General features: G+C 72.2%; 27 protein-coding genes and 1 pseudogene. 13 read left to right on the forward strand and 15 right to left on the reverse strand.

What is annotated here, in order from left to right; all coding sequences use genetic code 11:
• Positions 1 to 90 precede the first annotated feature (90 nt).
• Both AB0J58_RS32560 and AB0J58_RS32565 read right to left on the reverse strand, forming a co-directional pair.
• On the reverse strand, positions 91 to 1,134 hold the full coding sequence (locus tag AB0J58_RS32560; RefSeq protein WP_364223121.1) for a class I SAM-dependent methyltransferase: 1,044 nt from the start codon (positions 1,132 to 1,134) through the stop codon (positions 91 to 93).
• 100 nt (positions 1,135 to 1,234) lie between these two features.
• Positions 1,235 to 2,464 (reverse strand): class I SAM-dependent methyltransferase, encoded by a 1,230-nt coding sequence (locus tag AB0J58_RS32565; RefSeq protein WP_364223124.1) that lies wholly within the window; start codon positions 2,462 to 2,464, stop codon positions 1,235 to 1,237.
• 393 nt (positions 2,465 to 2,857) lie between these two features.
• Here AB0J58_RS32565 and AB0J58_RS32570 point away from each other — a divergent pair, with 393 nt between their 5' ends.
• The 4 genes from AB0J58_RS32570 to AB0J58_RS32585 all read left to right on the forward strand — a co-directional run bounded on the left by AB0J58_RS32570 (position 2,858) and on the right by AB0J58_RS32585 (position 7,425).
• A complete protein-coding gene (locus AB0J58_RS32570) occupies positions 2,858 to 4,546 on the forward strand; it encodes a carbamoyltransferase N-terminal domain-containing protein (RefSeq protein ID WP_364223127.1) in 1,689 nt (562 codons plus the stop codon).
• 13 nt (positions 4,547 to 4,559) lie between these two features.
• Positions 4,560 to 5,525 carry a hypothetical protein gene (locus AB0J58_RS32575; protein ID WP_364223130.1) on the forward strand — a complete coding sequence of 322 codons (966 nt, stop codon included), beginning with the start codon at positions 4,560 to 4,562 and terminating at the stop codon, positions 5,523 to 5,525.
• 80 nt (positions 5,526 to 5,605) lie between these two features.
• Complete coding sequence (locus AB0J58_RS32580; protein ID WP_364223133.1) at positions 5,606 to 6,745, forward strand: histidine kinase; 1,140 nt, start codon at positions 5,606 to 5,608, stop codon at positions 6,743 to 6,745.
• The gene (locus tag AB0J58_RS32585; protein ID WP_364223136.1) at positions 6,742 to 7,425 is read left to right on the forward strand and encodes a response regulator transcription factor; all 684 of its coding nucleotides are present in this window, start codon (positions 6,742 to 6,744) and stop codon (positions 7,423 to 7,425) included. Before AB0J58_RS32580 ends, AB0J58_RS32585 begins: the two co-directional genes overlap by 4 nt.
• Position 7,426: 1 nt before the next feature.
• Here the strand turns inward: AB0J58_RS32585 and rfbB are convergent, their stop codons facing one another.
• From rfbB to sbnA, 7 genes are read right to left on the reverse strand one after another with little or no spacing between them, the layout of a single operon-like run.
• Positions 7,427 to 8,365: a dTDP-glucose 4,6-dehydratase gene (gene rfbB, locus AB0J58_RS32590; protein ID WP_364223140.1), complete on the reverse strand. Its 939-nt coding sequence runs from the start codon at positions 8,363 to 8,365 to the stop codon at positions 7,427 to 7,429.
• Between the two features lie 47 nt (positions 8,366 to 8,412).
• Entirely contained in the window at positions 8,413 to 9,336 is a 924-nt protein-coding gene (locus AB0J58_RS32595; protein WP_364223143.1) for an ornithine carbamoyltransferase, read from the reverse strand.
• A gap of 3 nt (positions 9,337 to 9,339) precedes the next feature.
• On the reverse strand, positions 9,340 to 16,536 hold the full coding sequence (locus tag AB0J58_RS32600; protein WP_364223146.1) for an amino acid adenylation domain-containing protein: 7,197 nt from the start codon (positions 16,534 to 16,536) through the stop codon (positions 9,340 to 9,342).
• A complete protein-coding gene (locus AB0J58_RS32605; protein WP_364223149.1) occupies positions 16,526 to 27,889 on the reverse strand; it encodes an amino acid adenylation domain-containing protein in 11,364 nt (3,787 codons plus the stop codon). The genes AB0J58_RS32600 and AB0J58_RS32605 overlap by 11 nt, the downstream gene beginning before the upstream one ends.
• 34 nt (positions 27,890 to 27,923) lie before the next feature.
• The gene (locus tag AB0J58_RS32610; protein ID WP_326645853.1) at positions 27,924 to 28,127 is read right to left on the reverse strand and encodes an MbtH family NRPS accessory protein; all 204 of its coding nucleotides are present in this window, start codon (positions 28,125 to 28,127) and stop codon (positions 27,924 to 27,926) included.
• A gap of 8 nt (positions 28,128 to 28,135) precedes the next feature.
• Positions 28,136 to 29,164, reverse strand: coding sequence for a 2,3-diaminopropionate biosynthesis protein SbnB (sbnB, locus tag AB0J58_RS32615; protein ID WP_364223151.1), 1,029 nt, complete (start codon positions 29,162 to 29,164; stop codon positions 28,136 to 28,138).
• Entirely contained in the window at positions 29,158 to 30,210 is a 1,053-nt protein-coding gene (sbnA, locus tag AB0J58_RS32620; RefSeq protein ID WP_364158271.1) for a 2,3-diaminopropionate biosynthesis protein SbnA, read from the reverse strand. Before sbnA ends, sbnB begins: the two co-directional genes overlap by 7 nt.
• 486 nt (positions 30,211 to 30,696) lie before the next feature.
• On the opposite strand from sbnA, the gene AB0J58_RS32625 reads away from it, so the two are divergent.
• Positions 30,697 to 32,202 (forward strand): 4-hydroxyphenylacetate 3-hydroxylase N-terminal domain-containing protein, encoded by a 1,506-nt coding sequence (locus AB0J58_RS32625; protein ID WP_364223154.1) that lies wholly within the window; start codon positions 30,697 to 30,699, stop codon positions 32,200 to 32,202.
• Between the two features lie 42 nt (positions 32,203 to 32,244).
• The gene (locus AB0J58_RS32630; RefSeq protein ID WP_364223157.1) at positions 32,245 to 33,810 is read left to right on the forward strand and encodes a glycosyltransferase family 39 protein; all 1,566 of its coding nucleotides are present in this window, start codon (positions 32,245 to 32,247) and stop codon (positions 33,808 to 33,810) included.
• Between the two features lie 54 nt (positions 33,811 to 33,864).
• On the opposite strand, the gene AB0J58_RS32635 is transcribed toward AB0J58_RS32630, so the two are convergent.
• The 6 genes from AB0J58_RS32635 to AB0J58_RS32660 form a co-directional block, all read right to left on the reverse strand.
• Complete coding sequence (locus AB0J58_RS32635; RefSeq protein ID WP_364158280.1) at positions 33,865 to 34,857, reverse strand: Gfo/Idh/MocA family oxidoreductase; 993 nt, start codon at positions 34,855 to 34,857, stop codon at positions 33,865 to 33,867.
• A gap of 123 nt (positions 34,858 to 34,980) precedes the next feature.
• On the reverse strand, positions 34,981 to 35,607 hold the full coding sequence (locus tag AB0J58_RS32640; protein ID WP_364223160.1) for a dTDP-4-dehydrorhamnose 3,5-epimerase family protein: 627 nt from the start codon (positions 35,605 to 35,607) through the stop codon (positions 34,981 to 34,983).
• Positions 35,608 to 35,638: 31 nt separating this feature from the next.
• On the reverse strand, positions 35,639 to 36,748 hold the full coding sequence (locus AB0J58_RS32645) for a nucleotide disphospho-sugar-binding domain-containing protein (RefSeq protein ID WP_364223163.1): 1,110 nt from the start codon (positions 36,746 to 36,748) through the stop codon (positions 35,639 to 35,641).
• A 42-nt stretch (positions 36,749 to 36,790) separates the two neighbouring features.
• Complete coding sequence (locus tag AB0J58_RS32650; RefSeq protein WP_364223166.1) at positions 36,791 to 38,194, reverse strand: NDP-hexose 2,3-dehydratase family protein; 1,404 nt, start codon at positions 38,192 to 38,194, stop codon at positions 36,791 to 36,793.
• A 62-nt stretch (positions 38,195 to 38,256) separates the two neighbouring features.
• The gene (locus tag AB0J58_RS32655) at positions 38,257 to 39,366 is read right to left on the reverse strand and encodes a DegT/DnrJ/EryC1/StrS family aminotransferase (RefSeq protein WP_364158290.1); all 1,110 of its coding nucleotides are present in this window, start codon (positions 39,364 to 39,366) and stop codon (positions 38,257 to 38,259) included.
• Between the two features lie 53 nt (positions 39,367 to 39,419).
• Positions 39,420 to 39,950 carry a GNAT family protein gene (locus AB0J58_RS32660; protein WP_364223169.1) on the reverse strand — a complete coding sequence of 177 codons (531 nt, stop codon included), beginning with the start codon at positions 39,948 to 39,950 and terminating at the stop codon, positions 39,420 to 39,422.
• Positions 39,951 to 40,413: 463 nt separating this feature from the next.
• Here AB0J58_RS32660 and AB0J58_RS32665 point away from each other — a divergent pair, with 463 nt between their 5' ends.
• The 7 genes and pseudogenes from AB0J58_RS32665 to AB0J58_RS32695 form a co-directional block, all read left to right on the forward strand.
• The gene (locus AB0J58_RS32665; protein WP_364223172.1) at positions 40,414 to 40,746 is read left to right on the forward strand and encodes a hypothetical protein; all 333 of its coding nucleotides are present in this window, start codon (positions 40,414 to 40,416) and stop codon (positions 40,744 to 40,746) included.
• 211 nt (positions 40,747 to 40,957) lie between these two features.
• On the forward strand, positions 40,958 to 41,488 hold the full coding sequence (locus AB0J58_RS32670; RefSeq protein ID WP_364223175.1) for a PH domain-containing protein: 531 nt from the start codon (positions 40,958 to 40,960) through the stop codon (positions 41,486 to 41,488).
• On the forward strand, positions 41,485 to 43,152 hold the full coding sequence (locus AB0J58_RS32675) for a PH domain-containing protein (RefSeq protein WP_364223178.1): 1,668 nt from the start codon (positions 41,485 to 41,487) through the stop codon (positions 43,150 to 43,152). Before AB0J58_RS32670 ends, AB0J58_RS32675 begins: the two co-directional genes overlap by 4 nt.
• Before the next feature lie 68 nt (positions 43,153 to 43,220).
• The gene (locus AB0J58_RS32680) at positions 43,221 to 44,180 is read left to right on the forward strand and encodes an aldo/keto reductase (RefSeq protein WP_364223181.1); all 960 of its coding nucleotides are present in this window, start codon (positions 43,221 to 43,223) and stop codon (positions 44,178 to 44,180) included.
• Positions 44,181 to 44,243: 63 nt separating this feature from the next.
• Positions 44,244 to 44,816 (forward strand): GNAT family protein, encoded by a 573-nt coding sequence (locus AB0J58_RS32685; protein ID WP_364223184.1) that lies wholly within the window; start codon positions 44,244 to 44,246, stop codon positions 44,814 to 44,816.
• Between the two features lie 45 nt (positions 44,817 to 44,861).
• Positions 44,862 to 45,857: an NAD-dependent epimerase/dehydratase gene (locus tag AB0J58_RS32690; protein WP_364223187.1), complete on the forward strand. Its 996-nt coding sequence runs from the start codon at positions 44,862 to 44,864 to the stop codon at positions 45,855 to 45,857.
• Between the two features lie 36 nt (positions 45,858 to 45,893).
• Positions 45,894 to 46,318 (forward strand): annotated as a pseudogene (locus AB0J58_RS32695) (glycosyl transferase); the annotation flags it as partial.

Here is a 46,318-nt window from a genome sequence, read left to right on the forward strand (position 1 = left end):
TCCATCCGGCCGTACCACCGCCCACGATAACCACGGATCGGATCATTAGAGCTCCTCAACATTCGTTGGAAAGGCCGGATCTCGGCCCGGTCAGGCCAGCTCGTAGACGACGGAGTCGGCGGGGACCCGCACGACGCGGGCGTTCAAGAACTTCCAGCCGCTCTCCTCGAACACGCCCTCCCACTCGGCGAGCGTGGGCAGGTAGACGCCCATCAGGTCGTGGGCCGTCTCGAAGGCCAGCGTGAACACGGGCTTGTCCCGGTCGGGGATGCCGGTGGTCCGCGCCGTGTCGCCGAGCAGGAACCTCCGGACGTTGGGGAACGCCTCGCGCAGCCGGCGCAGCGAGGCCACGCACCGCTCTCGCGGCCAGAAGTCGTGGCCCATCATGAAGCAGGTGAGCACCTCCACCTTCTCCAGGCGGGGGTCCGGGGCCAGATCGCGCACGTCCGCCTCGATGAAGTCGAAGCGCCCGCCGAAGCCCTCGGCGGCCACGTTCTCCGCGGCGTCGCGGAGGGCGTCGGGCGCGATGTCGATCCCGATGCCCTGGACGTTGGGATAGCGGCCCGCGATCTGTGCCAGGCGCCCGCCGCTGCCGCACCCGAGGTCCGCGACGGTGCCGAAGTCGAAGTCGAGCGCCTCCATCGCCTCCCAGAAGACCGGGTCGAACGAATGCCGGTTGATGTCCTTGCAGGCGTAGCTGATGGCCACGGCGTTGCGCCGGTAGAAACCACCGGCCCTGTTCTCGTTGCGGACGATGCCCGGCATGTTCGCGAACAGCTCGGCGCAGCCGATGGTCAGCCAGTGGAAGAACGCCTTGTCCCGGTAGACCTCGGCGAACGCCGAACCGGCACGCACCGTGTCCGCGCCGCCGCCCGCACCGCCGTCCGCGGCGTCGCGGACCACCACGCCGGCCGAGCCGAGCGCGGCGAACATGCTCCGCATGGACGGCAGATGCAGGTTGTGCTTCTCACAGAACGCGGGGACGTCGATCACACCGTGGTCGTTCAGGACGTCGAACGCGCCCACCTCCCACGCGGCGGCGATCGCGAACCCGGCCACGGTGGAGTTGAAGATGTCGGCGGACAGCCCCGTGCCGTCGGAGGACGGGCCGAATCCGGTCGCGTGTGCGGTCATCAAGCTCTCCTTCAAGCGGGCATCGGCGAAGGCGACACGACCGTCGCGTTCAGCGAGCCGGTACAGGCGGGGAAGGTCCCGGCTCGCGGCCGGGGAGGGGTCACACGATCCGCACGTCCGGGACGTACAGGATCCACTTGCCGCCCGCGTCCCGGAACTCCTGCTCCTTCGCCATGATCTCCTCGGCGTGGTTCCAGGCGAACAGCAGGGCGTAGTCGGGGTAGGGCCGCGCGAAGTCCTCGGGCGTCCGCACCGGGATGTGCGTACCCGGGGTGAGCCGCCCCTGCTTGGTGGGGGTGCTGTCGCAGACGAAGGAGACCAGGTCGGGCCCGATGCCGCAGAGGTTCGTCACGGTCGCGCTCTTCGCCGTGGCGCCGTAACCGACCACCGACCTGCCCTCGTCGCGAAGGCGGCGCAGCAGTGCGGTGAGGTCCTCGCGGATCTTCAGCACGTTCTCCCCGAACCGGCGCAGCGTGGCCGTCTCGCCCAGCCCGCGCGCGTCCTCCTCCGCCAGCAGTTCGGCCACCGCGGCGGACGGCTGCCGCGACCCGGCGGGAGCCAGCGTGTAGCGGACCTCCCCGCCGTGCACCGGGAGCCGCTCCACGTCCACCAGCTCCAGCCCGTGCGCGGCGGCCATCGCGCCGACCGACCGCACGGTGAAGAAGAAGAAGTGCTCGTCGTAGATCTGGTCGAACGAGGTCCGTTCCACGATGTCGGAGAGGTAGGGGTCCTCGAAGACGAACACCCCGGTCGGCGCCAGCAGCGCGGCGACGCCGGACAGGACCGATCCGATATAGGGGATGTGGCAGAGCGTGTTGGCCGCGTAGATGACGTCGGCGTGCCCCTCCGCGGCGAGGATCTCCTTCGCGGTCGACTCCTCGAAGAACGACTTGCGGACCCTGATCCCCTTCTCGGCGGCGAGGTCGGCCACGCCTCCGGAAGGCTCCACGCCGAGGTGCCGGACGCCGGCCTCCGCGAGCGCCCTGAGCATCACGCCGTCGTTGCACCCCACCTCGACGATGAACGGGTCCTCGCCGGTGAGCTCGGTCGTGAGCAGGCGCTTGGCCAGCCCCTCGAAGTGGTCGCGCATGTACGCCGACCCGGAGGAGTAGTACGGGTACTCCTCGTGGAACATGCGGTCCCGCGGCACCTCCTCCATGAGCTGCACCATCGTGCACGCCTCGCAGAGGCCGGTGGCGAGGCGGAAGAAGAACTCCTGGCCGAGGTCGGAGCCGGGGGCGAGGAAGGCGTCGGACAACGGCTGGCGCCCGAAGTCGAAAAACTCATGAACAGTGCCACCGCACACGCGGCATTGGGATGTGTTCGGCATATGAGCTCCTGACTGACCAAACCGACGGCGGGTTGAGTGGGCCGAGTGTCAATGGGCGGACTCATCCGCGGTGTCCTCGACCAAGGAACGGGAATCGCTCCGTACAAGTTTCCGCAAGCAATGCTCTTTCGGCAAACACTTCGTTCCCACAGCGCCCTGCGGCGCCGGTGTTTCGCCTTTCTTGAGCAGGCCGGGAACTGATTTGATTTTCGGAAGTCGGATCGGTTCGCTGTCCCGCCAGCGGGACGAAGAGGCGGTTCGCATCGGGGTTTATCTGGTGCGACAGGATCGCCCCGCGGTGCCGTCCGCCGACGGCCGCCTAGCATTTTGCGCTGTTAATTCGCTATCAATGGCAGGCACGGCGCAACCGCGCGACGAATGCGGAGGAGACCGATGATTACTGCCGGGCTCAAGCTGACCAAGAGCGGCGGCCTCGCCCTGATCCGGGATGGCAGACTCGAGTTCAATATCGAGATCCAGCAGCTGGACAACAACCCGCGTTATAGCGGCGTCCGGGACCTGGAAACCCTGCCGAAATTGCTGGCCGACCGGGGATACGACGTGGACGACGTCGACGAATGGGTGGTCGACGGCTGGGCGGGCACGAAAAGCGGTCGGGTGCTGGATGTCGAGGTGGCGCCGTACCTGGAGACGGAGTCGGCCCCCGACCCCGCCCTGGCCGGCCACCGGGGCACCGTCCTGCTGGGCGGGAAGCCCAGACCATATACCAGCTATCCGCATGTGACGAGCCACATCGCGGCGGCCTACTGCACCAGCCCGTTCGCCCGGCGCGGCGAGCCCGCCATGGTCCTGGTGTGGGACGACGACGCCTTCCCCCGGCTCTACCACGTCGACGAGGGCGGGCGGATCGAGGCCGGCGGCGCGCTGTTCCCGCTCATCGGCGACGTGTACGCCATGGCCACCCGGCATTTCGGACCGTTTCCCCGGGAGAGCGGGGAGGGCGAACCCGGCCCCCGCGCGGCGGGGAGCCTCATGGCGTACATCGCGATGGGCACCGTCAAGGACGAGGTCCAGGCGGTGCTCCGCACGCTGTTCCACGAGCACTTCGAGGCGGACACGCCTCGGGCGCGGGAGTACCGGCAGGCGGTCGTCGGCTGCGGCGGCGCCGCCGAGCCGTCCCACCGGTACGTACACGCCTACCTGGGTGAACTCCGTGAGCGGATGGACCGGCTGGGGGTCGGTGACGCCGACGTCCTGGCCGGACTGCACGACTTCGTGGAGAAGCTCCTCGTCGAGCGGCTGGTGTCGCGGACGCGGGAGTGGCGGGGAGACGGGCCGTTCGACCTGTGCTTCGCGGGCGGCTGCGCGCTCAACACCAAGTGGAACTCCGCGCTCCGCGCGGAGCCGGCGATCCGCGAGATGTGGGTGCCGCCCTTCCCCGACGACTCGGGATCGGCGATCGGCGCCGCGGCGGCCCATCTGGGCCGCGCGGGCGGCCTGCGCCCGCTCGACTGGAACCTGCGGGCCGGCCCCGCGCCGGTCCGCCACCCGCACCTGCCTCCGGGCTGGTCGGTGTCGCCGTGCCGACCGGAGGAGCTGGCCCGCCTGCTGCACCTCACCGGCAGGCCGGCGATCGTGCTCAGCGGGCGGGCCAAGCTCGGCCCGCAGGCGCTGGGGTCGCGCAGCATCCTGGCCCCCGCCGTCGACCCGGGCATGCGCCGGCTGCTCAACGAGGTGAAGCAGCGCGACGGGCACCGGCCGGTCACCCCGATCTGCCTGGCCGACCGCGCGCGGGACGTGTTCGATCCCGGGACACCGGACCCGTACGCGCTGTTCGAGCACCGCCTCCGCCCGGAGTGGGTGGATCGGATCCCCGCCGTCCAGCACCTGGACGGCACGACCAGGCTGCAGACGGTCAGCGTGGACGACGATCCGACGCTGAGCGTCATCCTGCGCGAGTACCACAAGTGGAGCGGGATTCCGGTGCTGTGCGGCACGAGTGCCGGTCTGAACGGGAGCGGGTTCTTTCCCGACGTCGTCTCCGCGATGCGCTGGGGCCGGATCGACATCATCTGGAGCGACGGCGTCCTGTACCGCCGCGTCCGCAACGGCAGCGAGTGAAGGAGCCGGACACATGACCCGAGAACCGCGCGCGATGGTGATCTCGCTTCAGAAGAGCGGGACCCACCTGATGCAGGAACTCATGCTGGAGCTGGGCTTCAAGATGGTCGGCGTGCCCCGGCCCGCGCCGCACACCGTGCCCGTGTTCGACGAGGAACAGAGCAGGGCCATCGCGGCGCAGGTTCTCTCCAAGCTCGACTACGACGAGTTCCTCGAACTCCAGGGCACCGAGGCGTTCGCCGAGCGCGCCCAGGAGCTCTGGGGGACGATGGTCTGGCACTGGCAGCGCCAGCTCGGCCAGCGGGTGGTCAACCGGTACGGGCGCACCAAGTACGAGTACGCCGAGGGGCTCGCCACCAACCCGCACCTGTCCTACAGCCGGTTCGCCGACACCCCGCCCGGCCTGTGCTGGATCTTCCACGAGCTGGACATCGAACGGGTGGACGGCACCTTCCTGAGCGAGTGGGTGGAGACCGCGAACCCGCCGCTCATCTTCAACTACCGCGACCCGCGCGACGCCGTCGTCTCCATGATCAACTTTTTGGAGGGGCGGACCAGGGAGGGGTACGGCAACTTCTTCGAGGCCGACATCTTCAGCGCGATCCTGGCCGGCAAGACCACCTGGGAAGAGAAGATCGACTACGCGTTGCGGGACCGTTCGTTCCTCGGCCGGGACCAGTTCGAGAAGGCGCTCTGGCTGCTCAACCACCCGAAGGTCTGCAAGGTGCGCTACGAGGACCTGGTCGGGCCGCAGGGCGGCGGCTCCCGCGAGCGGCAGCTCGACGCGGTTAACCGGGTGCTGCGCCATCTCGGCTCCGACCGGGACGCGGAGGAGGTCGCGGGCCGGGTCTACAACCCCGACTCGTGGAGCTTCTACAAGGGCCGCAGCGGCGGCTGGCAGGAGCGGTTCACCGCGCGCAACCTGGCCAGGTTCAACGAGCAGTTCGGCGACCTGCTGGAGCAGTACGGCTACGAATGAGGCGGGCCACCCCGATCGGCGGCGGTGCCGGAGGCCGCACCGCCGCCGGGTCCCCGTGCCGCGTCCTAGACTTACCCGGGATGGATGAATTCGCCGTGTCGCCCGCGTCCCGGCGCAGCGTGCGCGACTGGCTCGTGGACATCGGCCTGTTCCTCTTCGCGGCGGCCTTCGGAATCATGACGGCCGCCGAGCGTATCCAGATGCCCACCCAGGACGTGTCGCCCTGGGTGTTCCAGCTCGACCAGGTGATCGGCGTGCTCGGCTGTGCCGCGCTGTGGCTGCGGCGGCGCCATCCGGTCGAGCTGGCCCTGGCCCTCGTCGTCCTGTCGGCCTTCTCCGAGCTGGTCGGGGGCGCGATGCTGGTGGCACTGTTCACGGTGGCGGTGCACCGGGCGGCGCGGACCACGTTCGCCGTCTTCGCGTTGAGCCTGATCGCCGCGTTGGTCTACGCCGTGCTCAGGCAGGAGGTCGGCGCGCCGCGCGAGCTGCTGTTCCTGCTGGGGGTCGCGACCCAGGGCTCCGCCATCGGCTGGGGCCTTTTCGTGCACCACCGGCGCCGGCTCCTGCTGTCGCTGCGGGAGAGCGCCGCCAGGGCCGAGGCCGAGGCCCAGCAGCGCGCCCGCGAGGCGATCGCCAGGGAGATCCACGACGTCCTCGGGCACCGGCTGTCCCTGCTGAGCGTGCACGCGGGCGCGCTGGAGTTCCGGCCGGACGCCCCCGCGGAGGACATCGCCCGCGCGGCCAAGGTGATCAGGCAGAGCGCCCATCAGGCGCTGCAGGACCTGCGGGAGGCCATCGGCGTGTTGCGGGCCCCGGTCGGCGAGTCGCTGCAGCCCTCTCTGATCGACATCGAGGAGCTCACCGCCGAGTCCCGGCGGGCCGGGATGCGGGTGAACCTCACCCAGGAGGTTCCCGGGACCGTCTCCGGCCGGAGCGGCGGCACCGCCTACCGGATCGTGCAGGAGGCCCTCACCAACGCCCGCAAGCACGCCCCCGGGGCGGAGGTGTGGGTGCACACGACGGGGACCCCCGGCCAGTGGCTCTCGATCGAGGTGCGCAACTCCGCGCCCGTCACCTCTCCCCCGGCGCCCGGCGAGGGCTCGGGGCAGGGGCTGGTCGGCCTGGCCGAACGGGTCGCCCTGATCGGCGGGCGGCTGGAGCACGGACCCACCGACGAAGGTGGCTGGTGCCTGTCGGCCTGGCTACCCTGGCCGGTATGACCTCCCAGCAGCCGCGGCAGGTCGGCGTGCTCATCGTCGACGACGACCCTCTGGTACGCGCCGGGCTGGTGATGATGCTGGGCGGCGCGCCCGACCTCAGCATCGTCGCGGAGGCGGGCGACGGGAGCGAGGCGCTCTCGATGGCCGCCCTGCACCGCCCCGACGTCGTCCTGATGGACATCCGGATGCCCGTCATGGACGGGCTGACCGCGACCAGGGAGCTCCGCGCCCGCCCCGGCGCCCCGGAGGTCATCGTGATGACTACCTTCGACGCCGACGACCACGTGCTGCGCGCGCTGCGCGCGGGAGCGGCCGGCTACCTGCTCAAGGACACCCCGCCCGCGGAGATCGTGGCCGCGGTGCGCCAGGTCACCCTGGGCAACCCGGTGCTCTCCCCCGCCGTGACGCGGCGCCTCATCGCCCGGGTCGCCGACGACGGCGAGAACGAGCGCCGCACCCGGGCGCGGGAGCGGCTGGCCCGGCTGGCCGACCGGGAACGCGAGGTGGCCATCGCGGTCGGGCAGGGCAGGTCCAACGCCGAGATCGGCGCCATGCTCCACCTCAGCCTGGCCACGGTGAAGACGCACGTGTCCAGCGTCCTCACCAAGTTCGACCTCAACAACCGGGTCCAGATCGCGCTGCTCGTCCACGACGCGGGCCTGCTCGACGACCTGCGGTGACTCAGCCGGCGGCGCGCTTGGACTTCCACCAGGAGGGGTTGTCGGCGTACCAACGGACGGTCTCCGCCAGGCCGTCCTCGAACGCGGTCAGCGGCCGGTAGCCGAGAGCGCGCAGCTTCGTGTCGTCGAGCGAGTAGCGGCGGTCGTGCCCCTTGCGGTCGGTCACCCGCTCGACCATGGTCCAGTCGGCCTCCAGCGCGTCCAGCAGCCGCTGGGTGAGTTCCAGGTTGGTCAGCTCGGCGGTGCCCGCGATGTGGTAGACCTCGCCGGGCTCGCCCTGTTCGGCGACCAGGCGGATGCCCCGGCAGTGGTCGTCGACGTGGATCCAGTCCCGGATGTTGCCGCCGTCGCCGTACAGCGGGACCTTCCTGCCCTCCAGCAGGTTGGTGACGAAGAGCGGGATGACCTTCTCCGGGAACTGGTGGGGCCCGTAGTTGTTGCCGCACCTGGTGATCGACACCGGCAGTCCGTGCGTGATCGCGTAGGCGCGGGCGATCATGTCACCGCCCGCCTTGGCCGCGGCGTACGGCGAGCGCGGGCGGAGCGGGGCGTCCTCGTCCCAGGAGCCCGTCTCGATCGACCCGTACACCTCGTCCGTCGAGACCTGGACGACCCTCGGCGTACCCGCGTCCAGGCAGGCCTGCATCAGCGTCTGGGTGCCGAGCACGTTGGTGCGGACGAACTCGCCGGCCCCCTCGATCGACCGGTCGACGTGCGACTCGGCCGCGAAGTTGATCACGACGTCATGGCCCGGGACCACCCGGCCGAGCAGTTCGGCGTCGCAGATGTCGCCCTGGACGAGATCGTGCGGCACCCCCTCCAGGTTGGCCAGGTCCGCGGCGTACGTGAGCCGGTCGAGCACGGTGATCCGGGCGTCCCGGGTGGTGCGCACGAAATGGGACCCGATGAAGCCGGCACCGCCGGTGACGAGAATTCTCATGGGCGAGACACACCTTTCTGTCTGGGTAGGGCGGCAGGCGGTACGCGCTACCGGGCCAGACACCATTCCAGCACCGCCATGGCGCTGTGGAGCTTGTTACGCGCCTGCTCGAAGGCGATACTTGACCGGCCGTCCAGCACCTCGGCGGTCACCTCCTCGCCACGATGCGCCGGCAGGTCGTGCATGAAGCAGGCGTCCGGGTAACGGGACATGAGAGACACATCCACCTGAAATGGTGCGAAGACCTCCCGCCATCGCGGGTCGGGCTTGCTGGTCCCGGTGGTCTGCCAGCGGGTGGTGTAGACGACGTCGACCTGGGCGGGCAGCGACAGCATGTCGTGGCTCTCCCGGACACCGCCGCCGGATCGCGCGGCCAGCGCGGACGCCTCCGCGAGCACGTCCGGTGTGAGGCCGTACCCGCGAGGGGTGCGCAACTCCAGCTCGACGCGGGGGAACCGGGAGAGCGCGTAGGCGAGCGCGACCGCGGTGTTGTTGCCCTCACCGACGTAGAGCACGCGCAGCCCCTTGAGACCGCCGAACCTGGCCGACATCGTGGTGAGATCGGCCAGGGCCTGCGTGGGGTGCTCCTCGGCGCTCATCGCGTTGACGACGGCGGGACAGTGCTCGGCGAGCGTCCGCATCTCCCGCTGCGGCCCGGCGGTGCGGACGACCAGGCCGTCCAGCATGCCGCCGAGCACCCTCGCGGTGTCCTCCAGCGTCTCACCGGTGTTGAGCTGCAGGTCGCCGGGCCCGTAGGTGATCACCTGCGCGCCGAGCCGCAGCGCGCCGGTGGTGAAGGAGGTCCGGGTGCGGGTGGAGGTCTTGCTGAAGTAGACGCCGACGATCCGGCCGCGCAGCGGGGCGTCGTGCGCCTCCGGGTCCGCGGCGAGGTCGACACCGCGCCGGACGATCGACTCGATGTCGGCGTCCGCAAGGTCGCGCAGCGAGATCACATCACGGGAACCGACCATGACTCACTCCTCGTGGTTGTCGATGACCGCGGTCAGCGCGGTCGCCAGGATGGACACCTGCGGCGGGAAGAGCGCCGTCCGGTGGTCGCCGGGGACGCGGTGCACCCGCACCCCGGCGGCCTGCCGCCGCCACTGGTCCAGGTAGTCGTCGAACGACCGGCCGAGAATGGTCTGGTAGCCGCCCGCGGCGAGTTCCTCGCAGACGATCAGGTCGACCGTGCCCGGGTAGGCGGCGAACCGGTAGCGGGAGCGGGCCTCCAGCATCTCCCGCCAGGATCGCAGCCAGTGCGTCCAGCCCTCGCCGAGGTCGAGGTCCTCGCCGTCGACCAGCAGGTCGCCGTCATCGATCACCTCGCGCAGCACGGCCATGACCTCGGCGCGCGTCTGCTCGCCGCCCGCCCCGTCCCGCAGGTCCGCGAGCAGCCCCTCGGCCCGGCGCAGCACCTCCAGGTTGGCCAGCAGCGGGTTGACACCGGCCGAGGCGTACTCGAACGGGTCGATCAGGATCAGCCGGGGCCGTTCACCGATCTCGTGCAGCTGGCGGGCCATCTCCCAGGCGATACCGCTGGAGGCGCACCAGCCGAGGATGTGGTACGGGCCCTTCGGCCGCGCCGCCCGCAGTTCCGCCAGGTAGACGGCCGCGATCTCCGGCACGCTCGTGGCGTGACCGTGGTCGCCGTGCAGCCCGGGCCACTCGAAGGCCGCCAGGGGCCGTTCCGGCGCGTACACCTCGGCGAGATGCCGGTACCAGTGGGCGCTCCCGCCGCCGGGGTGGACGCAGAACAGCGGCGTGCCCTCGTCCTGGTCGTTGAGCCGGAGCAGCACCGACGGCCTCGTCCGCTCCGTCGCGGCGGCGGCCGCCAGGCCGCGCACCGTGCGGTGTTCCAGGAAGTCGCGGAAGGTCACCTCGACGCGGTGCTCCCCGGCCAGCCGGGCGACGATCCGGAGCATGAGGAGCGAGTGGCCGCCCAGCTTGAAGTAGTCGTCGTCGCGGCCCACCCGCTCGACGCCCAGCGCGTCGGCCCACACCTCGGCGATCGCCGTCTCGACCGGGCCGTCCGGCGGCTCGTACCGCGTGGTCACCCTCGGCCGGTCGGAACCGGGCACCGGCAGCGCGGCCCGGTCGACCTTGCCGTTGGCCAGGCGGGGGAAGGACTCCAGGACCACGAAGTGGGTCGGCACCATGTACCCGGGCAGCACCCGGTCGGCGTGCCGGCGCACCTCCTCCGCGGCGGCGCCGCCGCGGAGGATCAGGTAGGCGGCGAGCCGCTGCTCGCCCTGCGGCCCGGGGACCGGGTGCACCACCACGGCCCGGACGTCCGGGTGACCGGCGAGGGTGTTCTCCACCTCGCCGAGCTCGACCCGGAACCCACGGATCTTGAGCTGGTGGTCGCGCCGGCCGAGGATCTCGATCCGGCCGTCGCGGCCGCGCCTGCCGATGTCGCCGGTGGCGTACATCCTGCCGCCCGGCTCGGCGGCGAACGGGTCGGGCCGGAACACGTCCGCGGTGGTGGCGGGCCTGCCGAGATAACCTCGGGCCAGCCCGTCGCCACCGACGAAGATCTCTCCGGACACCCCGTCGAGCACCGGTTCGGAGTCCCGGTCGAGCAGGTACACGGTGGTGTCGGCGGCCGGCACCCAGACGGGCCCGTCATCGGTCATCCGGGTGCCGAAGGCGAAGACGGTCGCCTCGCTCGGGCCGTACATGTCCCAGACCTGGGCGTCGGTGGCGCGCAGCCGGGCCATCAGGTCGGCGCTCATCGCCTCCCCCCCGGACAGCAGCCGGAATCCGGCGGGCGGGGACCAGCCCGACTCGGTCAGCATCCGCCAGGTGGTGGGCGAGGCCTGCAGGAACCTGGCGCCGCTGCCGCGCAGCAGCCCGGCGAGCGAGACCGGGTCCCGGCCGAGGTCCTCACCGGCCAGCACCAGGTGGCCGCCGCCTGCGAGGGTGGTGAAGACGGCGAGCTGGCAGACGTCGGTCACCATCGGCACGACCGCGGCCGCCACGTCGTGAACGGCCAGGCCGAGGTTCCGCCACATCGACCAGACCCGGTCGGCGAGCGCGCCGTGCCGGACCATCACCCCCTTGGGGCGGCCGGTCGACCCGGAGGTGTACACGACGTAGACCAGCTCCTCCGGATCGGGCCGGTGCGGCTCGGCGACCGGCTCGGCGTGACCTATCCGGTCGGGGGTGACCACGACGGCCCCGGCGATCTCGGTGCCGCTCACCACGACCCGCGGCCCGGCGTCGCGCACCAGCGCGGCGATCCGGTCGGCCGGGTGCCCGGGGTCGATGGGGACGTACGCCGCGCCCACCGCGAGGACGCCGAGCACGGCCGCCACCAGGTCGGGTTCCCTGGGCAGGCACACCCCGACCAGGTCCCCGGCGCGCACGCCCGCCTGGCGCAGGCCGGCCGCCCAGCGCCAGGCGCGGTCGCGCAGTTCCCGGTAGGTCAGCGTGGCACCCGCCGCCTCGACCGCCACCGCGTCGGGGATCCGCGCGGCCTGCTCGGCGAAGAGCTCGTGGACACCCCGGCGCGGCCGGGGCGCCCGAATCCGGTCCACCCCGCCGGTCAGCAGCCGTTCCCGCTCGCGCGCCGGGAGCAGTGACACACCGGCGTCGCCGTCGAGGTCGGCGATCATCAGGGTCAGCGCCCGCCGGTACATCCGGGCGAGCAGCTCGGCGTACGGGCGCCCGACCCACGACGACTTGGTGGCGATCACCAGCCCCTGGGCGCCCCTCATGACCGCCAGCGGGAACTCGTTCGGACTGACGTCGGTGCTGCCGGAGGTGTCGACCGTCTCCCGGTCCAGTACGTGGAAGTCGAGGTAGTTGAAGGCCACGTCGAGCACCCGCTGCCCGTCGCCGAACTCGCGCTGCATCTCGGGCAGCGGGAAGCGGCGGTGCGGCCACAGTTCGACCTCCTCGGCGAACACCGCCTCGACCAGCTCGCGCCAGGTGGCCGCCCCGGCCGGGGCGACGAAGGGCACCGGGTTGAGGAACATGCCGCGGACCCGGTCCCCGCCCTCGACCTCGGTACGGCCGTTGCACACCAGACCGCAGTAGAACGGCCCCGGACCGGCGACCGCCCGCCACACGGCGACGTGCGCGGCGAGCAGCACGCTCTTCAGCGACGTCCCCGCCGACGTGGCCACCCGCCGCAGCCCGGCCTCGATGTCGTGGAACGGCACGACCGTCGAGTACGCGCCCGGCCCGTCCGGGTCGGCCCAGGCGGCGGGGATGGTCAGCCGGTTCGCGCCGCCCAGCCGGTCCCGCCAGAACGCCCGGTCGGCCCGGCCGGTCAGGCTGCGCCGCTCCTGCGCGATGAAGTCGGCGTACCTGACGGCGCTCGGCTCCTCGGCGGGCACCGGCCGGCCGTCGCGGATCGCCCGGTAGAGGTCGAGCACCTCGGTGATGATCGAGTTGTGGCTCCAGCCGTCCAGGATCGCGTGGCACTCGGTGATCGAGAAGTACCACCGGTCGTCGCCGACCTGGTGCGCGTGGACGCGCAGCAGCGGCGCCGCGCCGAGGTCGAAGAGCCGTGCGCGCTCCGCCGCCCGGAACGCCGTCATGCTCGCCTCCCGCTCGTCCGGCGACTCCCCGCGCAGGTCCGCGTACCCGACCTCGACCTCCACCCGGTCGTGCACGAGCTGCAGCGGTTCGGAGAAGGTCGCCAGGTCGAACGAGGTGCGCAGGATGTCGTGCCGGGCCACGACCTCTTCGGTCGCGGCGGCGAACGCCGCGGCGTCGAAGACGCCGGGATCACGGATCAGGTAGCTGGTGATGTTGTGATAGGGGTTGCCGTCCGGATCGGCCAGCAGCTCGTAGACCATGCCGGCCTGGACCCGCGCCATCGGGTAGGCGTCCACCACTCCGGCCGGCACCTTCGCCCGGTCCTCCGCGCCGATCAGCGCGAACGGCGGCGTGCCGGCCCGCTCGACGCGGGTCGCGTCGCCGTCGCCCCCCAGGATCAGGTCGGCGATGTTCTGATGCCGGAACAGGCTCTGCACGGAGTAGTCGAGGCCGCCGGCGCGCAGCGCTCCGACGAGGCGGACCGCGCGGATCGAGTCGCCGCCGAGCTCGAAGAAGTTGTCGTCCACGCCGACCCGCTCGATGCCGAGCACCTCGGCCCAGATCCTGGCCATCGCCGTCTCCGCCTCGGTCCGCGGCGGGACGTAGCCGTCGCCCCGGTCCTGCCGCGAGCCGTCGGGGGCGGGCAGCGCCCGCAGGTCGACCTTGCCGTTGGCGGTCAGCGGCAGCTTCGGGACGATCACGAAGGCGGCCGGGACCATGTGGCCGGGCAGCCGCTCGACCGTGTACGCGCGCAGCTCCGCCGCGCCGATCCGCGCGCTGTCCCTGGGCACGGCGTAGCCGATGAGCCTGTGTTCGCCGGGCACGCTCTCGTCCACGGTGACGACGGCGTCGTCCAGGTCCGGATGGCCGGACAGGCACGCCTCGACCTCACCGAGCTCGATCCGGAACCCGCGGATCTTCACCTGGTCGTCGAGGCGGCCGAGGAAGCCGATGTCGCCGTCCGGCCGCCACCTCGCCCGGTCTCCCGAGCGGTAGAGCCGGGAGCCCGGCGGCCCGAAGGGATCGGGCACGAAGCGGTCCGCGGTGAGCGCGGGACGGCCGAGGTAGCCGCGGGCGACGCCGGCGCCGCCCACGTGCAGCTCGCCCGGCACGCCGACCGGCACGGGACGCATCCGCCCGTCGAGCACGTGCAGGGTGAGGTCGCCGAGGGGCCGCCCGATCGGGCTGCGGTCCCCCGCCAGATCGGCCGGGCCGAGGGGCCGGTAGGTGACGTGCACGGTCGTCTCGGTGATGCCGTACATGTTGACGAGCCTCGGCCGCTCGGCGCCGTACCTGTTCCACCAGGGTTCGAGCATGCCGACGTCGAGCGCCTCCCCGCCGAAGATCACCAGCCGGAGCCGGAGCCGGTCGAGGGCGGCCTCGCCGCGCCTGGCCAGATCGACCAGCGAGCGGAACGCCGACGGTGTCTGGTTGAGCACGGTCACGCCCTCGTCGGCGAGGAGCACGGCCAGGTCCCAGGGCGAGCGCGACACCTCGTAGGGGACGACGACGAGGCGTCCGCCGTACAGGAACGCGCCCCACATCTCCCAGACCGAGAAGTCGAAGGCGTAGGAGTGGAACAGCGCCCAGACGTCGTCCGGGCCGAAGCCGTAGTCGTCCTCGGTCACGGTGAACAGGCGGACCGCGTTGGCGTGGGTCACCTGGACACCCTTGGGGCGGCCCGCGGACCCGGAGGTGTAGATGACGTAGGCGAGATCGCCGGGGTGCGTCCGGAGCGCGGGCGCCTCGGCGGGCAGCGCCGCGATGCGGCCGATCTCGTCGGCGTCGTCCAGATACAGGCAGTGCCCGGACCGGTGCCCGGACCGGTGCCCGGACACCCGTTCCGCCAGCGCGGTCTCGGTGACCACGACACGGGCGGCGGCGTCCCGGATGAGGAGTTCGATCCGCTCGGCCGGGTGGTCCGGATCGAGCGGCAGGTAGGCCGCCCCGGCCTTGAGCACCGCGAGGACGGCGACCAGCATGTCGACGCCGCGCGGCAGGCAGACCCCCACCAGGTCCTCGCGGCCCACGCCGAACTCCGCCAGCCGGTGCGCCAGCCGGTTGGCCCTGGCCTCCAGATCGGCGTAGGTCAGGTGCCGGCCGTCGAAGGTCACCGCGATCGCGCCGGGCCGCTCCCTCACCCGGGCGGCGAAGCGCTCGTGCAGGCAGGGCTCGCCGAGCGCCGGGGCGACCGGCCCGCGGACCAGCCGGTCGAGTTCCGCGGCGCCCAGCAGCGGCAGTTCGCTCACCCGCGTCCCGGGGTCGGCGACGGCCGCGCCGAGCAGGCGGACGTAGTGCTCGGCCATCCGCCGCGCCGTGTCCGGGTCGAGCAGCGCGCGTGCGATGGTGGCCTCGCCCGCGACCGAACCGTCCGGCCTCTCCTCCAGCGTCCAGCTCAGGTCGAACTTGGCCTGGCGCGCCAGGACCGGGACCAGCTCGCCGGAGACCGCCCCGGCCGTGAAGCTCAGCGGTTCGTTGTTCTGCAGGGTCAGGTTGACGCTGACCAGCGGATGGGTGGACAGGTCCCGGCCGGCCGCCAGCGCGTTGACGACCCGCTCGAACGGGACGTCCTGACGGGCGAAGGCATCAAGGGCCGTACCGCGGGCGCGATCGAGCAGCTCGGCGAACGTCGGGTCGCCGGACAGGTCGGCTCGCAGCACGAGCAGGTTGACGAACGGGCCGATCACGTCGTGCGTCTGCGCGCGGGTCCGGCCGGCCACCGGGCTGCCGACGGCGAAGTCGGCCTGGCCGGTGTACCGGTGCAGCAGCGACCAGAACGCCGCCAGGTAGACCATGAAGGGCGTGGCCCGGTGCTCCCTGGCCAGGGCCCGGACCCGGTGGCCGATCTCGACGGGGATGTCGAACCGGACGGTCTCCCCCGCCGGTTCCCACACCGCCGGGCGCGGCCGGTCCGTCGGCAGTTCCAGCGCCGGCAGGTCGCGGAGGGTCTCCGTCCAGTGGTCGAGGTCGCGTTCCAGCCGTTCACCGGAGAGCTGGTCGCGCTGCCAGGCCGCGAAGTCGGCGTACCGCAGACCGGGCGCGGGCGGTTCCTCTCCGGTGGCCAGCGCGGCCAGCTCGCGTACCAGCAGGCCGCCCGACCAGCCGTCGACGGCGATGTGGTGCAGCATGAGAACCAGTACGTGTTCCTCGGGTGCCAGCCGTACCAGCCTGGCGCGCAGCATCGGGCCCGTGGCGAGGTCGAACGGCGTGCCGGTCTCGGCCTCCAGGAGGGCGTCGAACTCGGCCGGGGTGAGGTCGTCGAAGACCAGATCCACCGGGCCCGGCGGGTCGATCGTCTGGATCGGTTCGGCGTCGGGCCCCTCGGTGGTGTAGCGGGTGCGCAGGATCTCGTGGCGACGCACCAGTTCGTCGAGGGCCGCGCCCAGGTCGACGCCGGAGAGGTCACCGTGTAGCCGGATCACCAGCGGCACCAGGTAGTCGGTGCCCCCCGGGCGGAGCCGGTCCAGCACCCAGAACTGCCGCTGCGCGAAGGAGAGCGGCGGTGGCACGCCGGGAGGCAGGACCGGGACGACGCCCTCCCGCCCCGCCGCGCGCCGGGAACGCAGGCGATCCCTCAGCAGCCCGGCGCCCGCGCTCGTCTCCGGCTTGGTCACGTCAGTGCTCATCGTCTCTTCCCTCGTACGATGTGGGGGCGGCGGCCTCGGCCAGCCCTTCCAGCGCGGCGGCCTGCGCGCGGACGGTGGTGGCCTCGAACAGGACGCGTAGCGGGATCTCCAGTCCGAACAGGTCCTGCAGCAGGGCCATCAGGCGGGTGGCGAGCAGCGAGTGGCCACCGAGTTCGAAGAAGTCGTGTTCCACGCCGACGGCGGGCAGGCCGAGCACGTCGGCCCAGGCGCCGGCGATGGCCTCCTCCACCTCGGTGCCCGGCGGGACCGCCTCCTCCGGCGCGAGGGCGGTGCCCGGGTCGGGCACCGGCAGCGCGCGGCGGTCCACCTTCTGGCCCGCGGTCGCGGGCAGCCCGTCCAGCGTCATGAACAGCGCGGGCACCATGTACTCCGGCACCCGGTCGCGCAGGTGGGCGCGGAGCTCCGGCGACGACGGCCCGGAGTCGGTCCCGGGCACCGGCACCACGTATCCCACCAGCCGGCGGTCGCCCGGCGCGAGTTCCTGCACCGCCGCGGCGGCCGCCTGGACGCCGGGGTGCGCGGCCAGCGCGGTCTCGATCTCGCCGAGCTCGATCCGGAACCCGCGCAGCTTCACCTGGGCGTCGATCCGGCCGATGAACTCGATCACCCCGTCGGGACGGTACCTGACCTGGTCCCCCGTCCGGTACAACCGCTCTCCGGGCTCCTCGCCGAACGGGTCGGGGACGAAACGGTCGGCGGTCGGCCCCGGCTGCCGCAGGTACCCCCGGCTGACCCTCGGGCCGCCCAGGCAGAGCTCGCCGACCACGCCGACGGGCACCGGGTTGAACGCCGCGTCCACCACGTAGGCCCGGGTGCCCGGCAGCGGGCGGCCGATCGGCAGACCCGCGTCCGGGGCCGCCGCGGCCACCTCGGCCGGGGTCACGGGATGGCACAGGCCGCCGATGGTGGCCTCGGTCGGGCCGTACACGCAGAGGAACCTGGCGGGCAGGCCGGTGGCCAGCCAGAGCCGGGCGTCCTGGTAGCCGACCGCCTCGCCACCGACGGCCAGCACGCGCAGCGCGGCCGGCCTCGGGTCGCCGGGCCGGATGCCGGTCATCACGTCGCGGTAGTAGGTGGCCGCGAGCGCGACATGGGTCACCCCGGTCTCGGCCAGCAGGTCCGGCAGGTCGGCGGGGGCGACGACGCCCGGGGCGCCGATCACCACGGTGGCGCCCGCCAGCAGGGTGGCGCCCATCTGCGCCATCGCCGGGTCGAAGATGAGCGGCGCGTGCAGCAGCACCCTGTCCCCGGGACGGATGTCGTGCGCGTCCGCGTGGGCGCGGCAGTGGTGGGTGTACGCGCCGTGCGGGACGACGACCGCCTTCGGCCGGCCGGTCGAGCCCGAGGTGTAGATCATGTACGCGGCGCGACCGGGGTCGCCGGGCGGGAGGTCGCCGGGGGGCGCGTCCCCCGCCTCGCCGGCCGTCCCTCCGACGGTGAGGATCGGGACCGAGACGGGCAGGGGGAGCGTCCGGCGGTCGGTGAGCACCGCCGCGGGCCGCAGGTCGCCGAGCATCGCCGCCAGGCGTTCGGCGGGTTGCGCGGTGTCCAGCGGCACGTACACCCCGCCCGCCCGCAGCACGGCCAGCAGCGCGGTCACCGCCGCCGGTGACCGGTCCAGGTAGACGGCCACCGGGTCCTCGGGGCGCACCCCTGCGGCGTGCAGCCGCCCGGCCAGCGCGGCGGCCCGGTCGTCCAGCTCGGCGTAGGTCAGGCGCTCGCCGGCGTACTCGACCGCGGGCGCGTCCGGGGTGCGGGCGGCCTGGGCGGCGAACGCCTCGTGCAGGGATTCGCGCGCGGCCGGCGTGGCCCGCGGGTTCCAGTCCCGCAGCAGCCGTCCGCGCTCGGCGGGGTCCAGCATGTCGAGGCGGCTGACGGGCCGGTCCGGTGCCGTCGCCGCCGACTCCACCAGGGTCCGGAAATGTCCGGCGAGGCGGTGGATCGTCGCCTCGGTGAACAGGTCCGTGGCGTACTCCAGCTCGGCCCGGTAGCCGCCGTCGGCGCCGGCGACGAGGCCGAAGGTGAGATCGAACTTGGCCGTGGTCCGCTCGACGGCGACCGGCCGCACGTCGAGCCCCGTCAGGCGCGGCGGTTCCGGCGCCTGCTCGCGCAGCCCGAACGTGACGTCGCACAGCGGGGAGCGGGACAGGTCCCGCTGCGGGGCCAGCCCCTCCACCAGCCGGTCGAAGGGCAGCTCGTCGTGGCTGAAGGCGTCCAGCGCGCTCTCCCTGACCCGGCCGATCAGGGTCGTCACCGTCGGATCGCCGGCCAGGTCCACCCGCACCACGACGGTGTTGACGAAGAACCCGACGACGTCGTCCAGTTCCGCCTGGCCTCGACCGGCGACGACCGTGCCGACCGCCACGTCGGTGGCGCCGGTGTAGCGGCCGAGCATCGCGGCGAACACGCTCAGGAAGGTCATGAACGCGGTCGCGCCCTGCCGCCGGCCGAGCGCCAGCAGCGGCTGCGCGATCTCGGCGGGGATGTCGCAGGTGACGGTCGCGCCGTGGCCCCGGCGTACCGGCGGCCGGGGCCGGTCGGCGGGCAGTTCCAGCGGCTGCAGTCCGGCCAGCCGATCACGCCAGTGATCCAGCTCACGGTCCAGCACGTCGCCGGTCAGCCGGGAGCGCTGCCAGGACGCGTAGTCGGCGTACTGCAGCGGGGGTGGCCCGAGCACCGTCGGCCGGCCCTGCACCCGGGCCTCGTAGAGCTCGGAGAGCTCGCGCGCCATGATCTGCTCGGACCAGGCGTCGGCGACGATGTGATGCATGACCAGCAGGAACACATGCTCCCGGGCGCCGAGCCTGATCAGGTAGGGCAGCGCGGGCGCCTGCCCGGCCAGGTCGAAGGGCCGCTCGGCGAGCGAGCGGACGAGCGTGGCCACCCGTTCGGAGTCCGCGCCGGACAGGTCGACGACCTGCAGCGGAACGGGAGCGGCCGGATCCACGATCTGGACCGCGCCGCCGTCCTGCCCGGTCGGGTAGCGGGTGCGCAGGGCGCCGTGCCGGGCGAACAGCCCGGACAGCGCACCGGCCAGGGCGTCCGCGTCCAGTCGCCCGGACAGCCGGAACGCCCAGGTCACGTGATACCGGCCGCCCTGGTCGAGGAGATCGAGGAACCACAGTCGCTGCTGGGCGAAGGAGAGCGGGACCGGTCCGGCCCGCCGTTCCGCGTCCAGCGGGACGATCTCGCCGGCGGCCTGGACGCCGAGGCCGTCGACCCTGGCCGCCAGCGCGGCGGCGGTGCGGTCCTCGAACACGGCGCGGACCGGCAGGGCGACGCCGAACGCGGCCCGCAGCCGGGCCGCGATCCGGATCGCCAGCAGCGAGTGGCCGCCCAGGTCGAAGAAGTCGTCGCCCGTCCCGACCACGTCGAGCCCGAGCACCTCGGCCAGCACATCCGTCACGATCTTCTCGGCCGGGGTGCGCGGCGCCGCGGGGACGGCCCGGCCGGGGAGCCGGACGCCGTCCGGGTCGGGCAGCGCGGCCCGGTCGATCTTGCCGCTGGAGGTCCGCGGCAGGCGGTCCACGGTGAGCAGCACCGAGGGCACGTACGGCTCGGGCAGCCGCGCGAGCAGGAACTCGCGGATCTCCCGCCGCGCAGGCGCCTCGCCCCGCGCCACCAGGTAGCCGACCAGCCGGGGCAGGCCGTCGGGTCCCCGCCTGGCCTCGACCACGGCCGCGGCGAGCGCGGGGTGCCGGGACAGCACGGCCTCGACCTCGTCCAGCTCGATCCGGACGCCGCGGATCTTGACCTGGCGGTCGGCCCGGCCGAGGAACTCCAGCGCGCCGTCGGTCCTGCGGCGCACCACGTCGCCGGTGCGGTAGGCGCGGGCGCCCGGCGGCCCGTACGGATCGGGTACGAACCGGTCTGCGGTCAGTCCCGGCCTGCCCAGGTAGCCGCGGGCCAGGCCGTCCCCCGCGGCGTGCAGCTCACCCGGCGTGCCGACCGGGGCGAGCCTGCCGTCCGGCGTGTGGACGACCGCGCGGGTGTTGTCCAGCGGCCTGCCGATCGGCACGATGCCGCCTTCGTCGCCGGGCTCGTACGACCACGCGGTCACGTCGATCGAGCATTCGGTCGGGCCGTAGGTGTTGACCAGCGCCGTCCCCAGCCGGGTGGACAGGCGGGCGGCGAGCTCGCCGGGCAGCGGCTCACCGGCCGAGAAGAGCAGCCGGAGCGTGCCGCAGCGTTCCAGGCCCGGCTCGTCGGCGAGCGTCCGCAGGAAGGAGGGGACGCCCTGGAGCACGGTGATCCGGCCCTGGACCAGCGCCTCGACCATGCTCGCCGGGTCGCGCTCGGTCCCGTCCGGCGGGAGCACCACGGTGCCACCGGACACCAGCGGCCCGAGGAACTCCCAGACGGAGGCGTCGAAGGTGACCGACGTCTTCTGCAGGAGCCGGTCCGAGGTGCCGAGCCCGTGCTCGTGGACCGTCCACAGCACCCGGTTGCGGATGCCGCGGTGCGGTACGGCCACGCCCTTGGGCCGGCCGGTGGAGCCGGAGGTGTACATGACGTACGCCAGCCCGTCCAGGTCGGTGCCGACCGGCGCGGATTCGCCGGGGCGGGCGTCGATGCCGGCCCGCTCGGCGGCCAGGTTCAGCACCGGCGTGCCGTGGCCGCTCGCCGGAGACGGCTCGGCGCCGACGACGACCAGCCGCGCCCGGGAGTCCCGGAGCATCCAGGCCAGCCGGTCGGCCGGGTGGGCGGGGTCGAGCGGGAGGTAGGCCGCTCCGGCGCGCAGCACCCCGAGCAGCGCCACGACCAGCTCAGGTCGCCGGGGCAGGCAGACGCCCACCACGTCGTCACGGCGGATGCCGGCGGCCCGCAGGTGGTGGGCGAGCCGGTTGGCGGCGGCGTCCAGGTCACCGTAGGTGAGCGCGGCCCCGTCACACTCCACCGCGACCCGGCCGGGGGCCAGGGCCGCCTGGCGGGCGACCAGCTCGGGCAGGCCGAGGTCGGGCCTGCTCCGGACGGGGCCGTCGGCACCGGCGGTGAGCGCGTGCCGCTCCGCGTCGTCGAGCAGCTCCAGCTCCCCGAGCGCGCTGTCCGGCCGGGCCGCCGCCGAGGTCAGCAGGGTCAGGTAGTGGCGGGCGAGCCGGTCGGCGGTGGCCCGGTCGAAGAGCGCGGTCGCGTACTCGATCTCGCCGGTCAGGCCGCCGTCGGCGCGCCGGGTCAGCTCCATGGTGAGGTCGAACTTGGCGGTGCGCCACGGCACCGGCTCGGGCGAGACGTCCAGCCCGGGCAGCCGGAACCGCTCCTCGCCCTCCTCCCGGAACGCGAAGAGCAGCTGGAACAGCGGGTGCCTGGACAGGTCGCGGCTCGGTGCCAGCTCCTCCACCAGCCGCTCGAACGGCAGCTCGTCGTGCTGGTACGCCTCGGCGACGACGTCCTGGACCCGGCCGAGCAGCGTGCCGAACGACGGGTCTCCGGTGAGGTCGGCGCGCAGCACGACGGTGTTCACGAAGAAGCCGATCAACCCCTCGGCCTCGGCGGAGTCGCGCCCGGACATCGGCACGCCGACCGCCAGGTCCCGCCGCCCGGTGTGACGGGCGAGCAGCGCGTAGAACCCCGCCAGGTAGGTCGTGAACGGGGTGGCCCCGGCCCGCCTGCCGATCTCCTCCAGCGCCCCGGCCAGCGCGGGCGGCACGTCGAAGCGGAGGACCGCCCCCCGGTGGTCGCCGACCGGGGGACGGGGCCGGTCGGTGGGCAGTTCGGTCGGCTCCAGGCCGGTGAGCCTGCCGCGCCAGTGCGCCAGTGCGCCGTCCAGCGCCTGCCCGGCGAACCGCTCGCGCTGCCAGGCGGCGAAGTCGGCGTACTGCAGGGCCGGCTCCGGCAGGTCCCGGCCCGAGTAGGCGCCCGCCAGCTCGGTCGCCAGGATGCCGCTCGACCAGCCGTCGGTGGCGATGTGGTGGGTCACCAGCACCAGGACGTGCTCGCCGGCGCCCACCCGCACCAGCCGGACCCGCAGGACGGGACCGCGTGCCAGGTCGATCGGCGTGGCCAGTTCCGCTTCGAGGACCGCGGCCGGGTCCGCCTCCTCGGCGACCGGGCGGAGCCGCGACGGCGGGTCGACGACCTGCGCGGGCTCGCCGTCGGAGCCCGCGACGTAGCGGGTGCGGAGGATCTCGTGCCGCTCGGCCACCCGGGTCAGCGCCCGCCCGAGCGCGTCGACGTCGAGCTCTCCGCGCAGCCGCAGCGCGGTCACCACGAGGTACTCCGTCCCGTTCGGGCGCAGCTGGTCCAGCACCCACAGGCCGCGCTGCGCGAAGGAGAGCGGCAGCGGGCGGGACCTGTCCGCGGGGGTGACGGGCGAGGAGAGGACGGTCTCCCGCGGCGTCTCCGGCCGCCGCGCCCCGGCGGACGCCCCGAACATCTCCTCCGTCTGGGCGCGCACCCGGGCGGCGACGAGGTCCGCGAGGGTGGCCACGGTCGGCGCGGCGAACACGTCCCGCACCGAGACCGGCACCGGGAACCGCTCGCGCAGCCGGGCCACCACCCGGGTGGCGAGCAGCGACTGCCCGCCGAGGTCGAAGAAGCGGTCGTGCCTGCCGACCCGGCCGGCGCCGAGCACCTCGGCCCACACCTCGGCGATGGCCCGCTCCGCCGGGGTGGCGGGCGCGGTGTAGGTCTCCGCGCCGCCCAGCGGGGCCAGGGCGGGCAGCGCCCGGCGGTCGAGCTTGCCGTTGCCGAGCAGCGGCAGCTCGGCGAGGGTCCCCCACAGGGTGGGCACCAGGTGACCGGGGAGCCGCTCGGCCAGGTAGGTGCTGAGCTCGGAGAGCGGTACGCCGGGACCCGCCGGGAGGATGTGCGCGGCCAGCCTCGGGTTGCCCGGGTCGGACCGGTCGGCGACCACCGCGGCGGCGCGGACGGCCGGATGCTCGGCCAGGACGCCCTCGATCTCGCCCGGCTCGACGCGGAAGCCGCGAATCTTGATCTGCTGGTCCGCGCGCCCCAGGAAGACCAGGGTGCCGTCGGGTCGCCGCCGGGCGAGGTCGCCGGTCCGGTAGAGGCGCGCTCCTGGCTCGGTCGCGTACGGATCCGGTACGAAGCGGTCCGCGGTGAGGCGCGGGCTGCCGAGGTAGCCCTGGCCGACCCCGCGCCCGCCGACGTAGATCTCGCCGGCCACGCCGGGCGGCACCGCGCGCATGGCGTCGTCGAGCAGGCAAATGGTGGCGCCGGGGATCGGCCGGCCGATCGGGACCGGACCCGGCGCCGTCTCGCCTGCGGGCACGACGTGCACGCAGCAGGCGACGGCGGTCTCGCTCGGACCGTAGCTGTTGACGATCCGGGTCGCCGGGGCGTGCGCGGCCCAGGTGGCCAGCTGTTCGCCGCGCAGTTCCTCGCCGCCGACCACCAGGCATCTGGCCGCGGCGGCCAGCACGTCGGCGGGGAGCGTCCCGGTCAGCAGGTCCAGGTGGGTCGGGGTCAGCTTGACGACGCCGTAGGGGCCGTCGGCCAGCGCCCGCGCCAGCTGCTCGACACCGGCCGCCTCCTCGTCCACCAGCCGCACCGGGGCTCCGGCGGCCAGCGTCGGGTAGAGCGAGGTGAGGGCGAGGTCGTAGGCGATGGAGGTGTGCAGCGGCGACCCCGCCCCGTCCCCCGGCCGCAGTTCCGCACAGGCCCAGCGGGTGTAGCCGGCCAGGCCGCGGTGGGTGACCATGGCCCCCTTGGGGCGGCCGGTGGATCCCGAGGTGTAGACCACGTACGCCAGGTCGTCCGGGTGCGGCCGGGCGTCCGGCGCGGTCGGCGGGCAGGCCCGTATCCCGGCCCGCTCGGCCGGGTCGTCCAGTGCCACCAGCCGGACTCCCGCGGGAAGCAGCGGGGCGGCGTCGGCGGTCGCGACCAGCAGCGGCGCGGCGGAGTCCGCCAGCGCCTGTGCCAGGCGCTCGGCCGGATGGGCCGGGTCGAGCGGGATGTAGGCCGCCCCGGACTTGAGCACGGCCAGCAGCGCGACGACGAGGTCGGCGGTTCTCGGCAGCCGGACCGCGACGAGCGTGCCGCGGCGGGCGCCGAGCGCGCGGAGGCGGCCGGCCAGCCTGTTGGCCTCGCGGTCCAGTTCGGGGTAGGTGAGGGTGGTTCCGCCGCCGGTGACGGCGATCCCCTCGGTGACGGCCGCGCGGGCCGCGATCAGCTCCGGCACGGTGCCGGAGTCGTCCGGCACCGGCTCGCCCGCCAGGACGGGCGCCGCGGCCTCCGCGCCGATGAGCAGCGGCAGCCGCCGCACGGGTGTGTCCGGTGCCGCGACGGCCGCCCGCAGCAGCCGCACGTAGTGGTCGGCGAAGCCCGCCATCGACGAGGCGTCGAAGAGCGCGGCCGCGTACTCGATCCGGCCGTCCAGGCCGCCGTCCGGCCGCCGCGTCAGATGGCAGCCCAGATCGAACTTGGCACCCGGCAGGTCGGGGAGCTCCACTCCGGACGGGCGGGCCGCCGCCTCGTGCGTGGCGAACATGATCGAGAACAGCGGGTTGCGGGACAGGTCGCGCTGCGGCGCGAGTTCCTCGACGACCAGCTCGAACGGCACCTCGGCGTGCGCGTACCCGGCCGTGGCGCTTTCCCGGACCTCCGCCAGCAGGTCGACGAAGGTGGCCAGGTCGGCGAGCGGCGCCCGTACCACGACGGTGTTGACGAAGAGGCCGACGAGACCGTCCAGCTCGGGCCGGTTCCGCGCGGAGACCGGCACGCCGACGGCCAGGTCGCTCTGGCCGGTGTAGCGGGCCAGGATCGCGAGGAAGCCGGCCAGCAGCGTGATGGACGGTGTCGCCCCGTGGCCGCCGCCGAGTTCGTCGAGGTGGGCCGCCAGCTCCGGCGGGACGGCGAACCTGACCGTACCGGCTCTCGGGTCGCGGACCGCGGCGCGCGGCCGGTCGGCCGGCAGCTCGGTCGGCTCCATCCCGGCCAGCCGCTCCCGCCAGAACCCCAGCTCCCGCTCGACGAGCTCGGCGGCGGACCCCGCCATCCGGTCGCGCTGCCAGATCGCGTAGTCGGCGTACCGGACCGGGAGCGGCGGCAGCGGCCTGCCCTCCAGCGCCGCGACCAGCTCTCCGGCGAGCACCTCGTGCGACCGGTCGTCGGTCGCGATGTGGTGCAGCGTGAACAGCACGGTGTGCTCGCCGCCGGCGTCGCGGACCACGCGGACCCGGACCGGGGGGGCCGCGGACAGGTCGAAGGGGCGGGTCATCTCCTCGGCGAGCACCTGCCGGGGGTCGCCGTCCTCGATCCGCGCCGGGACCGGCCCGGCCGGCTCGACGACCTGCGCCGGCTCGCCGTCGCCCTCGGCCGGGTAGCGGGTGCGCAGGATCTCGTGACGTTCGAAGAGCCCGGTCAGCGCGGCGCGCAGCCGGTCGGGGTCCAGCGGGCCCGGCACCCGCACCGCGAGGGGCTCCAGGTAGGAGGTGCCCTCCGGGTCGAGCTGGTGCAGGAACCACATCCGCCGCTGCGCGAACGAGAGCGGCGCGGGACCGGTCCGCGGCGCGACCGGCACCGGCGGGAGGGCGCGGCCGGCGCTCTCCAGCCGTGCGGCGAGGCGCTCGACGGTGCGGGCCTCGAACAGCGCGGCGACCGGCAGTTCGATCCCCCGCTCGGCGCGCAGCCGGCCGACCACCAGGTTGGCCGAGAGCGAGTGCCCGCCCAGGGCGAAGAAGTCCGCCTCGGCGTCGGCCACCGGACGTTCGAGCACCTCCGCGAACGCCGCCGCCACCGCGCGTTCCGCGGGCGTCCCCGGTTCGCGTCCCGCCGTGGCCGCGGGGGCGGGCATCGCCCGCAGGGCCGCCCGGTCGATCTTTCCGTTGGGCGTCGTGGGGAACTCCGCCACCTCCAGGAAGTCCGCCGGGATCAGGTACGGCGGGAGCAGCCGCGCGCAGTGCAGACGCAGCTCCGGCGCGGAGGGCGGCGCGGCCGGGTCGACCGGCTGGACGTGGGCGACGAGGCTCGGCCCGGTGCCGGCCTCGATCGCCTGGACCACCGCGAACCGCACCCCCTGGTGGGCCGCCAGCACGCCCTCGACCTCGCCCGGCTCGACCCGGTGTCCGCGGATCTTGATCTGGTCGTCGGTGCGACCGAGGATCTCGATCCTGCCGTCCGGGTGCCGCCTGGCGACGTCGCCGGTGCGGTACAGCCGCCCGCCCGGCACGGTGCCGTAGGGGTCGGGGACGAACCTGTCGGCGGTCAGCGCCGGCCTGCGGTGGTAGCCGACCGCGACGCCGTCGCCACCGACGCACAGCTCTCCGCTCGTCCCGGCGGGCACCGGGTTCAGTCCGTCGTCCAGGACGTGCAGCGTCGTGTTGGCCACCGGGGCGAAGTCGCGCACCTCGCCGTCCTCCAGGAACGCGACCGAGGACCACACGGTCGTCTCGGTCGGCCCGTACAGGTCCCACAGCCGCGCGCCGGCCGCGCACAGGCGGCGCGCGAGCTCGGCGGGCAGCCGCTCGCCGCCGCAGAGCGCGGTGAACCCGGCGGGCGGGCTCCAGCCGCCGTCGAGCAGCAGCCGCCAGGTCGTCGGGGTCGCCTGCATCACGGTCGCGCCGATGCGGTCCAGCAGGGCGGCGAGCCGCTCCGGGTCGCGGGCGTCCTCGGGTTCGGCGACCACCACGCGCCCTCCGACGACGAGCGGCAGGAACAGCTCCAGTGCCGCGATGTCGAACGACACGGTGGTCACGGCCGGGAAGACGGTGCCGGGGGCCAGCCCCGGCCGCTCGCGCATGGACCACAGGAAGTTGGTGAGCGCCCGGTGCGAGACCAGCACGCCCTTGGGCCGCCCGGTCGACCCCGAGGTGTAGATGAGATAGGCCGGGTCGTCCGGCGCCACCGCCCGAGGTGCCACCGGGGACCGCGGTGGCGCCTCGGGCTCCGCGAGGTCGTCGATCCGCACCACGGTGGCCGACGGGGTGACCGGCGGGGTGGCCGCGGCCACCCCGTCGGCGCCGGAGGTGACCAGTACCCTCGCCCCGGCGTCGTCGAGCACGTAGCGGAGCCGGTCGGCCGGATGGGCGGGATCGAGCGGCACGTAGGCCGCCCCGGCCAGGTGCACGCCGACCAGCGCCGCGACGAGTTCGACGCCGCGCGGCACGGCCACGCCGACCGGTTCGCCGGACCGCACGCCGAGCCGCCGCAGGCGGCCGGCGAGGGCACCGGCCAGCGCCATGAGCTCGGTGTAGGTGAGCCGCCGGTCGCGGCACTCGACCGCCACCGCGTCCGGCGTCCTGGCCGCCTGTGCCGCGATCAGCTCGTGCACCGGAAGCGCGGGGTACGGCTCCCGGCCCCGTTCCGGGGAGTGCTCCTCCGGTGGCGTGTGCCGTCCCGGAGGGGTGGGATCCACACCGGTCTGGTCAGGCATGCTCATCGTCCCCTCGGGATGGCTCGGCGGATCGTCAGCGAGCCTCGTCGGCCATGCGCAGCCGCAGGCTGAGCGGGCGCATGTCGGTCCAGACCCGCTCGATGTGGTCCAGGCACTCCTGCCGGGTCCCGGAGGCGCCCTCGGCCCGCCAGCCGGCGGGCAGCGCACGGTCGGCGAACCAGACCGAGTACTGCTCCTCGTGGTTGACCACGACCAGGTACTTCTCGTCCGCGGACATCTCTCTCCTCAGCGGTCGCGTTGTTCCACTTCTCCCGGACCCGCCTCCGGGTCCGTGGAGAAGTCGGGAAGGTGGATCCCGAGCCCCCGCGCCGCGGCCTCGTCCATGACGTGGGCGGCGAGTGCGGCGTCGAGGGCGCCGAGCCCGAAAGGCGAGAACACCGTCACGGACCCGGCGTCATAGGGCAGCGCGCTGGCCCCGGCCAGCAGGTCGCCGATCTCGGCGGTGACGAATCCCCGGTCCCCGGCCAGCCGCGCGGCCAGGTCGAGCGAGGTCGCCTCGCGGCAGACGTGGTCGGTGTCGTCGACCACGTTCCTGGCCGCCAGGATCGACTCGGGGGTCAGGTCGCGCAGCGACACGTGCAGCACGACGGTGCCCGGCAGGCAGGAGTCCGCACTCAGGTGCGGCTCGCCGGCGGTGGTGGCGAGGGAGACGATCCGGTGCGCGGCCAGCGCCTCCTCGACGTCACCGGCGATCTCGACCTTCAGGTCGGGCACCCGGGCCGCGAACTCCCGGGCGCGCTCGGGGTCGAGGTCGAACACCGTGACCGCCTCCAGCTCGGGGAGCTGTGCCCGCAGGAAGCGGAGGACCTCGAAGTTGACGACCCCGCAGCCGATCAGCGCGACCCCGCTCCTGACCTCGCCGGGGGCGTCGGCGGTGAGCGTGGCCGCGGCCACGGCTGCGCCGGCCGCGGTGCGCCTGGCCGAGATGACCGCCCCCTCCAGCAGCGCCACCGGCCGTCCGTCCGTGACGGAGTTGAGCAGGATCGCGGCCGACGCCCGCTCCAGCCCGAGGGCCAGGTTCCCGGGGAACGACGCCACCCACTTGACCGCCGCGACCGGGCGCTCGCCCCCGACGTAGGCGGGCAGCGCGATGATCCGGTCGCGCGCGTTGCCGGGGAAACGCAGGAAGACCGAGTGCGGTACCGAGGTCTCCCGCCGCGAATGGGCCAGGTAGGCGTCCCTGACGGTCCGGCAGACGGCGTCCTCGGCGCCGTCCAGCACCGCCAGCACGTCGCTCCTGCGGAGGATCAGCATGTCGTTTGCTCCTTCCAGAGGTGGGCGATGTCGCCGAACCTCTCCTCCACCCAGACGTCGGAGTAGATGGTGTCCAGGTACCGCTCGCCCCGGTCGGGCAGGAGCAGGACGCAGTTGGCGCCGGCCGGGATCTCCGCGAGCCGCTGCGCGACCGCGCTCACCACGGCGCCCGAGGAACCACCGCCCAGGATCGCCTCGACGCCGACCAGCCGCCGACAGCCGACCACGCAGTCCTGGTCGGTCATCCGGGCCACGGAGTGGGCGATGCCGTCGTAGTACAGCTCCGAGCGGATCGCCGCGCCGTGTCCCGGGATGAGCCGCCGACAGGACGGCTCGCCGAAGATGGCGCTGCCCTCCGCGTCGACGGCGACGATGTGCGTGCCCAGCCCGTGGTCCGCGACGAACCTGGCGCACCCGTGAATGGTGCCGCAGGTTCCGGTGGCCACGAAGAGGTAGTCGACGTTCCCGTCGAGCTGCCGGACGACCTCCTGCATGATCGTTTCCTGGGCACGGGCGTTGAGCGGGTTGGCGTACTGGTTGGGCCAGAACGCGTGGGGAATGTCGTGGACGAGTTCGCGGACGCGCCGGATCCTGGCGGACAGGAAGTCGCCCATCTCGTTGTCGGGTTCGCGCACGATGTCCAGCTCCGCCCCGTACGCGGCCAGGATCGCGAGGTTCTGGGCGGTCATCTTCGGGTCCGCCACGCAGATGAACCTGAGGCCGAACCAGCGGCACACCTGCGCGAGCCCGATGCCGAGGTTGCCCGAGCTCGACTCGACGACCGTCGACTGGTTCGGGATGAGCTCGCCGCGTTCGATCGCACCCAGCACCATGCCCATGGCGGACCGGTCCTTCATGCTGCCGCCCGGGTTCAACGACTCCAGCTTGGCGTGGAACCGGGCCCGGGAGTCCCCGAAGAGGCGCGTCAGCCGCACCAGGGGGGTGGCACCGACCGCGGAGAGGACGCCGTCACCGATCCGCGCGCTCACCGCCGGAGTCGTCCGGCCGGGGGGCGCACAGTCGATGGCCTCATATCCTGCGCTCACCGTTCCGCTCCGTCAGGCAATTCAGAAGATATGCTCCGCGAGACATTGGCACCTTTCCGGACGGCTTCATTCTCATGGGTTTCCGGCGGCACCCGCCGGAACCCGCCGAACATATTTACCGGGCCACCTCGAATGGCTGTCCACGGCAACGGGACCCAAAACGTGGCCCGACCATAACCAGGGCGCCTCGACAGGGTCAATAGCGCAGTCCGCGGAAATGGTCGTTGCCGCAAAAACTCCAGCCGTGCATGATAAGTCTCGGCACCGCCGAATTATCGCATCGTATTCACCGAATGAACGGGCCGACCGGCGTATTGATGTCGTTATTAGACGATGGACGGGAGCTGTCCCGCCGGCGGGACAGCTGGGCGACGCGGACCGCCGGGGAGCACGCCATGGCCGCTCCGACCCCCCGCACGCGAAGGAGAATGCCGAATGACCACCATTTTGCCCGCTCCGGCAGGCCCGCTGAATAATGTTCGGCCGATGACCGGTGAGGAATACCTGGAGTCGTTGCGCGACGGCCGCGAGGTATATATCGGGGGCGAGCGCGTGCCGGACGTTACCACTCACCCGGCCTTCCGTAACAGCGCACGTTCCATCGCCCGGCTGTACGACGCGCTACACGAACCGGAGGCCGCGGATGTATTGCGTGTGCCGACCGACACGGGAAACGGTGGATTCACCCATCCGTACTTCAAAACGGCCCGTTCCGCGGCCGATCTGGTCGCCTCCCGGGACGCGATCGTCGCCTGGCAACGGCTCGTCTACGGCTGGATGGGCCGCACCCCGGACTACAAGGCCGGCTTCTTCGGCACCCTGGAGGCCAACGCGGACTTCTACCGCCCGTTCCAGGACAACGCGCTGCGCTGGTACAAGGAGGCACAGGAGCGGCTGCTCTACTTCAACCACGCGATCGCGCACCCCCCGGTCGACCGGGACCGGCCGGCCGACCGGACCGCGGACGTGTGCGTCCACGTCGAGGAGGAGACCGACTCCGGCCTGATCGTGTCCGGCGCGAAGGTCGTCGCGACCGGGTCCGCGATCACCAACGCGAACTTCATCGCCCACTTCGGCCTCCCGCTCAGGGACAAGAGGTTCGGCCTGGTCTTCACCGTGCCGACGAACTCCGCCGGCCTGAAGTTCATCTGCCGCACCTCCTACGAGCAGGCGGCGGCGGCGCAGGGCAGCCCCTTCGACTACCCGCTGTCCAGCCGGATGGACGAGAACGACAGCATCATGGTGTTCGACCGGGTGCACGTGCCCTGGGAGAACGTCTTCATGTACGACGCCGGCGCGGCCAACTCCTTCGCCGCCGGGTCCGGGGTCCAGGAGCGCTTCACCTTCCACGGCTGCGCGCGGCTGGCCGTCAAGCTGGACTTCATCGCGGGCTGCGCGATGAAGGGCGTGGAGGCGACCGGCGTCTCGGCGTTCCGCGGCGTGCAGGCCCAGATCGGCGAGATCCTCAACTGGCGCGACCTGTTCTGGGGGCTGTCCGACGCGATGGCCAAGTCGCCGACCTCGTGGCACGGCGGCGCGGTGCAGCCGAACCTCAACTACGCCATGGCGTACCGCACGTTCATGGGCGTCGGCTATCCCCGTATCAAGGAGATCCTCCAGCAGACCCTCGGCAGCGGCCTGATCTACCTGAACTCGCACGCCGCCGACTGGAAGAACCCCGACGTGCGCCCCTACCTGGACCGCTACCTGCGCGGCTCGCGGGGCATCGAGGCCATCGACCGGGTGAAGCTGCTCAAGCTGCTCTGGGACTGCGTCGGCACCGAGTTCGCCGGACGCCACGAGCTCTACGAGCGCTCCTACGCCGGCGACCACGAGGGCATCCGGGTGCAGACGCTGCAGTCCTACACGGCGAGCGGGCAGGCCCAGGCGCTGAAGGGCTTCGCCGAGCAGTGCATGGCCGAGTACGACCTCGACGGGTGGACCCGTCCCGACCTGATCGGCCCGGAGGGCCTGCCCGGCCACACACGTTGACGCCGCCCCACGGAGACATCGCCCGCAACGGAGGAACCATCATTGGCCATCATCGCGCTTGAGCCGTCGGCCCGGCCCCGCCGGGAGTACCACCCGCTCGCGTGGAAACCGCTGTCGCTGATCGTCGCGGCCGTCGTCGTGCCGGTGGCGCTGCTCATCGACGGCTACGGCTACAACATCGACGAGCTCTACTTCATCGCGGCCGGCCGGCAGCCGGCCTGGGGGTACGCCGACCAGCCGCCGCTCGTGCCGCTGCTGGCCGCGCTGGCCGACGCCCTGTTCCCCGGTTCGCTGCTCGCGCTCCGGCTGCCGGACCTGCTCGTGGTCGCGGCCGGTGTCGTGGTCACCGCGCAGATCGCGCGGGAGATGGGCGGCCGGGGGCGGGCGCAGGTCATGGCGGCCGCCGCCTACGCGATCGCCTTCCTCGGCCAGGCGGGCAGGCTCGACACCGAGACGTTCGACGTCGTGCTGTGGATGACGGCCGGACTGCTGGTGGTCCGCTGGGTCCGGCTGCGCGGCGAGGGAAGGACCGGCCGGAGCGCCGACCTGCCGCTGTTCTGGGCCGGCGTCGTCACGGCCGTGGCGTTGCAGGTCAAGTTCCTCATCCCGGTCTTCTGGGCGGCCCTGGCGGTGAGCGTGCTCGCGGTCGGCCCGCGCGACCTGCTGCGGCGGCCGGCGCTGTGGGCGGGGGCCGCGATCGCGGTGGTGGCCACGGTGCCCGGCCTGGTCTGGCAGACCGTGCACGGATGGCCGCAGCTCCAGGTGGCCGCCGCGCTGACCGGGGAGAACGAGATGCTCTGGGGCGGCCGGCCGATGTTCCTGCCGCTGCTGCTGCTGATCACCGGCATCCCGGTCGGTACGGTGCTGTTCTGTTACGGCCTGTGGGCGCTGCTGCGCTGCCCCGACCTGCGTGACCACCGCTTTCTCGGGTGGACCGTGCTCGGCGTGATCGCCGTCCTGCTCGCGGCCGGCGGCCGCTTCACCTACGTCGGCGGGGTGTTCCCCCTCGTCTTCGCGGCGGCGGCGGTACGGATGGAACTGCACCGGTCGGCCCGCTGGTGGCGCTGGACCGTCAGCCCGCCGGTCTTCGTGCTGGCTGCGCTGCTGCCGCTGGTACAGCTGCCGATCACCCCGGTCGCGGAGCTCAGGCAACCGACCACCCCGCAGGAACGGTCGGACATGCTGGAGGCCTTCCTCCAGCTCGGCTGGCCCGAGCTCGCGAACTCGGTCACCCGGGCCTACCACGCGCTGCCGCCGGCCACCAGGGACCGGACCACGGTCCTCACCCGGTACTTCTGGCAGGCCGGCGCCCTGGAGGTGCTGGGCACCAGGCAGGGGCTGCCGCACCCGTACAGCGGGCACCGCGGGTACGGCTACCTGGCGACCCCGCCCGAGGAGCCGGGCCCGGTCCTGGTCGTCGGCGGGATGGACGACGAGCTGCGGTCGATGTTCTCCGGCGTCCGGCAGGTGGGCACCGTCGAGGGCAGGATCGGCCTCGGGATCGGCACTCCGATCTGGTTCTGCGAGGGCCGTACCGCGGCCTGGTCGCGGATCTGGCCGCTGCTGAGGCGGGAGGACGCCGCCCGGCGGGCCCGGCCGGGCTCCTGAAGGACCGCATGGGTGAGGGCGGGCCGCGATCGGCCCGCCCTCACCCATGCGGTCTCAGATCTCGAAGTGCAGCGCCACCTGCTGGATCCGCTCGATCAGGGCCGCCTGCTGCAGGCTGCCCTCCTGCTGCGGCCGGACGTCGCCGCCGTGCAGCACCGAGCGTACGAAGGCCCCGATCACGTTCGCGAACTGGTGGTCGGCCGGCAGGACGAGCTCCTCGCGGTGGTCCTGGCGCTCGATCCGCAGCACCGGCCGGTGTGCCTCAGGCGGGGTGAACACCCGGTCCAGCAGGATCCTTCCGGTACTCCCCGCCAGCCGGTAGCTGTTGCGGTAGGAGTGCTCCATGCCGAAGGTCAGCTGGGCCGAAACCCCCTGCGGCGTGCTCAGCAGCACGTCGCCCGACATCACCACGTCCCGCTTGTGGTCGTGCCTGAAGGCGGCGCCGACCACCTGGAGGTCGCCGCCGAGGAAGTGCAGCGCCGCGCGGACCGGGTAGCCCCCGAAGTCGACGAAGGCGCCGCCGCCGACGTCGCGCAGGTAGCGGATGTCGCCCTCCGGCTTGGGCGGGAAGGTGAAGGCGCTGGAGAATCCGCGCAGTTCCCCGATCGCGCCGTCGGCGACCAGCTTGCGCACGGTGGCGTGCTGGGAGTGGTGGAGGAACATGTAGTTCTCCAGCAGCACGAGACCGCGCGAGCGGGCGAGCGCGAACAGGCGGCCGGTCTCCGCGTAGCCGCTCGTCATCGGTTTCTCGACCAGGACGTGCACGCCGGCCTCGATGGATCGCTCGATCCATTCCGCGTGCAGCAGCGCGGGCAGCGGGATGTAGACGGCGTCCACGTCCGGGCGGTCGAGCAGCGAGCCGTATCCCTCGATCGGCTCGCCCCCGAACCGGTCGGTGAACTGTTTCGCCCGCCGCATGTCCCGGCTCGCGATCGCGACGACCTCCACGGACGGGTCGTCGCGCATCGCGGGAAGGGTCCGCCGCCAGGCGATGTCCGCGCATCCCATGACCCCCATGCGCAGCCTGTCAGGGGTGCTGGCACTCATCGGAATCCTTCCAGCGTGAAGGCCCCCGGATTTATCCGTGAGGAGGAAGTCGACATCAGGGGAACTCCACTCGGCAGAGGACGGGACATCAGGTGGTCGGGCAGGGACACTGCGGCGGCATCGTCAGAACGGCCGCGGGGCCGTCTTCAGCTCCGCGTAGTGGGCGAGGCATTCCTCGTAGGTGCTGAGGAGCCCCTTCGACTCCGCTTCGGCCAGGGTGAGCGCGCCGGCGTCCTTCTCCGACATGATCGGAGGCTCGGTGAGACCCCAGGGGATGCCGATCTCCGGATCCAGCGGATCGATCTCGAGCATCGTCCCCGGGATGTACGCCGCCGAGCACACGTAGTTCATGCAGGCGTCGTCGGTCAGCGCCAGGAAGGCGTGCCCCAGGCCGTCGGCGAGGTACACCGCGATGCCCGAGTCCTCGTCCTGGCGGGTCATCTCGTACTTCCCGTACGTGGGGGAGCCCACCCGCAGGTCCACCACGACGTCGAGCACCGCGCCGCGCACGCAGGTGACCAGCTTGGCCTGGCCCGGCGGCAGAAGGGTGCCGTGGATCCCCCGCAACGTGTTGCGGCGGCTGAGCGAGTAGTTCACCTGCCCGACCACGAAGGGGTAACCGATCGCCTCGGAGATCGTCTCGGCGCGGAACGCCTCCATGAAGTACCCGCGGCGGTCATGGTGCCGCTCCGGGGTCAGGCGGTACGCGTTGGGCACCGACAGCTCGGTTATCGACAGCGACTGGAACATGTGCGGAAGGCTCCTCGAGTCGTTCCGGCGATCAGACCGCCAGCTTCTCCAACAGGTGTACGACGTCCGCCGGAGCCGGCTGCGCGGCGATCTCGGCGGCGACCTCGGCCGCGGCCACGGTGAATCGGGCGTCCGCGAGGAGCGCCAGACAGCGCTCGGCGACCAGCTCGGGAGTGACCTCCTCGGGAGACAGCCGCATTCCCGCCCCCGCGCCGACCACCGCCCCCGCGTTGTCGAACTGGTCGTCGAACTGCGGGAGCACCAGTTGCGGCCGGCCCGCGGACAGGGCGGTCAGGACGGTGCCGTGCCCTCCGTGGTTCACCACCAGGTCGCAGGTCGGCAGCACCTGCGCGAGCGGAAGCCTGCCGACCCGGTGGGCGACCGCCGCCAGCGCGGGCCAGGCGGCCACGACCTCCTCGTCCGCCGCGACCACGAGCTCGGCGCCGCGCCGGGCCAGGCGTTCCAGGACCGGCACGACCAGGTCGCCCAGCAGCCGCGCCCCGATCCGCGGCACCACCGTGCCCAGGGTGACGCACACCCGCGGCCGCCGACGCTCCAGGAAGACCCAGCCGGGCACCCGGGCGTCGCCGGTGTAGGGCACGTTGCGCACGCCCTGGTGCCCCGTCGCGTGCGGCAGCCGCATGCCCGGCGGCCACGGGTTGAGCACCTCGACCGGTACGGGCGGCTCGACCCCGAGCTCCTCCCGCACGGCCGACCGGTACTCCTCCAGCGGCGCCACGCCCCACTGGTACTCCACGTACGGCACACCGGTGGCCGCCGCGGCGAGCGGTCCGGCGAACTCCGCGCGCTCGCTCACCACGAGGTCCGGCCGCCACGCCTCGAACAGCTCGTGCGCGCCGGGCAGGCACTGGCCCGAGATGCGGCCGAAGGCGCGCCCGTGGGCGTGCCTGCGGCGTTCGGCGTCGGTCGCCGAGGCGACCGGCTCGTCGCCGACCAGCTCGACGAAGTCCGCCGCGGAACCGAAGGACGCGGCGGGCAGTCCGGACCGCGTCACGACGGCGGCGAAACCGTCCGTGGTGGCGACCAGGACGTCATGACCGGCGGCACGGGCGGCCCAGGCCAGCGGCACCAGGGGAAAGAAATGGCCACGCAGCGGCGCAGTCGTGAACAGCAGTCGCACGGTGACTCCACTTCGTCTCCTCGGCCCGCGCGTGGCCGGCGGTCAGCAAAGGCTGTGCATGCAGGCAAGCAGGCTGCGCGCCTCGATGTTGAGGTAGTGACCGTGCCGGAGCAGGTCCAGTAGCTGCCGGACGGTCATCCAGCGGAAGTTCGGCGGCACGTCGATCGGCATCGTCTCATCGGCCTCGATGATCTGGTACCTGGTGAGCGCCTTGTAGAAGCGCCCGCCCTCCTCGGACAGCACGGCGTCGTAGTGCGTGACACCCGGCTGGGAGATCAGCAGGTCCCGGGTGAACGGGTCGTCGACGTCCGTCGGCTCCGTGCCCGGCAGGAGGTGGACGGTCGGCGCCATCTCCACCATGTCCATCAGACCGTACTCCGGCCTGGCCTGGACGAGCAGGTGCAGCACGCCCCGGATGGACCGTGCGAAGAACACCGCCCGTCCCTGGCCGCGGGGGTAGAGCAGGGGCTGCGTCCAGCGCTGGACCTCCCGGGTTCCGGCCTCCGCCTCGACCGCGATGATGCGGAACCGCCGGCCGTCGTGGTCGGCGATCTCGTCGTCACCGCGCTTCCAGCCGGCGACGCCCTCCAGGGGGACCAGCCGGGCGGTCCAGTCGTAGCGGGTCTTCGCCTCGGTGAACCAGCTGAGGATCTCCCCCATCGCGTGCAGCGGCCGCGTCTCCGTGCCGTCCGCCTGGTGCTGGTAGGAGCGGACGAGCGCGTCCCTGAAGGCGTCGTCGGCCGGCGCGCCGTTCTGCTGCGGCAGCTCGAACGGCAGGCACGACAGCACCGTCCGCGCGTCCATGTTGACCAGGTTGTCGATTCGGGTCAGTTCGCGGATCTGGGCCAGGCTGAGCCAGCAGAAGTCCTCGCGGACGGGGACGTCCCCGGTCACGAGCACCACCATGTTGCGGTTGCGCTTGCGCCAGAACCAGGCGCCCTGCTCCGACTGCAGGACGTCCACCAGGACCTCGCCGCGGTCCGGCCCGATGAAGCACTCCAGGTACGGGGTGCCGGTGCCGCGGTGCACCCGGGTGTAGTTGCTGCGTGTCGCCTGCACGGTCGGCGAGAGCTGGAGCGTGTTGACGTTGCCCGGCTCCATCTTCGCCTGCATCAGGCAGTGCAGGACACCGTCGAACTCCTTGACGACGATGCCGAGGATGCCGATCTCCGGCTGGTTGATGATCGGCTGCGACCAGGTGTCCACACCGCCGTCCCGCACCCGCAGGCCCTCGATCGTGAAGAACCGGCCGCTCTCGTGCCCGAGGTTTCCGGTGTCCGGTTCGAAGGCCCACGCGTCCAGTTCGGAGAAGGGGATCCGCCGCACGGCGAAGTGGCCGGCCGCGTTCCGTTCGGCCCACCAGTCGTGGAAACCGGAGACGGACATGAGCGCGCCGTCGTCTGCTCTGCCGTCCGTTCCCGCGTGCGACGCGGCGAGTCGGGTCATGGTGGCGGGCCTCTTCCTGTCCTCGGTTCGTTCGGTCGGCCGTCGGTGCGCGCGAGCAGCGCTCAAACCGCGGCCAGTACGGCACGCAACGTGTCGATGACCCGCTCCTGATCGGTGTCGGAGAGCGAGGGGAACATGGGCAGGGAGAAGATCTCGTCGGCCGCCGCCTCGGTGACCGGCAGGGACCCCTTCTCGTAGCCGAGGTGGGCGAAACCCGACTGGGTGTGCACCGGCCACGGATAGCTGATGTTCAGCGAGATGTCGCGCGCCTTGAGGGCTTCGATGATCTTGTCCCGCCTGGGGTGGCGCACCACGTAGACGTAGTACACGTGGTCGTTTCCCGGCGCCGTCCTGGGAGTCACCAGTTCGGTGTCCGCGAACGCCTGCTCGTAGCGCGCCGCGATCGCGCGTCGCTTGGCGATGTAGTCGTCGAGCCGGGTCAGCTTGCGGCGGAGGATCTCGGCCTGCACCTCGTCGAGCCTGCTGTTGTAGCCGGGCGTGCTCACGACGTAGTACTGGCTCTCCATCCCGTAGTAGCGCAGCCGGCGCAGGTTGGCGGCGACCTCGGCGTCGTCGGTCATGGTCGCGCCGCCGTCGCCGTACGCTCCCAGCACCTTCGTCGGGTAGAACGAGAACGCCGCCGCCTTACCCGTCGAGCCCGCGATACGGCCGTGCCGACGGGCGCCGTGCGCCTGCGCGCAGTCCTCCAGGATCGGCAGGCCGTGCTTCGCGGCGATCGCCTCCAGGGGCGCCAGGTCCACGCACTGGCCGTACAGATGGACCGGGAGGATGCACCGGGTGCGATCGCTGACGACTCCCGCCACCTGCTCGACGTCCATCAGGTAGGTCTCCGGGTCGATGTCGACGAACACCGGTGTGGCGCCCACCGCGTCGATCGCCAGCACCGTGGGCGCCGCCGTGTTCGAGACGGTGATCACCTCGTCCCCGGCACCGACCCCGAGGGCCCGCAGTCCGAGCACGATGGCGTTCGTCCCGTTGTCGACTCCCACGCAGTGCTCGACACCGTGATAGGCCGCGAACTCCTGCTCGAATGCCCGGACACTCGGTCCCAGCACCAGCTGCCCCGAGCGGAACACCGTGTCGACCGCATCGAGGATGTCGTCGCGTTCCTTCTCGTACTCCGGCAGATAACCCCATACGAAGAGGGTCATCGGGGCACGTCACCTCCAATAGGCGGAGACCCGTTCGGCATGTGGCCGGGGACTCAGACGATGTGCTTGAGAAGATCCACGCCGTGCGCGTCCCAGTTCTCGCGATAGATCGCGAAAACGTGAACATCCCGCACCCGGCCGTGGAAGTACATGTGCTTGGGCAGAACGGCTTCGGCCTCGACCATCGCCGTGTGCGGCTCGGTGAATCCGAGACTCTCGACGCCGGCCTCGACGGCGTGGAAGTACACCTTTCTGGTGCGCCACATCGCGAAGGCGAAGTTGACCGTGAGCGCGACCGCGTCCGTCCGGATCTCGTCCGGCTGACCTGCCAGGTGGACATCGGCCCGGAGGTGACCCGCCGGAGAGAGGTCGGACAACGTGCTGAATCCGACGATCTCCCCGGTGTCCTTGCGGTGCACCAGGAAACAGGCGGCCAACCCCTGCCCGAAGGTGTCCACGAACCTGTCGATCACCGGCAGGCCACTGTGTCCCAGCCGGAACAGGATGTCGTAGACCTTGGCGGCGTCCTTGACACCCGCCGGCCGCAACTCGATCTGCCTGGACTCGGTGTGCGGAAAGAGCATTTCTCGGTCATCCTCGTTTCGGAGTCCGGGTTCCGGCGACATGAAATGGCATTCACCCGCCAGGCGGCACAGATTTCCGGACATCGATCGGGAAAACGTGTGCGGTCTCATACCGTAGGCCGTCCGCCCGTCCCGCCAGCGGGACAGGGCAGGCACGCATCGAATCAGCACGCCTTCTGAAGACCGGGGAGCCGAAACCCTTCGGGTGTTTACCAGGTCTACCACACCGGATCGTTCACCGGAATCCCGCTGACATTTCCGCCGCCTTGGAAAAGCATGAGTCCGTACGGCGAACCGGTCTTACGCTATTGCCCCCGCCGCGACGCCGTGGCTACTGTCGTCGACGTTTAGGCGTCCACCTACAAAGCTCCGTTTCTGAGCGGGACCCGTGAAAGCACTTCGAAGCGGTGTCGATTCGAAACTCGCGTGGATATCACCGCGACCGCACGAAAGGACAAAATACATGTCGGATAAGGACCTCGCCGCCGGCGTCGACCTCACCCTGATCGACGATGTGGAGCGAATGGTACGGGGCACGGCGGAAATGATCTGCGCCGAGCAGCCTGACGTGCCCCAGCCGGAGTCCCTGCACGACCTCGACTCGTTCTCGATGGTCCAGGTCCTGCTGGAGCTGGAGAACACCACGCAGTTGAAACTCCTGGAGCGGTTCGAGGGCTTCGAGGGCGAGACGTTCCGCGACCTCGCCGAGTTCATCGTCCGCTTCACGGCCAAGGACGACGACGAGCAGCGGCAGGACGCCTCGGAGGAGCTCCACGAGCAGACGACGCCGGTATAGCGCCACCGGCCCGTGCGCTGTCCCGCCAGCGAGACAGCGCGGCGGTGGCATGACCGGAATCCGAGGCGTCGGCCGACGGGCGGAGAAAACGCAGTCATGCGCCGCGCACGCCCAGAAAAAAGCGTCCAACAATCGGTCCCATTTACCGGAACCGCTTCAGACGACAGGCCGTTCATTATGCCCGGAGACCTCACTGACACAGGATCACGACATGCCTGACACATCGTATGCGGCCTCCCCGGAACAGACCCGAGAACCGCTTGTGCTACGCCCTCCGAGGCACCGGATCGAACGCCGGGCGATCCTCATGTGGACGCTCAACGCACTGATCTGGGGAATACTCGTTGTCAGTGGCCTCGGCATCGCCTACGCGCTGCTGCCCGACACCCGGCCGTGGCTGGGTCCGGTACTGGTGATTTTCGCGGTGATCTACGCGGTGAACATCGCGGTCATGCCCACCTGGCGTTATCTGGTACACCGCTGGGAGATCACCGACCAGGCCGTCTACGCGCTGAACGGCTGGATAACCCGCGAATGGCGGATCACTCCCATCTCGCGCATCCAGTCCATCGACACCAGGAGAGGCCCCCTGCAGACCATGCTGGGGCTGGCCACGCTCAAGGTGACCACCGCGTCCAGGGAGGGCGCGATCAGCATCGCGGGGCTGAACGCCGCGGTGGCGGAGGAGCACTCGCACCGGCTCACCGAGATCACTCAGGCCACGCCGGGAGATGCCACGTGAACGCCGGGAAGTCGGTGGACGAACCTCTCTCAGAGGTTCTGACACCCCCGCCCGCCGCGCCACCGCCTCCGCCGGCACAGGTGTCGGCGGGCGTGCCCGCGGCGGGGGTGCGGACGGAGGCCCGGGCGCCGGACGGCGAGGAGGTCCCGTGGCAACGCCTGAACAGCCGGCTGGCGTTGGTCGACGCGACCAGGTTCGTGCTCACCATCCTTCCCAGCGTGCTCGTCACCGTCGTCTTCGGGCGGGGTTTCGACGCCTGGCCGGTCCTCATCGCCAGCGCGCTGGGGGTCGTCGTCAGCGTCATGGCCCTGCGACGCTGGCTGACCACCCGGTTCCGGATCACCGAGGACAGGGTCGAGATCCGCAGGGGACTGCTGGTCCGCAAGTACCGCTCGGTTCCCAGGGACCGGATCCGTACGGTGGACACCGGCGCGAAGCTCCGGCACCGGCTCACCGGGCTCCGCGTGGTGACCATCGCCTCCGGCGAGGCGCGCACGTCGTTCAAGCTCGACGCGGTCGCCAAGGAGCAGGCCGAGAGGATCCGCGACGATCTCCTGGGCGTTCAGCGGAACGACGCCGCCCAGCCCGAGGTCCCGGAGCGGGCGGTGGAGGAGACCCTCCTCGCCCGGCTCCGGTGGTCCTGGTTCTTCTACAACGTGCTCAGCGTCTGGGCCTTCCTCGCCGCGGCACTGTTCCTGTGGAGCACCAGCCTGACGCTGCAGATGTTCGACGTCGACCTCATGGAGATCATCCGTGACGCGATCGGGTGGGAGGCCCTCGGGGTCGGCTGGTCGATCGCCGTCGGAGCCGGCGGCGGCTTCCTGCTCGGCACCGTCGGCCTCGCGATCTCCTTCGTCAAGGAGAGGTGGAACTTCGAGCTGGTCCGCACCAGGACCGACGACGGCACGGCGCTGCTCACCAGGCAGGGACTCTTCCAGACGCGCGAGGTCTACCGCGACGACCGGCGCCTGCGCGGGATCCACATCAGCGAGCCGCTGCTCTCCCGGTGGATGGGGCTCGCCGAGACGGAGGTCATCTCAACCGGGATGCGCTGGATTCCCGGCAGCGACGCCTCCAGCGCCATCCTGCCGCGGACACACGTCAGCGAGGCCCACCGGGTGGCGGTTCTCGTGCTCGGGGACGAGCACCGGCCGCTGCGGGCGCCACTTCGCGCGCACCCGCGTGCCGCGCTGTACCGCAGGCTGGCGGGCACCGTCCTCACGCTGGGGATCGTCGCCGGCCTGCTGGCCTGGCTGGGAGCGACGGGAGCCCTCGTCCGCGGGCTCTGGCTGATCCCGGTCTCATTGATGCCGGTGGGCGGAGTACTCGCCTTCGTCGCCTACCGGTCGCTCGGGCACACGATGGCGGGACCGTACCTCGTGGCGCGGTCCGGACTGATACGGCGGGCGACCGTCGTGCTCCAGCACCGGGGAGTGATCGGCTGGACGCTGAGCCAGTCGCTTCTCCAGCGCGCCCTGGGCCTGAAGACCGTCCGGGTGTCGAGCGCGGCCGGGGCTCGCTTCTACGAGATACCGGACGTCGCCGCCGACGAGGCCGTGACGTTCATCCATGGCGGAACCCCGGAGCTGGTGGCCGAGTTCCTCGCGGACCGGCCGGCCGGAGAGCCGCCCCCCGACATGGGCCACGAGAACTCGTCCAGCTGACCTAGATCACCTACCTGGTGGACAGGGGGTAGAAAATGCGCACGACCAATCTCACGGATGGTTTCTCCGTGAGCGCGATCGGCCTCGGCTGCAGCTCCATGTCCCACGGCTACGGGCCGACCGAGCGGGATGACGAGGAGTCCGTCCGGGTCATCCACCGAGCAGTCTCCTACGGCATCGACATCTTCGACACGGCCGACGTCTACGGGCCGTTCACCAACGAGCTGCTGCTCGGACGGGCGCTCAGATCGCATCGGGACGATGTGACGATCGCCACCAAGTGCGGTCTGGTGGTCATGCCGGACGGCAAGTTCCACCGCAACGGCCGGCCCGACTACCTGCGAGCCGCCTGCGAGGGATCGCTCCAGCGGCTCCAGGTGGACGTCATCGACCTGTACCAGTTGCACCGCGTCGACCCCGCCGTCCCCCTCGTCGAGACCTGGGGAGCCCTGGGCGAGCTGGTCACCGAGGGAAAGGTCCGGGCTCTGGGCATCTCGCACGCCACCTGTGACGAGCTGGAACTGCTCCACTCGGTGTTCCCGATCACCGCCGTGCAGTACGAGCTGTCGGTGTGGGCCACGGCCAACCGCGAGGACGTACTGCCGTGGAGCCAGAAGAACAACGTGGGGTTCCTCGCCTTCGCCCCCCTCGGCCGCGGATACCTGTCCGGCAAGATCGACCACTCGGCCATCGGCACGGAGGACTCCCGCAACCGGGACCCGCGCTTCCGCCCCGAGGCGATGAACGCCAACCACGCGATCGTCGAAGGGCTGCGCAGGGTGGGCGACCGGCACGGTGCCACTCCCGCGCAGGTGGCGATCGCCTGGACGCTGGCCCAGGGGGACAACGTGGTGCCCATCCCCGGGACGCGAAAGCTCCACTGGCTCGGGGACAACGCGGCCGCGGTCGACCTGCACCTCACCCCCGAGGACCTGCGTGACATCGACGGCCTGCCGCCGGCGGTGGGCGAGATGAGCTGGGACCACATCCGTTCCGCGGGCGCCGACCGGCCGACGCGCCGGGCCTGACCGAGCCGGGGCGGCGGACGGCCCACCGGACCCTCACCACATCAGACGACGGGACACGAGAAATTGCTCTTTCCACACACGGCGTCACGCCGCATCGTGCTCCATCCGGCGAGCAGCACCGACCAGGCGGACTTCGCCCAGGTCTTCGTACGCACCGGCGTGGAGAGCATCCGCCCGGCGGTACGGCCCGCCCGGGGAACGATGAGGGCCCACGCCATCTTCCACGTCACCACGAGGAACACCGGCGAGCGCCTGGGCTTCGGCGGGCTCCACGCGCTCGACCCGGCCGGGCACATCAGGTGCGCCGTCTACCTGGACCCCCGGCGGGCCCGGCTGGGTGTGGGCTCCGAGGCCATCCTGCTGCTGGTCAACTACGCCTTCGCCACGCTGGACATCGACCGGGTGATCGGGCAGACCACCGAGGCCAGCTTCGCCTCCTTCGGAATCACGGCCGGTGACCAGGAGATCGGCGCGCTGCGCGACCACATGTACTTCCGCGGACGCCACTGGGACCTGCACAACTTCCAGATCGAGCGCGCCGGGTGGGAGGAGTACGTCGACAGGAACACCGACAGGATGCTCCACCCGTCGCTGAGCTGGCGGACCGCCCCGGCCCAGCCGCTCGACGTGTCCTGACGACGACGGTCACGGCTCCCCGGCCACGACGACGAAGGAGATGATGTGGCGACGACAGCCGCGAAACCACTGATCACCGTGCTCGGCGCCTCGGGCCTCCTCGGGACGGCCGTCACCCGCGAACTGGCGGCCAGGCCGGTCCGCCTCAGGCTCGTCGGGCGTCGGCCCACCACCGTCCCCCGGCGGTCCCGCGCCGAGGTGGAGGTCCACCCCCTCGACCTGACCGGAGGCGACGCCGTCACCGAGGCGGTCCGCGGCGCGGACGCGGTGATCCACCTGGTCGCGCACATGGGAAAGGCGAGCACCTGGCGGGCGGCCGCGGCCGACCCCGCCGCGGAGCGGGTCAACCTCGGCCTGGTCCACGACCTCATCGACGCGGTCCGGACACACCGCCCGGAGCGGCCGCCGGTGGTGGTCTTCGCCGGCTCGGTCTCACAGGCGGGGCGTTCCTCGTCCGCCCGGCTCGACGGCAGCGAACCGGACGAGCCGCTGACCGCGTACGACCGGCACAAGCTGGCCGCGGAGCGCGCGATCGAGGCCGCCGACGCCGAGGGGCTGATCCGGGGCAGCACGTTGCGGCTGTCCACTCTCTACAGCCGGGGGACGGACCCGACCGCGCTGGACCGGGGTGTGGTCTCGGTGATGATGCGCCGCGCGTTCGCCCAGCAGCCGCTGACGATGTGGCACGACGGTTCCACCAAGCGCGACCTGCTCTGCGTCGACGACGCGGCCACCGCGTTCGTCACCGCGCTGGACCAGGCCGAGACCTTGTCCGGGCGGCACTGGCTGGTCGGCACGGGTCAGGTGACCAGCGTCGCCGACCTGTTCTCGATGGTCTCGAAGGTCGTCGCGACCCGTTCGGGGCGGCCGCCGGTGCCGGTCGTCTCGGTCGCGCCCGCGGAGCACTCCATGCCCACGGACGTGCTGGACTTCGTGGCCGACCCGTCGGCGTTCCAGGAGGCCACCGGCTGGACCGCCCGCGTGCCGCTGCTGGAAGGGCTGGAGAGCGCGGCGGCCGCCATCGTGCACGAGTCCGCCTGACCACCTGACCACCTGACCGAAGGAGGGGAGAGCCCCGTGCGCGTCCTGTTCGCGGTGAACCCGGAGAAGAGCATCTTCCAGTACCTCGTGCCACTGGCCTGGGCACTGCGCACCGCCGGCCACGAGGTGCGCGTCGCCGGTCAGCCCTCCTTCGCCAAGGTGATCACCCAGGCCGGGCTGACCGCCGTCCCGGTGGGCGAGGACCGCAGCTCGTGGCGGATCACCCAGAACAGGCAGGACATGCTCGACGCCCTGCGCGTCGGCATCATGGCGCCGTACGACGCCTTCGACGACCCGGCCAAGGCCACCTGGGACTACCTCAGGCCGGGAATGGCGAAGGCGGTGCGGGGCTGGCACCGGGTGAGCAACTTCCCGATCATCGGGGGCCTGGTGGAGTTCGCCCGATCCTGGCGACCCGACCTCGTCATCTGGGAACCACTGACCTTCGCCGCACCGATCGC

It is taken from the genome of Streptosporangium sp. NPDC049644, assembly GCF_040675205.1.
In the GTDB taxonomy this organism is placed as follows: Bacteria; Actinomycetota; Actinomycetes; order Streptosporangiales; family Streptosporangiaceae; genus Streptosporangium; species Streptosporangium fukuiense.

Excerpts from the sequence above, each read along its gene's own strand:
- AB0J58_RS32640 (WP_364223160.1), bottom strand. The coding sequence starts at position 35,607 with ATGTTCCAGTCGCTGTCGATAACCGAGCTGTCGGTGCCCAACGCGTAC.
- AB0J58_RS32665 (WP_364223172.1), top strand. The coding sequence starts at position 40,414 with ATGTCGGATAAGGACCTCGCCGCCGGCGTCGACCTCACCCTGATCGAC.
- AB0J58_RS32570 (WP_364223127.1), top strand. The coding sequence starts at position 2,858 with ATGATTACTGCCGGGCTCAAGCTGACCAAGAGCGGCGGCCTCGCCCTG.
- AB0J58_RS32595 (WP_364223143.1), bottom strand. The coding sequence starts at position 9,336 with ATGGTCGGTTCCCGTGATGTGATCTCGCTGCGCGACCTTGCGGACGCC.
- AB0J58_RS32660 (WP_364223169.1), bottom strand. The coding sequence starts at position 39,950 with ATGCTCTTTCCGCACACCGAGTCCAGGCAGATCGAGTTGCGGCCGGCG.
- AB0J58_RS32670 (WP_364223175.1), top strand. The coding sequence starts at position 40,958 with ATGCCTGACACATCGTATGCGGCCTCCCCGGAACAGACCCGAGAACCG.
- AB0J58_RS32655 (WP_364158290.1), bottom strand. The coding sequence starts at position 39,366 with ATGACCCTCTTCGTATGGGGTTATCTGCCGGAGTACGAGAAGGAACGC.
- rfbB (WP_364223140.1), bottom strand. The coding sequence starts at position 8,365 with ATGAGAATTCTCGTCACCGGCGGTGCCGGCTTCATCGGGTCCCATTTC.
- AB0J58_RS32605 (WP_364223149.1), bottom strand. The coding sequence starts at position 27,889 with ATGCCTGACCAGACCGGTGTGGATCCCACCCCTCCGGGACGGCACACG.
- AB0J58_RS32600 (WP_364223146.1), bottom strand. The coding sequence starts at position 16,536 with ATGAGCACTGACGTGACCAAGCCGGAGACGAGCGCGGGCGCCGGGCTG.
- AB0J58_RS32585 (WP_364223136.1), top strand. The coding sequence starts at position 6,742 with ATGACCTCCCAGCAGCCGCGGCAGGTCGGCGTGCTCATCGTCGACGAC.
- AB0J58_RS32560 (WP_364223121.1), bottom strand. The coding sequence starts at position 1,134 with ATGACCGCACACGCGACCGGATTCGGCCCGTCCTCCGACGGCACGGGG.
- AB0J58_RS32565 (WP_364223124.1), bottom strand. The coding sequence starts at position 2,464 with ATGCCGAACACATCCCAATGCCGCGTGTGCGGTGGCACTGTTCATGAG.
- AB0J58_RS32575 (WP_364223130.1), top strand. The coding sequence starts at position 4,560 with ATGACCCGAGAACCGCGCGCGATGGTGATCTCGCTTCAGAAGAGCGGG.
- AB0J58_RS32650 (WP_364223166.1), bottom strand. The coding sequence starts at position 38,194 with ATGACCCGACTCGCCGCGTCGCACGCGGGAACGGACGGCAGAGCAGAC.
- AB0J58_RS32625 (WP_364223154.1), top strand. The coding sequence starts at position 30,697 with ATGACCGGTGAGGAATACCTGGAGTCGTTGCGCGACGGCCGCGAGGTA.
- AB0J58_RS32610 (WP_326645853.1), bottom strand. The coding sequence starts at position 28,127 with ATGTCCGCGGACGAGAAGTACCTGGTCGTGGTCAACCACGAGGAGCAG.
- AB0J58_RS32635 (WP_364158280.1), bottom strand. The coding sequence starts at position 34,857 with ATGAGTGCCAGCACCCCTGACAGGCTGCGCATGGGGGTCATGGGATGC.
- AB0J58_RS32580 (WP_364223133.1), top strand. The coding sequence starts at position 5,606 with ATGGATGAATTCGCCGTGTCGCCCGCGTCCCGGCGCAGCGTGCGCGAC.
- sbnB (WP_364223151.1), bottom strand. The coding sequence starts at position 29,164 with ATGCTGATCCTCCGCAGGAGCGACGTGCTGGCGGTGCTGGACGGCGCC.